The sequence below is a fragment of the Paraburkholderia sp. PREW-6R genome, from assembly GCF_039621805.1.
In the GTDB taxonomy this organism is placed as follows: Bacteria; Pseudomonadota; Gammaproteobacteria; order Burkholderiales; family Burkholderiaceae; genus Paraburkholderia.
On the sequence record NZ_CP155074.1, the window covers coordinates 343,331 to 399,729 of the forward strand.

General features: G+C 63.3%; 52 protein-coding genes and 1 pseudogene (2 of these 53 running past the window's edge). 41 read left to right on the forward strand and 12 right to left on the reverse strand.

Annotated features, from left to right (window positions below; all coding sequences use genetic code 11):
- From AAGS40_RS16855 to AAGS40_RS16890, 8 genes are all read left to right on the forward strand, one after another.
- On the forward strand, nt 1-342 hold the 3' portion of the coding sequence (locus AAGS40_RS16855) for an amino acid synthesis family protein (protein WP_345815925.1). The gene continues 243 nt to the left of window position 1, outside the view; the window shows 342 of its 585 coding nt (coding positions 244-585); its start codon lies off the left edge, out of view; its stop codon occupies nt 340-342.
- A 131-nt stretch (nt 343-473) separates the two neighbouring features.
- Nucleotides 474-2,414: an ABC transporter permease gene (locus tag AAGS40_RS16860; RefSeq protein ID WP_345815926.1), complete on the forward strand. Its 1,941-nt coding sequence runs from the start codon at nt 474-476 to the stop codon at nt 2,412-2,414.
- Nucleotides 2,411-3,220, forward strand: coding sequence for an ABC transporter ATP-binding protein (locus AAGS40_RS16865; RefSeq protein ID WP_345815927.1), 810 nt, complete (start codon nt 2,411-2,413; stop codon nt 3,218-3,220). The genes AAGS40_RS16860 and AAGS40_RS16865 overlap by 4 nt, the downstream gene beginning before the upstream one ends.
- Complete coding sequence (locus AAGS40_RS16870; RefSeq protein WP_345815928.1) at nt 3,217-3,930, forward strand: ABC transporter ATP-binding protein; 714 nt, start codon at nt 3,217-3,219, stop codon at nt 3,928-3,930. The genes AAGS40_RS16865 and AAGS40_RS16870 overlap by 4 nt, the downstream gene beginning before the upstream one ends.
- Nucleotides 3,931-3,988: 58 nt before the next feature.
- Nucleotides 3,989-5,188, forward strand: a complete 1,200-nt coding sequence (locus AAGS40_RS16875; RefSeq protein WP_345815929.1) for an amidohydrolase family protein — start codon at nt 3,989-3,991, stop codon at nt 5,186-5,188.
- A gap of 31 nt (nt 5,189-5,219) precedes the next feature.
- Nucleotides 5,220-5,744 carry a (2Fe-2S)-binding protein gene (locus AAGS40_RS16880; RefSeq protein ID WP_345816600.1) on the forward strand — a complete coding sequence of 175 codons (525 nt, stop codon included), beginning with the start codon at nt 5,220-5,222 and terminating at the stop codon, nt 5,742-5,744.
- Nucleotides 5,741-9,352, forward strand: coding sequence for a molybdopterin cofactor-binding domain-containing protein (locus AAGS40_RS16885; protein ID WP_345815930.1), 3,612 nt, complete (start codon nt 5,741-5,743; stop codon nt 9,350-9,352). Before AAGS40_RS16880 ends, AAGS40_RS16885 begins: the two co-directional genes overlap by 4 nt.
- Before the next feature lie 123 nt (nt 9,353-9,475).
- Nucleotides 9,476-10,684 (forward strand): ABC transporter substrate-binding protein, encoded by a 1,209-nt coding sequence (locus AAGS40_RS16890; RefSeq protein WP_345815931.1) that lies wholly within the window; start codon nt 9,476-9,478, stop codon nt 10,682-10,684.
- Between the two features lie 85 nt (nt 10,685-10,769).
- Here AAGS40_RS16890 and AAGS40_RS16895 read toward each other — a convergent pair whose 3' ends face one another.
- Nucleotides 10,770-11,021: a hypothetical protein gene (locus AAGS40_RS16895; RefSeq protein WP_345815932.1), complete on the reverse strand. Its 252-nt coding sequence runs from the start codon at nt 11,019-11,021 to the stop codon at nt 10,770-10,772.
- Nucleotides 11,022-11,200: 179 nt separating this feature from the next.
- On the opposite strand from AAGS40_RS16895, the gene AAGS40_RS16900 reads away from it, so the two are divergent.
- Nucleotides 11,201-11,719 (forward strand): DUF6496 domain-containing protein, encoded by a 519-nt coding sequence (locus tag AAGS40_RS16900; protein ID WP_345815933.1) that lies wholly within the window; start codon nt 11,201-11,203, stop codon nt 11,717-11,719.
- Between the two features lie 71 nt (nt 11,720-11,790).
- On the opposite strand, the gene AAGS40_RS16905 is transcribed toward AAGS40_RS16900, so the two are convergent.
- Nucleotides 11,791-13,119 (reverse strand): aspartate aminotransferase family protein, encoded by a 1,329-nt coding sequence (locus tag AAGS40_RS16905; protein WP_345815934.1) that lies wholly within the window; start codon nt 13,117-13,119, stop codon nt 11,791-11,793.
- 172 nt (nt 13,120-13,291) lie between these two features.
- On the opposite strand from AAGS40_RS16905, the gene AAGS40_RS16910 reads away from it, so the two are divergent.
- Nucleotides 13,292-14,707: a PLP-dependent aminotransferase family protein gene (locus AAGS40_RS16910; RefSeq protein WP_345815935.1), complete on the forward strand. Its 1,416-nt coding sequence runs from the start codon at nt 13,292-13,294 to the stop codon at nt 14,705-14,707.
- Between the two features lie 6 nt (nt 14,708-14,713).
- On the opposite strand, the gene AAGS40_RS16915 is transcribed toward AAGS40_RS16910, so the two are convergent.
- Both AAGS40_RS16915 and AAGS40_RS16920 read right to left on the reverse strand, forming a co-directional pair.
- Nucleotides 14,714-15,337 carry a LysE family translocator gene (locus AAGS40_RS16915; RefSeq protein ID WP_345815936.1) on the reverse strand — a complete coding sequence of 208 codons (624 nt, stop codon included), beginning with the start codon at nt 15,335-15,337 and terminating at the stop codon, nt 14,714-14,716.
- 97 nt (nt 15,338-15,434) lie between these two features.
- Complete coding sequence (locus AAGS40_RS16920) at nt 15,435-15,818, reverse strand: DUF3022 domain-containing protein (RefSeq protein WP_345815937.1); 384 nt, start codon at nt 15,816-15,818, stop codon at nt 15,435-15,437.
- A gap of 350 nt (nt 15,819-16,168) precedes the next feature.
- Here AAGS40_RS16920 and AAGS40_RS16925 point away from each other — a divergent pair, with 350 nt between their 5' ends.
- The gene (locus tag AAGS40_RS16925; protein WP_345815938.1) at nt 16,169-16,327 is read left to right on the forward strand and encodes a hypothetical protein; all 159 of its coding nucleotides are present in this window, start codon (nt 16,169-16,171) and stop codon (nt 16,325-16,327) included.
- Between the two features lie 135 nt (nt 16,328-16,462).
- Nucleotides 16,463-16,972, forward strand: coding sequence for a peptide-methionine (S)-S-oxide reductase MsrA (gene msrA / locus AAGS40_RS16930; protein WP_345815939.1), 510 nt, complete (start codon nt 16,463-16,465; stop codon nt 16,970-16,972).
- Between the two features lie 200 nt (nt 16,973-17,172).
- Here msrA and AAGS40_RS16935 read toward each other — a convergent pair whose 3' ends face one another.
- Nucleotides 17,173-17,394, reverse strand: coding sequence for a zinc ribbon domain-containing protein (locus AAGS40_RS16935; protein ID WP_345815940.1), 222 nt, complete (start codon nt 17,392-17,394; stop codon nt 17,173-17,175).
- 294 nt (nt 17,395-17,688) lie between these two features.
- Here AAGS40_RS16935 and AAGS40_RS16940 point away from each other — a divergent pair, with 294 nt between their 5' ends.
- Together AAGS40_RS16940 and AAGS40_RS16945 are read left to right on the forward strand one after the other, a co-directional pair.
- Nucleotides 17,689-17,979, forward strand: coding sequence for a hypothetical protein (locus AAGS40_RS16940; RefSeq protein ID WP_345815941.1), 291 nt, complete (start codon nt 17,689-17,691; stop codon nt 17,977-17,979).
- Nucleotides 17,980-18,042: 63 nt separating this feature from the next.
- Entirely contained in the window at nt 18,043-18,186 is a 144-nt protein-coding gene (locus AAGS40_RS16945) for a hypothetical protein (protein ID WP_345815942.1), read from the forward strand.
- Nucleotides 18,187-18,259: 73 nt separating this feature from the next.
- Here AAGS40_RS16945 and alr read toward each other — a convergent pair whose 3' ends face one another.
- From alr to AAGS40_RS16960, 3 genes are all read right to left on the reverse strand, one after another.
- Complete coding sequence (gene alr, locus AAGS40_RS16950; protein ID WP_345815943.1) at nt 18,260-19,327, reverse strand: alanine racemase; 1,068 nt, start codon at nt 19,325-19,327, stop codon at nt 18,260-18,262.
- Nucleotides 19,328-19,560: 233 nt separating this feature from the next.
- A complete protein-coding gene (locus AAGS40_RS16955; protein WP_345815944.1) occupies nt 19,561-21,612 on the reverse strand; it encodes a pyridoxamine 5'-phosphate oxidase family protein in 2,052 nt (683 codons plus the stop codon).
- A gap of 51 nt (nt 21,613-21,663) precedes the next feature.
- Complete coding sequence (locus tag AAGS40_RS16960) at nt 21,664-22,305, reverse strand: glutathione S-transferase (RefSeq protein ID WP_345815945.1); 642 nt, start codon at nt 22,303-22,305, stop codon at nt 21,664-21,666.
- A gap of 123 nt (nt 22,306-22,428) precedes the next feature.
- On the opposite strand from AAGS40_RS16960, the gene AAGS40_RS16965 reads away from it, so the two are divergent.
- The 3 genes from AAGS40_RS16965 (at nt 22,429) to AAGS40_RS16975 (ending at nt 24,579) form a co-directional block, all read left to right on the forward strand.
- Nucleotides 22,429-23,337, forward strand: a complete 909-nt coding sequence (locus AAGS40_RS16965) for a LysR family transcriptional regulator (protein WP_345815946.1) — start codon at nt 22,429-22,431, stop codon at nt 23,335-23,337.
- Between the two features lie 183 nt (nt 23,338-23,520).
- Nucleotides 23,521-24,015, forward strand: a complete 495-nt coding sequence (locus tag AAGS40_RS16970) for an MOSC domain-containing protein (protein ID WP_345815947.1) — start codon at nt 23,521-23,523, stop codon at nt 24,013-24,015.
- Nucleotides 24,016-24,147: 132 nt separating this feature from the next.
- Nucleotides 24,148-24,579 carry a response regulator gene (locus AAGS40_RS16975; protein ID WP_345816601.1) on the forward strand — a complete coding sequence of 144 codons (432 nt, stop codon included), beginning with the start codon at nt 24,148-24,150 and terminating at the stop codon, nt 24,577-24,579.
- A 111-nt stretch (nt 24,580-24,690) separates the two neighbouring features.
- Here the strand turns inward: AAGS40_RS16975 and AAGS40_RS16980 are convergent, their stop codons facing one another.
- Nucleotides 24,691-25,023, reverse strand: coding sequence for a helix-turn-helix domain-containing protein (locus tag AAGS40_RS16980; protein ID WP_345815948.1), 333 nt, complete (start codon nt 25,021-25,023; stop codon nt 24,691-24,693).
- Between the two features lie 87 nt (nt 25,024-25,110).
- On the opposite strand from AAGS40_RS16980, the gene AAGS40_RS16985 reads away from it, so the two are divergent.
- Nucleotides 25,111-26,208, forward strand: a complete 1,098-nt coding sequence (locus tag AAGS40_RS16985; protein ID WP_345815949.1) for an NADH:flavin oxidoreductase/NADH oxidase — start codon at nt 25,111-25,113, stop codon at nt 26,206-26,208.
- A 279-nt stretch (nt 26,209-26,487) separates the two neighbouring features.
- Here the strand turns inward: AAGS40_RS16985 and AAGS40_RS16990 are convergent, their stop codons facing one another.
- A complete protein-coding gene (locus tag AAGS40_RS16990) occupies nt 26,488-27,453 on the reverse strand; it encodes an FAD-dependent oxidoreductase (RefSeq protein WP_345816602.1) in 966 nt (321 codons plus the stop codon).
- A gap of 326 nt (nt 27,454-27,779) precedes the next feature.
- Between AAGS40_RS16990 and AAGS40_RS16995 the strand changes: the two genes are divergently transcribed.
- The 4 genes from AAGS40_RS16995 (at nt 27,780) to AAGS40_RS17010 (ending at nt 31,036) form a co-directional block, all read left to right on the forward strand.
- Nucleotides 27,780-28,838 (forward strand): MerR family transcriptional regulator, encoded by a 1,059-nt coding sequence (locus tag AAGS40_RS16995; RefSeq protein WP_345815950.1) that lies wholly within the window; start codon nt 27,780-27,782, stop codon nt 28,836-28,838.
- A 66-nt stretch (nt 28,839-28,904) separates the two neighbouring features.
- Nucleotides 28,905-29,531, forward strand: a complete 627-nt coding sequence (locus AAGS40_RS17000) for an RNA polymerase sigma factor (RefSeq protein WP_345815951.1) — start codon at nt 28,905-28,907, stop codon at nt 29,529-29,531.
- 154 nt (nt 29,532-29,685) lie between these two features.
- Nucleotides 29,686-30,252, forward strand: a complete 567-nt coding sequence (locus tag AAGS40_RS17005) for a DUF2878 domain-containing protein (RefSeq protein WP_345815952.1) — start codon at nt 29,686-29,688, stop codon at nt 30,250-30,252.
- A 94-nt stretch (nt 30,253-30,346) separates the two neighbouring features.
- Entirely contained in the window at nt 30,347-31,036 is a 690-nt protein-coding gene (locus AAGS40_RS17010) for a dihydrofolate reductase family protein (protein WP_345815953.1), read from the forward strand.
- 432 nt (nt 31,037-31,468) lie between these two features.
- Here AAGS40_RS17010 and AAGS40_RS17015 read toward each other — a convergent pair whose 3' ends face one another.
- Nucleotides 31,469-31,927: a hypothetical protein gene (locus AAGS40_RS17015; RefSeq protein ID WP_345815954.1), complete on the reverse strand. Its 459-nt coding sequence runs from the start codon at nt 31,925-31,927 to the stop codon at nt 31,469-31,471.
- A 315-nt stretch (nt 31,928-32,242) separates the two neighbouring features.
- Here AAGS40_RS17015 and AAGS40_RS17020 point away from each other — a divergent pair, with 315 nt between their 5' ends.
- From AAGS40_RS17020 to AAGS40_RS17030, 3 genes are all read left to right on the forward strand, one after another.
- Nucleotides 32,243-32,668, forward strand: a complete 426-nt coding sequence (locus AAGS40_RS17020) for a phasin family protein (RefSeq protein WP_345815955.1) — start codon at nt 32,243-32,245, stop codon at nt 32,666-32,668.
- Nucleotides 32,669-33,261: 593 nt separating this feature from the next.
- A complete protein-coding gene (locus tag AAGS40_RS17025; protein ID WP_345816603.1) occupies nt 33,262-33,720 on the forward strand; it encodes a DUF2844 domain-containing protein in 459 nt (152 codons plus the stop codon).
- Nucleotides 33,721-33,730: 10 nt separating this feature from the next.
- Nucleotides 33,731-34,996, forward strand: coding sequence for a DUF3443 domain-containing protein (locus AAGS40_RS17030; protein ID WP_345815956.1), 1,266 nt, complete (start codon nt 33,731-33,733; stop codon nt 34,994-34,996).
- 478 nt (nt 34,997-35,474) lie between these two features.
- Here the strand turns inward: AAGS40_RS17030 and AAGS40_RS17035 are convergent.
- Nucleotides 35,475-36,536, reverse strand: a pseudogene (locus tag AAGS40_RS17035) (putative zinc-binding metallopeptidase); the annotation flags it as partial.
- Between the two features lie 331 nt (nt 36,537-36,867).
- Here AAGS40_RS17035 and AAGS40_RS17040 point away from each other — a divergent pair.
- From AAGS40_RS17040 to AAGS40_RS17115, 16 genes are all read left to right on the forward strand, one after another.
- Nucleotides 36,868-40,344 carry a transglutaminase family protein gene (locus tag AAGS40_RS17040; protein ID WP_345815957.1) on the forward strand — a complete coding sequence of 1,159 codons (3,477 nt, stop codon included), beginning with the start codon at nt 36,868-36,870 and terminating at the stop codon, nt 40,342-40,344.
- Between the two features lie 33 nt (nt 40,345-40,377).
- The gene (locus AAGS40_RS17045) at nt 40,378-43,002 is read left to right on the forward strand and encodes a circularly permuted type 2 ATP-grasp protein (protein ID WP_345815958.1); all 2,625 of its coding nucleotides are present in this window, start codon (nt 40,378-40,380) and stop codon (nt 43,000-43,002) included.
- Nucleotides 42,999-43,889: a transglutaminase family protein gene (locus AAGS40_RS17050; RefSeq protein ID WP_345815959.1), complete on the forward strand. Its 891-nt coding sequence runs from the start codon at nt 42,999-43,001 to the stop codon at nt 43,887-43,889. The genes AAGS40_RS17045 and AAGS40_RS17050 overlap by 4 nt, the downstream gene beginning before the upstream one ends.
- Before the next feature lie 204 nt (nt 43,890-44,093).
- Nucleotides 44,094-44,843: an IclR family transcriptional regulator gene (locus tag AAGS40_RS17055; protein WP_345815960.1), complete on the forward strand. Its 750-nt coding sequence runs from the start codon at nt 44,094-44,096 to the stop codon at nt 44,841-44,843.
- 129 nt (nt 44,844-44,972) lie between these two features.
- The gene (locus tag AAGS40_RS17060) at nt 44,973-45,728 is read left to right on the forward strand and encodes a transporter substrate-binding domain-containing protein (protein WP_345815961.1); all 756 of its coding nucleotides are present in this window, start codon (nt 44,973-44,975) and stop codon (nt 45,726-45,728) included.
- 17 nt (nt 45,729-45,745) lie between these two features.
- Nucleotides 45,746-46,414 carry an amino acid ABC transporter permease gene (locus AAGS40_RS17065; RefSeq protein ID WP_345815962.1) on the forward strand — a complete coding sequence of 223 codons (669 nt, stop codon included), beginning with the start codon at nt 45,746-45,748 and terminating at the stop codon, nt 46,412-46,414.
- Entirely contained in the window at nt 46,411-47,187 is a 777-nt protein-coding gene (locus AAGS40_RS17070; protein ID WP_345815963.1) for an amino acid ABC transporter ATP-binding protein, read from the forward strand. The genes AAGS40_RS17065 and AAGS40_RS17070 overlap by 4 nt, the downstream gene beginning before the upstream one ends.
- Nucleotides 47,184-48,161, forward strand: a complete 978-nt coding sequence (gene hutG / locus AAGS40_RS17075) for a formimidoylglutamase (protein WP_345815964.1) — start codon at nt 47,184-47,186, stop codon at nt 48,159-48,161. Before AAGS40_RS17070 ends, hutG begins: the two co-directional genes overlap by 4 nt.
- A gap of 227 nt (nt 48,162-48,388) precedes the next feature.
- Entirely contained in the window at nt 48,389-48,868 is a 480-nt protein-coding gene (locus AAGS40_RS17080; RefSeq protein WP_345815965.1) for a hypothetical protein, read from the forward strand.
- A gap of 437 nt (nt 48,869-49,305) precedes the next feature.
- The gene (locus tag AAGS40_RS17085) at nt 49,306-50,247 is read left to right on the forward strand and encodes a hypothetical protein (protein ID WP_345815966.1); all 942 of its coding nucleotides are present in this window, start codon (nt 49,306-49,308) and stop codon (nt 50,245-50,247) included.
- An 84-nt stretch (nt 50,248-50,331) separates the two neighbouring features.
- A complete protein-coding gene (locus AAGS40_RS17090; RefSeq protein ID WP_345815967.1) occupies nt 50,332-51,537 on the forward strand; it encodes an HlyD family efflux transporter periplasmic adaptor subunit in 1,206 nt (401 codons plus the stop codon).
- Nucleotides 51,538-51,550: 13 nt separating this feature from the next.
- Entirely contained in the window at nt 51,551-53,668 is a 2,118-nt protein-coding gene (locus tag AAGS40_RS17095; protein WP_345815968.1) for a peptidase domain-containing ABC transporter, read from the forward strand.
- Nucleotides 53,661-54,965 carry a TolC family outer membrane protein gene (locus AAGS40_RS17100; protein WP_345815969.1) on the forward strand — a complete coding sequence of 435 codons (1,305 nt, stop codon included), beginning with the start codon at nt 53,661-53,663 and terminating at the stop codon, nt 54,963-54,965. The genes AAGS40_RS17095 and AAGS40_RS17100 overlap by 8 nt, the downstream gene beginning before the upstream one ends.
- 137 nt (nt 54,966-55,102) lie before the next feature.
- Nucleotides 55,103-55,525, forward strand: a complete 423-nt coding sequence (locus AAGS40_RS17105; RefSeq protein ID WP_345815970.1) for a MarR family transcriptional regulator — start codon at nt 55,103-55,105, stop codon at nt 55,523-55,525.
- An 82-nt stretch (nt 55,526-55,607) separates the two neighbouring features.
- The gene (locus AAGS40_RS17110; RefSeq protein WP_345815971.1) at nt 55,608-56,030 is read left to right on the forward strand and encodes a MarR family winged helix-turn-helix transcriptional regulator; all 423 of its coding nucleotides are present in this window, start codon (nt 55,608-55,610) and stop codon (nt 56,028-56,030) included.
- 86 nt (nt 56,031-56,116) lie between these two features.
- Nucleotides 56,117-56,399 carry the 5' portion of an HlyD family secretion protein gene (locus AAGS40_RS17115; RefSeq protein WP_345815972.1) on the forward strand. Its footprint extends 818 nt past the window's final position, so the window shows 283 of its 1,101 coding nt (coding positions 1-283); the start codon lies at nt 56,117-56,119; its stop codon lies beyond the right edge, outside the window.

Genomic DNA, 56,399 nt, shown 5'->3' on the forward strand with positions numbered 1-56,399 from the left:
AAGGCGGCAATCGTCGGCGAGGCCGGCGAACTGGAACACGCGGCGGCTATTCTGCATCCGAAACTGGGGGCGCCGCTGCGCGAGGCGGTCGAGAAAGGCGCGGCGCTCGTGCCGTCGGCGAAAAAAATGGGCACGCTCGGCACCGCGATCGACGTGCCGCTCGGCCACAAAGACGCTGCCTTCGTGCGCAGTCATTTCGACGCAATCGAAGCGCGGGTGTCGGACGCGCCGCGCGCCAACGAGATTGTCGTCGCCGTGGCGGTGACGGCTTCGGGCCGGCCGCTGCCGCGCATCGGCGGCTTGCAGGTGAGTGAAATCAAAGGTGAGGACGGTTTGCGCTGAGTGGCGCAGCGCAGTGGTAGTGTTCCGCCGTTGACGCGTGCAAGCATGGTGCCGCACGCGCTGCAACGTGTGCCGACCGTGCCGGATGCGCTCATCGCGCCGGACGGTCGAGCAAGCTGCCGAGGGTTGTGATGCTTTCGAATCTGCTGGTACAACTGGTCAATGGACTCGCCGATGCGTCGACGCTATTTCTGGTCGCCGCCGGTTTGTCATTGATTTTCGGCGTGACGCGCATCGTCAACTTTGCGCACGGCTCGTTTTATATGTTCGGCATCTATGTCGCGTATAGCGTCGCGAGCCGCTTCGGGCACACGGCTGCGGGTTTCTGGTTGTCGGTGCTGGCCGCCGCGCTGGTAGTCGCGGTGCTGGGCGCGCTCGTCGAAATGGTGGTGTTGCGCCGCATTTACCAGGCGCCGGAGCTATTCCATCTGCTCGCCACGTTCGCGCTGGTCCTGATTTTCCGCGACGCCGCATTGTGGCTCTGGGGACCGGAAGATCTGTTCGGACCGCGCGCGCCGCATCTCGCGGGCGCGGTCGATTTTCTCGGCCATCCGCTGCCCACGTACGACATCGCGTTGATCGTGATCGGACCCGTGGTGCTGTTGCTGCTGTGGTATACGCTCACGCGCACGCGCTGGGGCACGCTCGTGCGCGCCGCGACGCAGGACCGCGAGATGCTTGGCGCGCTCGGCATCAACCAGGCCTGGCTTTTTACCGGGGTGTTCTTCGTCGGCGCGTTTCTCGCGGGACTCGGCGGCGCGCTGCAAGGGCCGCGCATGTCGGCGAATCTGTCGCTGGACCTGGAGACCATTGGTAACGCATTCGTGGTCGTCGTGGTCGGCGGTATGGGCTCGATTCCGGGCGCGTTCGTCGCCGCGCTGATCATCGCGGAGATCAAGGCGCTGTGTATCGGCATCGGGCACGTGACGATCTTCGGCGTTGGCTTGTCGCTGAGCCGTTTTACGCTCGTGGCTGAATTCGTCGTGATGGCCGTCGTGCTCGTCGTGCGGCCCTGGGGCCTGCTTGGCAAGGCGAGTGCAGTGGTGCGCGGCATGGCCGCGCCCGAAACGCCGCTGCGTCCCGCCGGCAAGCGGTTGAAATGGCTGGCCGCGATTGCGTTGCTCGTGCTGGTGTTCGCGCCGCTTGCTGCCAACGCTTTTCCCTATATGCCGGTGCTGCTGGTCGAAATCCTGATTGCGGTGCTGTTCGCGACGAGCTTGCACTTCATCATGGGACCGGGCGGCATGCATTCGTTCGGCCACGCCGCGTACTTCGGCCTCGGCGCCTACGGCGCTGCGCTGTTCCTCAAAGTCCTGAATCTGCCCATGGAAGCCGCGCTGCTGCTCGGACCATTGCTGGCGGTAGTTGGCGCACTCGTATTCGGCTGGTTTTGCGTGCGGCTTTCCGGCGTCTATCTCGCGATGCTGACGCTCGCGTTCGCGCAAATCGTGTGGTCGGTCGTATTTCAGTGGGACGACGTGACGGGCGGCAGCAACGGCGTGCTCGGGCTATGGCCGTCGAACTGGCTGGCGTCGCCGGTCGCCTTCTACTATCTGACGCTTGCTTGCGCCGTGGTCGGCGTGTGGCTGTTGCGCAGGATGCTGTTCTCGCCGCTGGGTTATGCGATGCGCGCGTCGCGCGATTCCGTGTTGCGGGCGGAAGCTATCGGCATCGACGTGAAGCGCGTGCAATGGGCAGCATTCGTGATTGCATCATTGTTCTGTGGACTTGCCGGCTCACTCTACGCATTCTCCAAAGGAACGATTTCGCCAGAAGTGATCAGCGTGAGCCGTTCGGTCGATGGCCTCGTGATGGTTTTACTCGGCGGCCTGCAAACACTGACCGGCCCGATCGTCGGCGCGGCGGTTTTCACCTGGTTGCAGGACACGGTCGCGCGTCAGACGGACTATTGGCAGGCGCTGCTCGGCTTCGCGATCCTGCTGCTCGTGATTGCGTTCCCGCAAGGCATTGTCGGCTTCGTTCGCGACCGTTTCGGCGACGAATATGCTGACAACGCCCGATCAGGCACTGCACCGTCCGCGCGGCGGACGGCGGTCGAGGAGGGGCTATGAGTCTGCTACGCGTTTCCGGGCTCAGTAAATCGTTCGGTGGCCTGAAGGCCGTGGACGACGTATCGTTCTCGCTCGAAGCGGGTCAGCTACTGGCGTTGCTCGGTCCGAACGGCGCCGGCAAGTCCACCTGCTTCAACATGGTCAATGGTCAGTTGCGGCCTTCTTCCGGCTCGATCCTGCTGGAAAACCAGGAGCTCGTCGGCATGCGCCCGCGCGACATCTGGCGTCTCGGCGTGGGCCGTACGTTCCAGATTGCGGCCACGTTCAATTCCATGACCGTGCTCGAAAACGTGCAGATGGCGCTCGTTTCGCGCGAGCGCAAGACGTTTGGTCTGTGGAAGCCGGCCGGCGCCCGTTATGCCGATGAAGCGCTCGCCTTGCTCGATCAGGTCGGCATGGCCGCCGACGCGAATCGCGCATGCGGCGTGCTCGCCTATGGCGACGTGAAGCGCGTGGAGTTGGCAATCGCGCTCGCCAACCGGCCGAAACTGCTGCTGATGGACGAGCCCACCGCCGGCATGGCGCCGAGGGAGCGCAACGAATTGATGGCGCTCACGAGGCGCCTTGTCGTCGAACACCGGATCGGCGTGCTGTTCACCGAGCACAGCATGGATGTCGTGTTCGCCTACGCGGACCGCATGATCGTGCTGGCGCGCGGCAAGCTGATTGCGCAGGGCGACGCCGAGACGATCCGCAACGACGCGCGTGTACAGCAGGTGTATTTCGGCACCGGCAAGACGTTCCAGCCGCATGCGCCGCTGCACGAAACGGCGGGTGGTCAGCCGGGACAAGGAGCGCTGCAATGAGCGAGCCGATGCTGAAAGTGTCCGGGCTCAATGCGTTCTATGGCCGCGCGCACATTCTGTTCGACGTCGGCCTCGAAGTCGGGCGCGGCGAAGTCGTCGCGCTCATGGGCCGCAACGGCGCGGGCAAATCGACGACGATGAAGGCGGTGATGGGTCTGCTGCCACGTCGTCAAGGCGAAGTCCATTTTCGCGGCCAGAACATTGCGTCGCTGCAACCGTACCGGATCGCGCGCATGGGCATGGGTTTCGTACCGGAAGACCGGCGTGTGTTCGCCGATCTGACGGTGATGGAAAACCTGGCCACCGGCCGTCAGCCGCCCCGCGAAGGCGCGCCACAGTGGACGCCCGAAAAACTCTTTCGCCTCTTTCCGAATCTCGGCGAAATGCCGAAGCGGCCCGGCGGCCAGATGAGCGGCGGCGAGCAGCAGATGCTCACGGTGTCGCGTACGTTGATGGGCAATCCGTATCTGGTGCTGCTCGACGAACCGTCGGAGGGCGTCGCGCCGGTGATCGTCGAACAGATGGCGAACATGATTCTCGAACTCAAGCGCGAAGGGCTGTCCATTCTGTTGTCCGAACAGAATCTGCACTTTGCCGAGCTGGTCAGCGACCGCGCGTATGTCCTCGAAAAAGGGCAAATCCGTTTCAGCGGCACGATCGGCGAACTCGCAAGGAACGAAACAGTGAGGCGCGCGTATCTGAGCGTGTGATTTCCATTGGCGCGCGTTTTCGGGCGGCGCTGGACAGTCGTGGCGAAAGGAGAGGCAGATGGCAGCAGAGACGTTGACAGGCTTGTCGGGCAAGGTCGCGGTAACGAACATCGGGCTGCTGTTATCCGGCGACATCGATCAGCCAATTCTCGACGCCGACACGCTCGTGATCGACGACGGCGTGATCGTCGCCGTCGGCAAGGAAAAAGATTGCGATCTCGAAGGCGCGCGTATGACCGTGGATTGCAAGGGCACCACCGTCGCGCCCGGTCTGATCGACTCGCACGTGCATCCGGTGTTCGGCGACTGGACGCCGCGCCAGAATCAGATGGGCTGGATCGAGTCGAATCTGAACGGCGGCGTCACGACGATGATATCCGCGGGCGAGGTGCATTTGCCTGGTCGTCCGAAAGATGTGCTAGGCGTCAAGGCGCTCGCGATCACCGCGCAGCGTTCGTTCGAAGGTATGCGCGGCGCGGGCGTCGGCGGCGGCGTCAAGGTGATGGCGGGCGCGCCGGTGATCGAAAAGGGCATGGTCGAAGAAGACTTCAAGGAGCTTTCCGAGGCCGGCGTGAAGCTGCTCGGCGAAGTGGGGCTCGGCAGCGTGAAAGGCGGCGAGGAAGCCGCGCAGATGGTCGCGTGGGCGCGCAAGTACGGCATTCAGAGCACGATCCACACCGGCGGTCCGTCCATTCCCGGCTCCGGGCTGATTGACCGCGACGTGGTGCTCGCCGCCGACGCCGACGTGATCGGCCATATCAACGGCGGCCATACTTCGCTGTCGTACCGGCACGTATGCGATCTGTGCGAACGATCGACCCGCGCGCTGGAGATCGTTCACAACGGCAACGAGCGTATTGCGTTGCTCACCGCGCGTCATGCGATCGAGCTGAAGTGTCCGCACCGGATCATTCTCGGCACGGACAGCCCGGCCGGTTCGGGCGTGCAGCCGCTCGGCATTCTGCGGATGATTGCGTTGATTTCGAGTCTCGCCGATGTGCCCGCCGAAATCGCGTTCTGCTTCGCCACCGGCAACACCGCGCGGCAGCGCGATTTGCGCCAGGGTTTGATCGAAGTGGGCCGTCCCGCCGACCTGGTGTTCATGGACCGCGCGCAGCACACCGCCGCGGACACGCTGCTCGAAAGCGTGCAACTCGGCGATATTCCGGGCGTGGGGATGGTGATGATCGATGGGCTGATCCGCTGCCGGCGTAGCCGCAACACGCCGCCGGCGACCGAAGTGCCGGTGGTGCTTTGAACGGCCAGCGCGCGGCATGGCCGTCACAGCGATGAAGCAGGCGGCGACTCTCACGCTGAACGTGAACGGCGCGACGCATCGGGTCAGCGCCGCTGTCGACACGCCGCTGCTCTATCTGCTGCGCAACGACCTCGCGTTGAACGGCCCGAAGTTCGGCTGCGGACTCGGCGAGTGCGGCGCCTGCACGGTGCTGCTCGACGGCATGCCCACGCGTGCCTGTGTGACCACCGCGCAAGTCGCGTTGGGCCGCGAAATTACCACGCTTGAAGGACTTGGCACGCGCGCCGCGTTGCACCCGGTCCAGCAGGCGTTCATCGAGGAGCAGGCCGCGCAATGCGGCTACTGTCTGAGCGGCATGATCATGACGGCGAAGGCGCTGCTCGACCGCGATCCGCAGCCGGGCGTCGAGACGATCCGCCGGGAACTGTCGCGCAACCTGTGCCGCTGCGGTACGCACGTGGAAATCGTGCGCGCGGTGCAGCGCGCCGCCGAACTGCTGGCCGCGCGAACCGCGCAAACCGCGCAAGCGGTGCCCGCGCCGGAAGCGCAGACATGACCGGCCCGGACTTCAGCGTCGACCGCCGCCCGGCTATGCCGACGCGCAAGCAGCTCTACGACGCACAGAGCGTGCTGATCGTCGCACGGCCGCCGCAAGCGCCGGTGAAGCCCGCGGTGGGTCAACCCGGCTCGCGGTCGTCTTTCGCGCCGACCGAAGCGGACCTGTTTCTCGCCGTGCGCGACGACGGCAGCGCGATCGCATTCAATGGACACGTGGACCTCGGCACGGGGATCGGCACCGCGCTTGCGCAAATCGTCGCGGAAGAACTCGATGTGCCGCTTACCCGCGTCTCGATGGTGCTCGGTCATACGACCGAAGCACCCAATCAGGGGCCGACGATTGCGAGCGCCACGATCCAGATTTCGGCGGTGCCGCTCAGGCAGGCAGCGGCGCAGGCGCGTCAATACCTTCTGAACGAAGCGGCCGCGCGGCTCGGCGTCGCTGCGCAACGGCTCGACGTACGCGACGGCGTGATCGTTCAGCGCGATGATCCGGGTGCACGTACGGTGACATACGGCGAGCTGGTCACGGGCCGGCGCGTCGAACTGAAGCTTTCCAACGATGCGTCGTTGAAATCGCCCGACGCTTACCGGATCGTCGGCAGGAGCACGCCGCGCGTGGATATTCCCGCCAAGGCCACCGGCGAACTGAGTTTCGTCCACGATGTGCGTGTCCCCGGCATGCTGCATGGCCGGGTCGTCAGGCCGCCGTATGCGGGCGTTGCGCAGGGCGACTTCATGGGCAATACGCTGCTGCACGTCGATGAAGCATCGTTGGGAGACCTGCCGGGTATCGTCAAGGTCGTGGTGATTCGCGATTTCGTCGGCATTGTCGCGGAGCGTGAGGAGATCGCGCAGCGGGCGGTCAAGCGGCTCGACGTGCGGTGGAAAGCCGTCGATGGCCTGCCGCCGCTCGACACGAGCGAGGAAGTGGAAGCGGCGTTGCGCGCCAATCCGTCCACGCGGCGTGATCTGCTGATCGAGGGCGACGTGGACGCCGCGCTCGCCGCCGACCCTGACCGCACGCTCGAACGCACTTATGTGTGGCCGTTTCAGCTGCATGCGTCGATCGGCCCATCGTGCGCGGTTGCCGACTATCGGGACGGCGCACTGAAGGTGTGGTCCGGCACGCAGAATCCGCATTCGCTGCGCGCGGACCTCGCGCTGCTGCTGTCGATCGACGAAGCGCGCATCGAGATCGTGCGCATGGATGCGGCCGGCTGCTACGGCCGCAACTGCGCGGACGACGTGGCCGCCGACGCCGCGTTACTCTCGCGCGCGACCGGCAGTCCGGTGCGCGTGCAACTGTCGCGCGAGGATGAACACGCATGGGAGCCGAAGGGCGCCGCGCAATTAATGGACGTGCGTGGCGCACTCGGCGCCGAGGGCGAGCTCGCAGCCTATGACTTCGCCACGCGTTATCCGTCGAACGATGCGCCGACGCTCGCGTTGCTGCTCACCGGTACGATTTCCGCGCAGCCGCAGGTGTTCGAAATGGGCGACCGCACGGCCGTGCCGCCTTACGACTATCGCAACCTGCGCGTCGTCTGCGACGACACGCCGCCGATCGTGCGGGCATCGTGGCTGCGCGGCGTGTCCGCATTGCCGAACACGTTCGCGCACGAGTCTTTCATCGACGAACTCGCGGCGCAGGCGGGCGTCGATCCCGTCGAATTCCGGTTAAAGCATCTGAAGGATCCGCGCGCGATCGACCTCGTCAAGGCTGTCGCCGACAAGGCAGGATGGCAGCCGCGCGAAGCCGCGGGGAAAGAAGCGCCGCAGGAAGGCGACGTGGTTCGCGGCAGAGGCTTTGCGTACGCCCGCTACGTGCATAGCAAGTTTCCCGGCTTCGGCGCGGCATGGTCCGCGTGGGTCGCCGATGTCGAAGTGAACCGCAGGAGCGGCGAGCTGGCGGTGACGCGCGTCGTGGTGGGTCAGGATACCGGCACGATGGTGAATCCGGATGGCGTGCGTCATCAGATTCACGGCAACGTGATTCAGGCGACGAGCCGCGCATTGAAGGAGCGCGTGACGTTCGGCGAGAACGCGGTGACGAGCCAGGAGTGGGGCGCGTATCCCATCCTGACATTCCGCGAGGTGCCGGTGATCGACGTCGTGATGATGCCGCGTCATGGCGAGCCGCCGATGGGCGCCGGCGAGTCCGCGTCGTTGCCTGGCGCGGCGGCGATCGCCAACGCACTGTTCGACGCGACCGGCGTGCGCTTTCGCCGTCCACCGTTCACGCCGGAGACGATTCGCGCGGCACTCGCCGATGCCACCGCGCAGGACGCCGCCGCCCGCAGGAAAAAGCGCCGGCGTCTGGGCTTTCTCGGCGCGTTCGCCGCGGGCGCGGCAGGCTGGTTAGGTGCGCTGACGTTTGCGCCGCCAGCCATTGCGCCTGTCACACCGCCCCTCGCGCATGCCTTTGCGCCGGAACTCGTCGCGCGCGGCAAAGTGCTCGCGTCGCTCGGCAATTGCGCCGTTTGCCATACCGCGCACAACGGCGTGCCGAACGCGGGCGGCAAACCGCTGGACACGCCGTTCGGCACGGTCTATAGCACCAACATCACGCCCGACGGACTGACGGGTATCGGCAACTGGTCGCTCGACGCGTTTACCCGCGCCATGCGCAAGGGAATCAGCCGCGACGGACACCATCTCTACCCGGCGTTTCCGTACACGTCTTTCAAAAACACGTCAGACGAGGATCTCAAGGCGCTCTACGCGTATCTGATGGCGCAGCCGCCCGTGCGCTCGCGTCCGCCCGATACGAAGCTGGCGTTTCCGTTCGGCGTGCGTCCGCTCATGGCCGCGTGGAACGTCCTCTTTCTCGGGCGCCATACGTTCACAGCCAGCGCGACCCAAAGCGCGCAATGGAATCGCGGCGCGTATCTGGTGAACGGCCTGGGGCATTGCAGCGCGTGCCATACGCCGCGCAACGCGTTCGGCGCTGAGAAGACCGGCGCGGCGTTCATGGGTGGCGGCCTCGCGGAAGGCTGGGAAGCGCCCGCATTGACGACGTTGTCGAACTCGCCCGTGCCGTGGAGCGAGGACGAGCTGTTCAGCTATCTGCGCCATGGGCATGCGCCGCTGCACGGCGTCGCAGCCGGGCCGATGGCGCCCGTGGTCGGCGATCTGGCCGCGCTGCCCGACAGCGATATTCGCGCGATGGCCACTTATCTTGCGTCGCTCGCGCCGTTGGAGTTGAATGCGGATCTTGCGGCAACGGCGCGCCAGTACGAGCACGCCAGTGCGATGACAGGCGCGCCGTCCACGCCCGGCGCGCGACTGTTCGACGGCGCGTGCGCCGCCTGTCACCACACGGGCAGCGGGCCGCAACTCTTCGGTGCGCATCCGTCGCTTGCGCTTAACACGAATCTGCACAGCGCGACGCCTGATAATCTGATTCGCGTGATTCTCGATGGTATCGACTCGCCTGCCCGCGCCGAACTCGGTACGATGCCGGCTTATCGCGACAGTTTCAACGACGCCCAGGTCGCCGAACTCGTGTCGTACCTGCGCCAGCAATTCGCCGGCGGCAAACCGGCATGGCAGAACGTCGCGGCGAGCGTCGGCCGGATTCGCGCAGAGACGCGCGCGCAGTGAGGCGTCGCTCAGACGTGGGCCAGGCGTCGCGGAAGCGTCGCGCGAGCGCCGTCAATCGTATTAACGCCTCAGCAGAACAACCGCAATCCCGCATTTCCGCACTATTCAATAACGGAGAAACGCATGACCACGCGCGCAGGATGGATCTCTCGCTTCACGATTTCAACCGTACTGTCGTTCGCTGCACTGGGTGCGAATGCGCAGCAGAGCATCAAGATCGGCGAAATCAACAGCTATAAGGCGCAACCGGCCTTTCTCGGGCCTTACAGGAACGGCTGGAATCTCGCGCTCGACCAGATCAACTCGGCAGGCGGCGTGCTCGGCAAGCCACTCGAAGTCATCTCGCGCGACGACAACGGCAATTCCGGCGACACGATTCGCGTCGCGCAGGAGCTGATTGCGCGCGAGCAGGTGCAATTGCTGTTTGGCGGTTTCCTGTCGAACACCGGCCTCGCATTGACCGACTTCGCGAAGCAGAAAAAGATTTTCTTCCTGGCAGCGGAGCCGTTGACCGACAAGATCGTCTGGGCCGATGGCAACAGGTACACGTACCGTCTGCGGCCGTCCACCTATATGCAGGTGGCCATGCTGGTGCCGGAAGCGCTCAAGCTGAAGAAAAAGCGCTGGGCGCTCGTCTATCCGAACTACGAGTACGGCCAGTCCGCGGTGGCGACGTTCAAGAAACTGATGACGGCTGCGCAGCCCGACGTGCAGTTCGTCGCCGAGCAGGCTACGCCGCTCGGCAACGTGGATGCGGGCGCGGTCACCCAGGCCATCGCCGACGCGAAACCCGACGCGATCTTCAACGTGCTGTTCGGCGCAGACCTCGGCAAGTTCGTCCGCGAGGGCAATACGCGCGGGCTCTTCAAGGACCGCAGCGTCGTGTCGCTGCTCACCGGCGAGCCGGATTACCTCGATCCGCTTGGTGCCGAAGCGCCGACCGGCTGGATCGTGACGGGCTACCCGTGGTATTCGATCGATACGGCGGCCAACAAGAAGTTCGTCGACGCTTACGAGGCGAAGTATCACGACTATCCGCGTCTCGGCTCGGTAGTCGGCTACTCGGCAATGATGTCGCTTGCCGCAGGCATCAAGAAGGCCGGTTCCGTCGATCCGGACAAACTCGCGGCCGCTTTCAAGGGACTCGCGGTGGACACGCCGTTCGGCCCGATCACGTACCGCGCGCAGGACAATCAGTCGACCATGGGCGCTTATGTCGGCGTGACCGGCGTGAAAGACGGCAAGGGCGTGATGACTTCGTATCGCTATGTGGACGGCGCGAGCGTGCAGCCGTCGGACGCCGACGTGAAAAAGCTGCGCCCGGCTGACTAGGCAGCCCCTGGCTGGCCTGTGACCGACGCCTGCGCAGACTCGCAGGCGTTGGCGAGACACGGGGTGGCCGCCGCGCCGCCCCGTCCTATTCTTCCGCGTCGTGTTCGCTGACGAACCGCTTCAGATAAGCCAGCACGGCGGCCTCCATCGCGCGATGATCGGCCGTGCTTTTGGATCCTGCGTTCTGCTCGTCGCCGAATAGCGTGGACGGTGCGTCGTGCACGTCCACTTCCTGGCCTTCACGAAAGATGCGGATTTCGTGGACGTCCGCGGCGTATTCCGCAATCCAGTGCACGCCCTCGATGTGCGCGCCCGCGCGGACGGTCGGTGTCTTCATGGGAACCTCCGGACGGGTTGGGCCGTGATGCCAACCCCTTGCCGACACCATACGCCGTCGGCGTGTCGGACGCGAGTCTCCTTTGCCAGTTTCCCTTGAACCAGCCGTCGACCGCTCGCGCAGCGGCGAGGCACAGCCGTTGCTGAACGAAGGAGGCGATACCTAACTGGAGAACTGTCATGCCCGAACAGAAAACCGTGAAGCGCGCCGCGGCCGACAAGCGTGCCGGCAAGTCCGCAAGTACTCAGGCTGGAGAGTTCGTGAAGGAACAGGTCGACAACGTGCGTGCCGGCAAGCATGGCGTGCGTTCGGCCAAACAGGCCATTGCGATTGGTCTTTCCGAAGCGCGCCGCTCGGGCGTCGCCGTGAAGGCGCCGAAGAAGGGGGCGACGAGCGAGGCGACCCGCAAGAAAGCGGCCAAGGACAACGCCGCCGGCGAGCACAAAAGCATCGCCAGCAAGAGCACGGAGTCGACGTCGAAGCGTTCACGCGCATCGGCCAATGCGCTCAAGCGGGAAGGCACGGCGGGCGCGTCGAAGGCAGCATTGTCTAAACAGACGAAGACCGCAGCGGCCAAACGTCCTGCTGCTAGCCGCTCAGCCGCAGCAAAGAAAGCCGCCGCAACCAAGGGCGCAGCGGGACGTTCGGCCGCCGCGAAGAAGGCGGCGCAGACGCGAGCTTCGCGCGCGCATCATTAAGCTGACTGACGGCTGGTTCTGCAAGTGCGGCCCGCGCGTCAGCACGGGTCGCGCTGCGATTTATCCCGCGTTTATTGCACTGTTGCCAGCACGTCGCGCACCGTCTTGAAAATGTGCGCAATCTGCTCTTCATTGATGATGAGCGGCGGCGAGAACGCGAGAATGTCGCCGGTGAAGCGCACCAGCACTCCTGCCTCGAAGCACTTGACGAACGTCTCGTAAGCGCGAGCGCCCGGCGCGCCTTCGCGCGGCTCCAGCTCGATGCCGGCAATCAGGCCGAGGTTGCGAATGTCCTTCACATGCTTCGCGTCGCGCAGCGCGTGAACAGCGGTTTCGAACGTGGGTGCGAGTGAGGCGGCGCGCTCGAACAGTCCTTCGCGGCGATACAGATCGAGCGTTGCCACCGCGGCGGCCGCTGCAGCCGGATGCGCGGAGTACGTGTAGCCGTGGAACAGCTCGATCGCGTTTTGCGCGCCGTTATTCACAATCGAGTCGTGGATCGTGCGGCTCGCGGCGACCGCGCCCATGGGAATCGACGCATTGTTGATTGCCTTCGCCATGGTGATGATGTCCGGCGTCACGCCGAAGTATTCGCTCGCTGTTGCCTTGCCGATCCGGCCGAATCCCGTGATCACTTCGTCGAAAATGAGCAGGATGCCGTGCTTCGTGCAAATCTCGCGCAGCTTCTGCAGATAGCCTTGCGGCGGAATCAGCACACCGGTCGAGCCTGCCACCGGCTCGACGATCACGGCCGCGATCGTCGACGCATCATGCAGCGTGACGATGCGTTCGAGTTCTTCGGCGAGATGCGCGCCCCAGGCCGGCTGACCTTTGGAGAACGCATTGTGTTCGAGGTTGTGCGTGTGCGGCAAATGATCGACCGCCGGCAGCAGTGCACCCGAAAACGTCTTGCGATTCGGCGCGATGCCGCCCACCGAAATGCCGCCGAACCCGACACCGTGATAGCCGCGCTCGCGGCCGATCAGCCGTGTGCGCTGGCCTTCGCCGCGTGAACGGTGATAGGCCAGCGCGATTTTCAGCGCGGTGTCGACCGATTCCGAGCCCGAATTCGTGAAGAAGATGCGGTCCAGACCGGCCGGCATCAGCTCCGCGACTTTGGTGGCCGCTTCGAACGCGAGCGGGTGGCCCATCTGGAAGGTCGGCGCGAAGTCGAGCGTGGAAAGCTGCTCGGTGATCGCCGCGACGATTTCATCGCGGCTATGGCCGGCGTTCACGCACCAGAGGCCGGCGCAGCCGTCGAGCACTTCGCGCCCGTCCGTGCTGCGGTAGTACATGCCCTTGGCCGATTCCAGCAGGCGCGGCGCGGCCTTGAACTGGCGGTTGGCGGTAAAGGGCATCCAGAAAGACGACAGGTCGTCGATGACAGGGCGCGAAGTCATGGTATCTCCGAGAATGGGTTGCCCGAGGCGACTTCCTTCGGGGCATGGTGAAACTGTAGCGTTCGCGGTCTAATGACGGCATAAACAGTTGACGCGGTGTGGCGCTAACTGTATTGGTGGATCGGCGCTAGCTGTGTCGATTCTCGGCCGCACGCGCTTTCCCATTCTAATCATGATCGAACTCCAGCTTGCGCGCGACCGGCGCGCTGCGCCTACTCTCGTCGAACAGGTTGTACAAGGCTTCGCGCACGCGATCGAAGCGCAGTCGCTGCGTGCGGGCGCGCTTCTGCCGTCAGTGCGCCAGCTGGCGCAGAGCCATGATCTGAGCACCTTCACCGTCACCGAGGCGTACAACCGTCTTGTTTCGATGGGGCTCGTCGTCGCGCGCCGCGGGTCCGGCTACCGCGTGGCCGCGCGCACGCCGGCGCCACGCAAGGCGCCCACCGACTGGCAGCCACCGAGCCTCACCGCGACCTGGCTGTTGTCCGACGTTTTCGCCGATCATTCGGTGCCGATCAAGGCGGGCGGCGGCTGGCTGCCGAACGAATGGATCAACGAGAGCGGATTGCAGCATGCGCTGCGCGCAATGAGCCGCGTGCCGGCGGCGCGTCTGGGCGACTACGGCCATCCTTACGGGTTCGCGCCGTTGCGCGAACGGATCGCCGACCAGCTCGACCGGCGCGGCTTGCCCGTCGACGTATCGAACGTGCTGCTCACGCAGGGCGCTACGCAAGGGCTGGATCTGATCGTGCGGACATTGCTGCGCGCGGGCGACACGGTGATCGTCGAAGATCCCGGCTACTGCAATCTGCTGCAGATCCTGAAGCTCGCCGGGCTCCAGGTGCATGGCGTACCGCGCACGCCAGCGGGTGTGGATACGGACGTGCTCGAAGCGCTCGTCGCCGAATACAAGCCGAAGGCGATCTTCGTCAACACTACGCTACAGAATCCGACCGGTGCGACGTTCGGCATGTCCGCGGCGTTCAGACTGCTGCAGATCGCCGAACGGCAACGCATGTGGGTGATCGAGGACGACGTGAGCCGTGAACTCGCGCCACCCGGCGCGCCGCTTTTTGCCGCAATGGAAGGGCTTCAGCGCGTGCTGTATGTGGGCGGCTTTTCGAAGACGGTCACGCCGGGTTTGCGCTGCGGTTATGTCGTGGCCGAGCAGGCGGTGCTGCGTGAACTGGCGCGCACGAAGATGGCGGTGGGACTGACGTCGTCGGAGGCGATCGAGCGGATCGTCGACAAGGTGCTGCTGGAAGGGCGCTACGCGCGTCACGTGGATGCAGTGAACGAGCGCCTCAAGTTGGCTCACGCAACCGTTGAAGAGCGGCTGGACTCGTTGGGTCTGGAGGTGTTTCACCGGCCGCGCGCCGGGTTGTTTCTATGGGCGCGCCTGCCGATCGAAGCTGCTCGCGCGACGGAAATCGCCACCGCCGCGCTCGCACATGGCATCTGGCTCGCGCCGGGCTCCTATTTTCGTCCCGACGACGCTCCGAGTGCCTGGTTCCGCTTCAACGCGCCCTATTCGACTGACGACGCATTGTGGCGCTTCATCGAGCGGATCGGGCAGGGCGCGCGATGAGCGCATTCAGCTTGCGTGGACGATGAGTTTGAGCGCAATCGGATACAGCGAGACGATCAGCAGCGCTGCCATTCCAATGTTGAACATGCGCAGGCGCCGCGGGTCCGACAACACCTGGCGCATGGCAGTGCCAAAGCCCGCCCACAGGCAGATGCAGGGGAAACCGACCACGTAGAAAACCACCGCCATCGCCACCGCATTCATGCTGTAGCTCTCGCTCAGGTGGATTGTCGTGGCGGCCGTCAGCACCATCATCCACGCTTTCGGATTCACCCACTGGAACGCAATGGCTTCGTGAAATTTCATGGGGCGGCGTTCGCCGTTCCTAACCTTCAGTTCACCCGACGTGCCGATCTTCCAGGCCAGATAGAGCAGGTAAGCGACGCTTGCGACTTCCAGCACCGTATAGAGCACAGGAAAGTGAACAAACGCTTCGCCAAGGCCGATTCCGACCGAGAGCATCAGCAGCACCACACCCGCGCTGATGCCCGACAGATGCGGCAACGTGCGGCGAAAACCGAAGTTCACCCCGGAGGCGAGCAGCATTGTGTTGTTCGGGCCGGGGGTGACACTCGTGACGAGCGCGAACAGGATGCCTGCCGGCAGTGCGCTAAGGGTGACGTAAGACATGGTGGCTCCGGATGTCGTCGGGGATGCTTGACGAGCATTCTAGCCGCTGCCTCCTGTACAGTACCGATACGCTTTTACGGATGCGGTCCGATACTGTTTACTGTGGCGCCTGTGGTTCGGAGAACAGCGTCTCCGGCACATCCGCTTCGACGGCACAGTCATCATCGTCTGCCGGCGCGTTCTGCCGCTTTTCATGAAACGTCTTGCCTGCCCACCCGGCTAAACGCTCCTGAAACGCCTTGCGCTGCGCGGTGTCCATCGCCGCATAGCGGTTGAACTGCGCTTCTGAGAGCGCCAGCGTGAACGCACAGCGCGAGTCTAGCGTCGTGTCCGCATGAGATTCGACAACCCATGAAACCTGAAGGAAGATCCGCGTGCCTTCGTCGTAGCTGCTGATCGCAGGCGCCTTTGGCGATTCGAAGACGTTCGCGAGCGCCAGTTCGAGTTCCTCTGCCCGCTGTTGCAGTTCTGCTTCGTTCATTGATGCCTCCATTGCGTGTTACGTTCATTCTAGGACGTGGCATCAGTGCTCGTACAAGCCACCTCTTTTCATCTGCAGCGCAGCAATCGATATTCCCGCGATCACCGGGGCTTTTTGGCTTTTCGGTAGGCGGCACACCCGATGCTATGTTGAAAGGCGTGGGTCCAGGACGCACGGCGCGCACCCGATGTTGCGCAACGGAGATGCATGAACAGGGGCAGGACATGGTGACTCGGCGTCTTACACAGGTTCTGATTGGGTTTGCTTTAGTCGGCACGCTGGCCGTCGAATCCGGCTGCAAGCGCGACGAGCCGAGCAAAGATTCGATGAGTGCGGGGAGCAGCGGCGTAATGAGCAACTCCGCGGCGGCGAACGGTACAGGCAACAGCGACGCTGCAAATCGCGTCAACGATGCCGCGGGCGCAGCGGCGAGCAGCGCGAACGCGACGAGTAGCGAGCCGGCGGTCAACAGCACGCCGCCCGCGCAGGCGTCGGGCGCGAGTCAATAGACTGCGGTTGTCAGGCGGTGTGCCGGGTGTGAGTGACGTGACCGGGACGATCAAAGCGGCAAAGGCGATCGACTGCGGCGCCGGTCACAAAATGTGATACTAGGTGGATCATTGCCAATCACGGAGATCATTCACATGACGACGCAAACTGAAACCGCTATCCTGGCCGGCGGCTGCTTCTGGGGCATGCAGGACCTGCTGCGCCGCTATCCCGGCGTGGTGTCCACGCGTGTGGGCTACTCGGGCGGCGACGTACCCAACGCGACCTATCGCAACCACGGTACGCACGCTGAGGCGATCGAGATCGTGTTCGATCCGTCAAAGATCAGCTACCGCCAGATCCTTGAATTCTTCTTCCAGATTCACGATCCGACCACGAAGAATCGCCAGGGCAACGACGTGGGCATGAGCTACCGTTCCGCTATTTTCTACCTTGACGACGAGCAGAAACGGATTGCTGAAGACACCGTGGCCGACGTCGACGCGTCCGAGCTGTGGCCCGGCAAGGTTGTCACGGAGATTGCGGCTGCCGGCCCGTTCTGGGAAGCCGAGCCGGAACATCAGGACTATCTCGAGCGCATTCCGAACGGTTACACGTGTCACTTTGTTCGCCCGGACTGGAAGCTTCCCGTACGCCAGAGCTAAGTTCCGATTAAGTCGCCGTGAGCGGGCTGCCAGAGCGCAACGTGCTGGCTTCTGCGCAGCGCCCGTCCATGACGACGCGCGCTATGCCCCGCGTTTTTTCCCGCTCGTTGACCTGCAGGAACGCTGACATGCCCCGGCGTTCACGCGCGAATGCCCCGGTAACGGCGCAGCTGAGGCCGAGGCCCGCAGAGCCGGCCAGCTCATCGGCAGCACAAACACGAGCCGCTGTGCCGCATGCCGTACGAGCCGGCGGACTCGTCCAGTGCGCCGCCGGCGTCACCCGACAGCGACGGCGCGCCGATCACGACGCGGCGCGCCGTCGCCCCGCATTGCGGACAAGCGGCATTCTCATTGCGCTCGACGATGCGGCGCACCAGTTCAAACGCGCCGCACTCGGCGCACTCGTAGTCATAGACTGGCATATCGTTTCAGCGTGAAACCTGACAGATGGTGAGCGACACGGCCATTTGCGAGGACCGCGTGGGCCAAGGTGTGCACGTTTGAGGGGCATCGCTCACCAACATTGAACTCCGCGTTATCCCCTGTCGATTCCGTACGACAACGCAGGTATATTTGCGCTCCGATCGCGTTTGAGTCAAACGCATACCTGCCGATAACCCAAAGATTGCCTGAAAAAGTGGCTTCTGTTCAACCGATTGAACGGCCGCTCCCAAGCGCACAATGGAATCGTGCCAAATGCGCCAAGGGGGCCTGAAATGTCTTTTCGTCACGACAAGAACTACGAATTCGAAGTTGACTTGACCGACGTTGCGACGCCGGAATGGAATGCGTCATCGCCGGCCGCCGACGCCGCCAGGATGCGCGAGCTTCACCAGGCGTCCGTGTCCGTGCTGCGACTCGCCACCCGGGCTCACGATGCCGTCGCACGCGGCGATGCATTACGTGCGGAAGAAACGCGCGCGTCGCTCGAAAGGCAACTGGCGCTGACCACGCGTCTGATCGACGAAATGTTGTTCAACGATTCCGACTCGCCCATGACTCACTGACGGGCCGACCCGCCCGGCAGCCACACTGGCCGTACCGAACTTCGAACCTTCGAAAAGACTGAAATGAGCACTCTGACTGTGATTCTGTCGATCTGGACCATGCTCGCCATCTGCGCGATCCTGTTCATTCGTGGCGCGACCCCGCGTGTGGAGCGGGTAGCGGGAACGCCGGAAAGTCATCCGGCCAGTTTTTCGATCGCCAAATAAGAGCAAGGTTTTTGCAAGCAAGCGGTCTTTTCGGCAAGCGGGCGGCCGCTCGTCGACAGCCCGTTGCTGGCAGTCAGACCGTTCGCACCGGCACCCGCCGCGCAAGCGCGCACATCAGTTCATAACAGATCGTTCCCGACGCAGCCGCCACGTCGTCGATCTTCACCTGATCTCCCCAAAGCTCGACCCGCGATCCGACCCGCGCGGACGGACACGGTGTGAGATCGACCGTCAGCATATCCATCGAGACGCGGCCGACCACGCGCGTGAGCACGCCGTCGACGGCGATCGGCGTTCCAGTCGGCGCGTGCCGTGGATAACCATCCGCATATCCGCAAGCCACGACGCCCACACGCATGGGCTGCTCCGGTGCGAAGCTCCGACCGTAGCCGATCGTCTCGTGCGCATTCACATTCTGGACAGCGATGATTTCGCTATTCAGCGCCATCGCCGCGCGCAGTCCGAACTCCGCGATATGTGTTGACACGCCCGACGGCGAAGCGCCATACAGAATGATGCCGGGCCGCACCGAATCGCGATGCGCGGCGCGGTGCCACAGCACGCCGGCCGAATTGGCGACACTGCGCGGACCAGGAATGCCGCGGCTCGCCTCGTCGAAGCGGTCGAGTTGCCAGCTCACGTCGCCTTCGTCCGCATTGGCGAAGTGGGTCATGAGCGTGATGTCGCCAATCTGGCGAATGTCTTTCGCGGCCTGGTAGGCGGCCTGGAAAGCGCCGGGCGCGAAACCGAGACGGTTCATGCCGGAGTTCATTTTCAGGTGCACGTCGATACGTCCGCTGATTTGGGCGAAACGCACCAGATCGAGTTGCTCCTCGCAATGAATCGTCACATTGAGTCCGAGCCTGTCGGCCAGTTCGACGTCTTCCGGTTTGAATACACCTTCCAGCAGCAGAATCGGTTTCTGCCATCCCAACTCGCGAACGCGCACTGCTTCGTCCATGTCGAGCAATGCGATGCCGTCCGCAGCCTCCAGCGCCGGATAAATTCTCTCGATGCCGTGACCGTAAGCGTTGGCTTTGACCACTGCCCACACATGTGAGTTTGGCGCGAGCCGACGGATGACGGCGATGTTGTGAGCCACTGCTGCGGGAACGATAGAAGCGGATATGGGGCGCGGCATACGGTCGGGCAAGAAAGGAAGTGCTGAATGGCGATCGCGCGCCTGTCCCTACCCATAGCGCGCGCCGAGCTTTAATCAATGATAGTAAGGGATACGAACAGAATGGCCGGCGCACGTTGATGGTCGAAGCGTGCTCCAGCTCTACGTTGGTCCTTGAACGATCGCTATGATAATCGGCACTCGCCAGTTTTTATTATCGTATTTTCGGCTTTTTCAGTGCTTCCTGATGGCGCTCAGAGATCGAGCGTCAGCGGCTGCGATGAACCCGAATGGCCGACGAGCGGCCTGCCCACGCAGATCAGCGCATGCTCCGGTGCGACGTCGGCCTCGACCGGATCGTCGTAGGCAACGTTTCCCTGAATCACGCGAGTCGAACAGGTGCCGCAGATACCCGAGCGGCAACTCGAAGCCGCGTCAATACCGCATTTCTCGGCGAACTCAAGCAGCGTACCGTCTTTCGGCGCCCATTGGAGCGTGCGTTGCGAGCGCGAGAATGTCACTGCAACGCCAGCGCTTTGCTGCTTTGCGGCCGTGCCGGAAGAACTGGATACCGCGGGCCGGCGACTGATGCTTGCAGGACCGAATGCTTCGAAACGGATACGGTCGTCGGCTACATTCAACGCGCGCAGACCTTCGTAAAGATCGTGCATGAAGGCGTCCGGACCGCACAGATAGAAGTCGTAGTCGTCGAACGGAAGCAAGCGCTTGAGCGCGGCAATGTCGACGCGTCCTCGCAGGTGGGGTGAATCGGGATCGCCGTCACTGTTAAACAGATGCAACGACAGATTTGCATGGCGGCTCGCCAGTTCTTCAAGACGCAAGCCGAAAGGACGCTCGCTGTCGCTTCGCGCACCGTGAAAGAAATGGACTGGCCTTGCATGCGAGTCGCCTGCCGCGAATACGTGATGCAGCATCGCGAGCATCGGCGTGATGCCGATGCCCGCCGAGATGAACACCGCCGGACGCGCGCTCGATTGGTCGTAAGTGAACGCGCCGCGTGGCGTCATTGCTTCGATGGCCATGCCCGCCGCCAAATGGTCATGCAACCAGTTCGAACCGATGCCCTGACGCTTCACGCTGATCCGATACCGCCGCGTATTGCTCGCGTCGGACAGCGTGTAAGTACGAACGAGCGGCGCGGGCGCGCCGGCCACCGGCAAGCGGATCGGCAGGAACTGGCCCGGCTCGAACGCGGGCAACGGAGAGCCGTCGACTGATTCGAAATAGAACGAGCGGATAGATGGCGTCTCGTCATGCACTTCGGCAACCCGCAGTGTCTTCCATGCAGACGCGGCTACGCCGCTTGCTGGTTTTTGCGCAGCGAACTGTGGCGCGTACTCCACCGCGGACCAGCGAAACGGCAGCACGCGCTGGCTGCGCCGTACATCTGTAATGTGAAAGCGCACGAGTCTTTCCGCGAGCGCAAATTCTGCCAGTTCCGGGCCTTCCCAGATGATTTCGGCCAGCGCCGCAATGTACAGCAGATCCCCGCTGTCGAAGTCGACGAATAGCAAACCGGCTCGCGGCGCGTGCGTGAGATTGCCCAGTGTGTTGAAGAAACGGTTGCCGCCGAAATCCGGTGTGGTCAACGTGGTCGCATTGTCGACGCGAACAAAGCCCGGCATGCCGCCACGATGCGACACGTCGACGCCGCGTGCGAGTCGTGCGTCGTCCGCAAGATTCGCGCTGGCGATAAAGAACGTGTCGGCGCGCGCGAGCAGTGCGCGATCCGTCTCGCTCAGCTCGGTCGCATGCTCGACTTTGCCATGAATAGCGGCGGCGTCGCGTGCAATGAATTGCGGCTGACGACCTTGAATGTACTTCGCGCAGTTGCCGAAGCTTTGCAACACGTTAAGCGTTATCGCACGGCCATTCACTGAAGACACCACCCCGTTCACCCGGTTGCGGCGACGCGTATGCGGTTGCAACCCCAGCCCGCCAATCCATGCGCCTTCATGCCAGCTTCCCGCGAGCGGATCGCCAGGCAGTGCGCCACCGTCGATTCGCAGCGTGTTGGCGTCCGGTGACGACACGAAGCCTGGCTCACCGACACGTACTGTGGCCCACGGTTGCCCGCTCGCATCGACGCCGCCGAACACCATGAACGGTTGCTCGGAGAAGAACTTCCGGTGCTGCTCCGGCATATAGCGCCGGATACCGCGGCGGCCCATGGTGTCCGCTTCTTCCGCCACGCCCGCACGCCGCTGTACGGCGATTTCCGCCCCGTGAAACGGCGACGCTTCCGCGCCCCGACCGGTGGTGTCGATGACAGAAGATACGGACATGGCGGCCTCTCAATGGCAATACGCGTGGACACCGGTCCACGCTCGGGGACTTTACGCGGCGAGCAGGCCTGCTTTGGTCGACGGCATGGCCACGAATCGCGGCAGTGCTTCGACGCGGCGCAGCCATGCACGGATGTTCGGGTAGGGGTCGAGCGATACGCCGCCTTCCGGCGCGTGCGCAATGTATGTGTGCGCCGCGATGTCGGCGATCGTCACCTGCTCGCCGGCCGCAAAGGACTTGTCGGCAAGTTCGCGATCCAGTACGTCGAACAGCTTGACCGCGATTTTTTGCGCGGTTTCGAGATGCAGCGGCGCGTTGAATACGGTGACAAGACGCGCGGAGCACGGACCGTAAGCAATCGGGCCGGCGGCGAGCGACAGCCAGCGTTGCACCGCCGCCGCGCCCAATGCATCTTCCGGCAACCACGACGGATCACCGTACCGTTTGGCGAGGTACACCAGAATCGCGTTCGAATCGAACAGCACGGTGTCGCCGTCCTCGATGGTCGGCACCTGGCCGAAAGGATTCAGTTGCAGGTATTCCGGACGACGGTTGTCCCCGGCAGCCATATTCAGTTCAACCACTTCCAACGGCAGGTCGAGCAGCGTGAGAAACAGCTTCACGCGATGACCGTGCCCGGAAAGCAGCGTGGTATGCAGGCGAATGGGTTGGGTAGGTTTGGCGGTGGGCATCGAAGCAGTCCTTGAAAGTTGCAGCGGGTGGGCGACGGAGTAGATGCAGCGTAACGTTCACCGCATCGCGCGGGAAGACTGCTAAGCTTCGAAACATAGTCAATCGAAAGTGAACAATTAGCCATGGCGGATGTGCGCGATGTCAATTTGAACCGGCTCACGGTTTTTGTCGCGGTCGTAGAAGCGGGCTCCCTGACGGCGGCTGCGGGGAGGCTGGGGCTCGCGAAGGCAATGGTCAGCGCTCACATCCAGCGGCTCGAGCGCGAGGTCGGCGCAAGCCTGCTGGTGCGCACCACACGGCAACTGAAGGTGACCGAAAGCGGTCGCGCGTTCTACGACGCGAGCTGCCGGATTCTGCAGGCGACGGAAGAGGCGCTGTCAGCGGTCTCGGGCGCGAGTGCGCCGGTGCGTGGCACGTTGCGCGTGAGCGCGCCAAACGACTACGGCACGCTCGTCGTTACGCCGGCGCTGGTCGAGCTTCGCGCGGCGTATCCGGAACTCGACGTCGAACTGATTTGCAATGACCGTTACGTGGACCTGATCGCGGAGGGCATCGATATCGCCATCCGGCTGGGACGGCTAGCCGATTCGAATTATCGGGCCGTCAGGATCGGCGGTCTTGTCAAATGGCTCGTGGCGAGCCCCGCTTTCGTGGAGAAGTGGGGCAAACCGCGCTCGCCGGCCACATTGGCGAAGTGGCCCTTCATCGTGCAGTCGGTGTTGCCGCACCCGCTGACGCTTGATTTGCAGCGCGCCAACGGCGGCACGAAGAGCGTGCGGTGCAGCGGCGCGCTGGTCGTCAATACCGCCGACGCCGCGCGTGCCGCCGTGCTCGCAGGCGGAGGATTCGGTCTGCTGACGGATTTTTCGATTGCGGCAGATGTCGGAGCCGGTCGCCTCGTGCGTCTGCTGCCGGACTGGGCAACCGCGCCCGCCGGCATTCACGCGGTCTACCCGCCGACCAGCTACCCGTCCGCGAAAGTACGGGCTTTGATCGGCGTCCTCAAGGCGCGACTCGCCGTTTCCGCGTGAGGCGCCGTGGGTACGGCCGCGCATGAACGGTGCGCAAGGAGCGAGCGAACGTGCACCTTTGCGACGCTTTGGGGCTGTGCCCAATTGGCCTGTGCACAGCGGGACGACCTTCGTCGCTATAGTGGCGGCATCTTCATGTAAGGATGAGTGCCGTCATGCTGAATCCGCGCGCTCCTGAACACTATGCCGCTTAATCCCGCTTCGCCCCTTGCCCGCCTGATGACTGCGCCGGTTCGACCCGGCACCGTGACCTGGCTCGGACTCAGACCGACGCGTCGTGCAGCGCTGACTCCCGTCGAAACCGTCGAAGCGCATCCTGAGCACGGTCTCGCCGGCGACCATTACGGACGTGCGCGTGGAGCAAGGCAGGTCACACTGATCGAAGCAGAGAGCCTGGCTGCCATTGCCAGTCACCTCGGCCGGGCTGAGGCCTCGCCGTTCGATCTGCGAAGAAACATCGTGACATCGGGTATCAACCTCAACGCATTCAAAGGGCGGCGCTTCAGGATCGGCGAAGCGATTCTCGAAGCGACCGGCGAATGCCATCCGTGTTCGCGTATGGAAGAGGTGCTTGGCGTCGGTGGTTATAACGCGGTACGCGGATTCGGCGGGATTACCGCACGAGTGATCGCGGGAGGGACGATTGCGCTGCTCAGTCAGATCATTCCGGTTGGATGATGGTGTAGGCGGTGAACCGGAGCGCCGCGGGCTCAGGCGCAGTAGGTCTGGTTGGGTTCATCGGGCATGGCGGTTGTGCCGGGTGGTACGCGATTTGCTATAAGCGGTTGTTTTCATCGCAAGCTGTCATCCATGACCCGAACACCGTCTACTTGCCAAAGGTGGAGTGCCCGCGAGGTGCGGGTATTGCATAAGATGCCGCGCGTGCTCGTCGTCGACGACAACGCCGGTGCTGCGGAAGCGCTCGCCACTTATCTCTCTTACGAGGGCGTCGAAGCCCGCGCGGCCGTTGGCTGCACGGAGGCGCTTCGCTGTGTGAAGGACTGGGTGCCAGATGTCGTCGTGCTCGACATCATGATGCCGGAGCGCGATGGCTACGAAACCGCCAGCGCGCTTCGCAGCTATCTGCCGACACAGAGTCTCGGCATTGTTGCCTTCACGTCGCTGGACGAGGATCACGTCAGGGAAACCGGCACGGCGCGTCACAATTTCGACGGTTATTGCCAGAAAGGCACGGCGCCCACAGCGCTGCTCGCGCTAATGCGCAACATTTGGCGCGAGTGACGCGGCGAAGGAAAAGTGCGACACAGTGTCGCGGGAAGCTGCGTCACTCTATGCACGCGTGGTCGCAAAACGACACGTCAGGAGCCTGGTTGCATGAACCGCTGAGCCAGCTCAGGCTGCCTTGATGTAACCGGACTCCTCGTCGGCAATCTGTTTCAGGATCGCTTCCATTAGCCCAGGAAAACGCGCATCGAGATCGGCGCGCCGTAACGAATTCTGATGCACGGTCCCCGCCACGCGCGTGCGGACAAGTCCCGCTTCGCGCAGGATCCGGAAGTGATGCGACACGCTCGACTTCGGCCGGCCGCCGTCGAGATCGCCGCACGTCGCCTCTTCAACCGTCGATAAACGCCGCACGATCTCCAGACGGACCGGATCGCTAAGGGCATGGAAAAGCCGCCCGAGCGTGAAGTCCTCGGCGGCGGGATGGGTATAGGTGCGCATTCAGCAAATGATAAAGGTTTCTGCGATACTCCGTACTTCGATGTTTATCGAACTACCGTACAAGCTTATACACAGGAGTCTAGCTCGATGTCCGCATTATTCCAGCCTTACAAGCTCAAGGATGTGTCCTTGCGCAACCGGATCGCCATCCCGCCGATGTGCCAGTACACCGCCGAAGACGGTCTGATCAACGACTGGCATCGCGTGCACCTTGCTGGCCTCGCGCGTGGCGGCGCCGGGCTGGTGATCGTCGAGGCAACGGCGGTTTCGCCGGAAGGACGCATTACGCCGGGCTGCGCCGGCCTCTGGAACGACGAGCAGGCGCAGGCCTTCGCGCCGGTCGTCGCGTCGATCAAGGCGGCCGGTGCGGTGCCCGGCATCCAGATCGGTCACGCGGGGCGCAAGGCAAGCGCCAACCGTCCGTGGGAAGGCGACGACCACATCGCCGACGGCGACAGCCGCGGCTGGCAAACCATTGCGCCCTCGGCGATCGCATTCGGCGGTGGCCTGCCGAAAGTCCCCAAAGCGATGACGCTGGAGGACATCGCCCGGGTTCGCGAAGACTTCGTGGCTGCGGCAAAGCGCGCGCGCGACGCCGGTTTTGAGTGGCTCGAACTGCATTTCGCGCACGGCTACCTCGGCCAGAGCTTTTTCTCGACGCACTCCAACCAGCGCGACGACGCTTACGGCGGCAGCCTGGATAACCGCAGCCGCTTTCTGCTCGAAACGCTGGCGGCGGTGCGCAAGGTTTGGCCGGAGCATCTGCCGCTGACCGCGCGTTTTGGTGTGATCGAGTATGACGGCCGCGACGAGGAAACGCTCGCGGAGTCGATCGAACTGGCGAAAAACTTCAAGCGTGAAGGCCTCGACATGCTGAGCGTCAGCGTCGGTTTTTCCACGCCGACGGCCGCGATTCCGTGGGCTCCGGCGTTCCTCGCGCCCATCGCGCAACGCGTGCGCCGCGAAGCCGGTTTGCCGGTGTCGTCGGCGTGGGGCATCGATACGCCTGAACTGGCCGACCAGTCGGTGAAGAACGAACAGCTCGATCTCGTGATGGTGGGCCGCGCGCATCTGGCCGATCCTCACTGGCCGTATCACGCGGCGAAAAAGCTTGGCATCGAGCGCCCGTCGTGGACGCTGCCCGCGCCATACGCGCATTGGCTGGAACGTTACAAGGTCGCGTAACGCTGACGCTGACGCGCGTCGAGGAGTTTTGCCGGGCGGGGTGGCTTGCCGGGTGAACTCCCATGGCGAACTGACAAGGCGAACTGCCAAGGCGAACTGCCAAGGCGAACTGCCAAGGCGAACTGCTAAGGCAGACTGCAGGGCAGTCGCCCTCGGCGCACAGTCGTTGCTCGTCACCTTGCTGTATTGACAGGCCGTTTGCCCGCGAATAACGCTCGCCGGGCAAACGGTTTTTTATTGTGTGTCCATATCAGCTTCCATCTTGCCTGCCGTCGCGCGCTACGCTGACTGCAGCGCCCGCACCATCGCCCGCCCCAAAGCTCTGCCACTCAGCCATGCACCCTCGACGCGGCCGCCGTTGAGCCAGTCGCCGCACATGCCCAGTCCATCGGCTTCGCGCCATACATAGCCTGGCGCGGGATCGCCGTCGGGCGCGACATTCGCGTGTGCCCAGCGATGCGCGGTCCATGCTGCTGGCGGCGGACCGCCGCATTGCGCGAACGCGTCGAGCAGGTCGGCCGCCACCCGGGCAGCGGGCGTATCCCAATGCGCATCGCTCCATTCGGCGGAGGCATGCAGCAACCACGTCTCGCGGCCTGTGCGCCCAGGTTTGCTGCTATCACGCGCGATCCAGCGTAGCGGTCCGTCATTGACGAACGCAGCGTCGAAGGGCAACGGTACGCGCTCGTCGAACCGCAGCATCAACGCCCAGCATGCGCGCATGACCGTGCCGCGCGCGATCGCCTCGAGTTCGGGCGATGGCGCGTGCAGCAGTGGCGCCGCCTGAGGGGCTGGCAGCGCGAGCACGACGGCGTCGAAGGTTTCCTCGATCGCACCGTGCTCGGTCGACGAAAGGCGCCAGCCGTGCGCGTCACGCCACATTTTCCCGATCGTGCAATGCGTGGTCAGCGGCAGCGCGTCTGCGAGCCACCGCGCCGGCGCACTCATGCTCGGTGTGCCGACAAACCGCTCGATGCGCCTGGTCTGCCTGCCAGCATTCGGTTCGTCAGGCTGGCTTTGCTGGTTCGGCTCGTTCAGCACGGCGACGCGCGCGGGCCACGCCGCGGCCGCGCCGGCGTGCTGCCAGCGCGCCACTTCGGCCTGAAACGCGTCATCACGCGCAGTGAAGTACTGCGCGCCGTGATCGCACTGCCAGTCATTCTCTTGCCGGGCGCTCATACGGCCGCCAGGCCCGCAGTAACGGTCGAACAGACGCACGCGGCGACCGGCGTCCCGAAGTGTCATTGCGCAGGACAAGCCGGCGATGCCGGCGCCGACGATTGCAATGCACGGGCGGGAATCAGAGCTGTTCACGATGCGTTCGACCTGACATGAGGATATGGGTTGTCCGATCCGGACAAAAGGTAATCACCGCTTCCTGGTGTAACGGATTCGGGGACTGCGCAAGCAAAAAAACCTTCCCTGAATCTCATTTAAGCATGAACACCGACGATCTCGAAAGCATGGTGCGTCAGAAAAATCGTTTCAATCGTCGGCATTGAAACGATTTATGTGTCAAAGTGTTGCGTATCGTGTATGCTTGAATCGGAATTTGACGAGGAGAAGGTTTCATGGTGACTTCATCGGAAGATAAAGCCCCGGTTCGGCAAGGCTATAGAAGTGGTGAAGCGGCGCGTCTGGCCAAGATGCCCGTCACGACCTTGCGGATCTGGGAACGGCGGTATGGCGTCGTCGGGCCGGCGAAAACCGCGTCTGGCCAGCGGCTCTACACAGAGGACGACGTGCGGCGACTCACGCTGATCAAGCTGCTCGTCAGCCGTGGTCATGCGATCGGCGCGATTGCGCGGCTCGATCGTGAGCAGTTGCAGTTTCTCGCGTCCAGCAGCGGTCGCGAAACAGGCGGCACGGCGGAATTCGGCTTCAATGACTCGATGCAAATCCGGCTGGCACTCGTCGGCGGGGCGCTGGTGCAACGGTTGAAGGGTTCGGGCGTGGACTTGCGGCCCTACGGCGTCACTGAATTGATCGGTTTTGCTGATGTGGCCGAGGCCATGGGCGCTCACGCTGAGCCAGGCTCGCCGCGCGAGTCGCGTGATTCCGTGGATGGGCTGCTCGTGAGCGTCGACTCGTTGCAGGAGGACACCGCGGCGCAAATCATCGGGCTCGGCGACACACTGCGTGTCAAAGCCATTGCAGTGGTCTATAGCTTCGGCACCGGGCCGGCCACGGAAATTTTGCGTGTGGCCGGCGTGCGCCTGTATCGCGAGCCCGACAGCCGCACCGAATTCCGTCAGATGCTCGGCGACCTTTGCGAGCGCGTGCGCATCCAGGAGCGAACAGGGGACGACGCGGTGTGGTCGCGCGTGCGCCGTCGTTACGACGACCGCGAACTGGAAGAGATTGCGGCTCGCTCGTCGACGATCACGTGCGAATGTCCGCGCCATCTGGCCGAACTGGTCATGAAGCTGTCCGCGTTCGAACGCTATAGCGACGAATGCACGTCCCGTTCTGCGCAGGATGCAGCGCTGCACCGCTACCTCGGCGACGTCAGCAACCGGGCCTGTGCGATGGTCGAAGCGGCGCTCGAACGGGTGGCGCGCGAAGAAGGCTGGTTCGCCGCGGCGCGCACGACGGCGGTGACCGAAGATTCGACTGCAGACGGCGAGTAGCGCCACGCGTGGCCGGCAGCGCTGAATCGCAGGCCACTTTTTATGCACGAGCGCGGAGGGTGCGCAATGCAAGACGATGCTGCGACCGACGTGGACGCCGGTGCACCCACGTTGAACGACGAGAAGGGCGCGTACCTTGCCGCGCTCCTCAAACGTATTTCAAAGCGCGACGATGCCGCGTTCGAGGCGCTGTACCGGGCGTCGGCGGCTTCGTTGTTCGGCCTGGCGATACGCGTCACGCGCACGAGCGAAGCTGCGGAGGAAGTGTTGCAGGACGGCTTCATCAAGATCTGGCGCTTCGCCGGTTCTTACGATCCGGACAAGTCGTCGCCTACCACGTGGATGTCCACCATCGTCAGGAATCAGGCGCTCGATTATCTGCGGCGCAATCCGTATTCAGGCGTGTACGTCGAAGAACTCGACGAGCGGGTCGCCACGGGCGACGCGGATACCGACATGGCGCATCAAGTTTCCGTGGACGCCGAGCGGCTGGCGGCCTACATCGGTCGATTGACGCCGGTTCAACGGCAGGCGATCGCGCTGGCTTATTTCCGTGGGCAGTCGCAGTCGGAAATTGCGCACACGTTGAATGCGCCGATCGGCACGGTCAAAACATGGATCAGCCGCGGACTCGAATCGCTGCGAGCGATGGTCGAAGCGCGACATACACCACATCACGGCGGACTGTACTGATGGATCGAACGTGCGGCGCCAGCGGCTGGTGTGCCGCGCATTTCACGTTAGCAGAAGAAGTGCTGTGCGTCTCCCGCGCTTGAACCGTGCTCGCCGTATTGCGCAGCCTCCGAACGAATTGCCGTTCGCACAGAGCAGTCCTGAAACCGGCCCCATGCAAAGCACAAAGCACAGACTCTCCACACGTCGCGGCGACAGCGCCACGGCTGGACTGTATTTCGTGGTCGGGCAAATCGGCTGGTTTGTCTGCGTGCTAGGCGCTGCACATTCGCAAGCCTGGCTCGGTATGCTGTTTGCCGCGCTGGCGGTCGCGTGGCACCTGCTGCGCGTGGCCGATGCGCGGCGCGAAGCGCGTCTGCTCGTCGTAACCGTCAGTATCGGCATGATCTGGGAAAGCTTGCTGGTTTATTCAGGATTGCTTGCTTATCCGAGCGGTACGTTTATCGCGGGCGTCGCGCCGTACTGGCTGGGCGCACTGTGGGCGCTCTTTGCGATCCAGTTCAATACGGTGTATGGATGGCTGCACGGACGACCGTTGCTGGCCGCGTTGCTCGGCGCGCTTGCCGGGCCGTTGTCGTTCCGCGCGGGCGCCGCGCTCGGCGCCGTGCGTTTCATCCAGCCGCTTGCCGCGTGGACTGTGCTGGCGCTCGGATGGTGCGTGATGCTGCCTTCGCTGCTGTGGCTCGCGCGTCGCTGGGATGGCGTTTCAGCGGGCCGCTGACCTGCTTTCGCGCGACAGTCCGTGGCGACGACTGGGGCGCGGAACAGCACTTGCTGCTCCGTCGTTTCATTGACCCCAGATGGAGCTTCTCCGCATGAAACCTTATATCGTTGCCCACATGATGTCGTCGCTCGACGGTCGTAGTCTCACCGATGGCTGGCATCTGGACTTCGCCACCGACCTGTACGAAGACACCGCAGCGAAATTCGAAGCGAACGGCTGGGTGTGCGGCCGTGTGACCATGCAGGAAATATCGCATGGCGATGACTATCCGAAGGGACTCGCGAAGGGCACCGTGCCGCGCACGAACCATTTCGTCGAACGCAACGCGCAGCAGTACGCGATTTCGATCGATCCGCAAGGCAAAGTGGCGTGGAAGAGCAATACGGCGCTCAAATCGCATGTGATCGAAGTGCTGACCGAGCAGGTGCCTGACGACTACCTCGCTTACCTGCAATCGATCGGCGTGTCGTATGTATTCGGCGGCGCGAGCGAACTGGATCTCGACAAGGTCGTGCCAACCCTCGCCACCGAACTCGGCGTGAAAAAGCTGATCGTGGAAGGCGGCTCGCACGTGAGCGGCGCGTTCGTGAATGCCGGTCTCGTCGATGAAGTCAGCGTGTTGATCCTGCCGCTCGTCGATGGGCGCAGCGAACATCCATCGTCGTTCGAAGTAGCAATGGACAAGTGGCACGCACCCGCATATTTGAAGCTCACGTCAGTCGAGAAACTCGAGCACGACGCGCTCTGGCTGCGTTACACGAAAGCGCAGCAGGTGGTATAGGGCACGCTGCGGCGAATGGCTGATGCGCAGGTTGCGCCGGATGGATGCTGCATCATTTCAAGGCGAGCTTGATGATGCAGCACAGGACAAAAATAAGCAGGACGGCGGCGACCGCCAGGTTCAACGGGTAGCGCATCATTCACCACGCACAGGCGTTTCAATGCTTCTATCCTAATCACCTGACGGAAGATGAGAAGTGGGCAGTGACGTGGCAATGTGGGACAGCTAACGCATGGCGTTGAACGGCTGCCTCGCGCGTTGACGGCAGCGCTTCCAACCGGAAAGAATTCGCTTGTCGGCATGCATGAATGACCGCTTCGTGTCAGCTTATCAGCGGCATGCCGGTTCGACGCGCCTGGCTGGCGCGTCGAACCAGGCGCGCTCGCCTGGCGCGCCCCGACTCGCGCTTCCCCAGTCTCGCGAAGGCAGGTGTCATTGCGGCTGAGGCGGCGACATCCCGCGAGGCACGCCGTGCGACGCCTTACTGGCTGCGGCAAGATCTTCCGAGAGGCTCGTGCGCAGCGTCGCGATTGCCTGTTCCGGGTTTGCCGGCCTCAGTTGCTCGCGCGCGAGCGAGTCGTACACGTAATGGCGCAGCATCGGGTTCTCCGTGTTGCTGAGCACCTCGTGATAGACAGCGACGATTTCGCTCTCGTGGCCGCTCATCGCATACAACCGTCGCAATTGTTCAAGATCGTTGATGACCGCGAAATCCGGACCCATCGGCCCCATGTGACCCATGGGACCATGCGGCGGCGGCCCGTCGCCAGGCTGCGGTTCGCCGTGTGCCTGTTCCGGCGCGGGCGGTGGCGGCGCGTCCTGCGCGAGCGCGGCGGATGCGGCAATCGTCAACGTCGCGGCAACCACTGCGCGCAGCATTCCTTTTTTCATGATTCGCTCCCCTCAAAAACGTTACCGACGCGACAATGCGGCGGCGCATGAGCAACGATAGTCCACATGGCGAAGCGTAGGGTTACTGAAGCCGTGCGGTAACTTACCGGGCCTTGCACGTCGGCGTCCGAGCCAGGGGTGCGCCCGCTGGCGCAATGCTGCGCGATGGCGCATGATGCAGTCGATGCACCGTTTCACGCACAGCCAGCAAGGCTGTGCCGTGTCCGGCGCATGCGACGCCGCGCATGCCACAGTCGAAAGGTTGCACCGACGCTGCCGTGCCGGCGAGTCATCAACCGTGAAGGAGGATTTCGCATGGACCGACCTGACGCCGCCAATCCGTTTGGCGATTTCACCAAAATGCTGGAGCAGTTCAAGCTCCCTGGCTTCGATGTACCCGCCATCATGGAAGCACGGCGCAAGGACGTGGAAGCACTGGTTCAGGCGAATCAGACGGCTTTCCAGGGCATGCAGTCACTCGCCCAGAAACAGGCGGAGATGCTTCGCACGACGCTAGGCGAACTTCAATCGCTGACGGGTCAGCTATCGGCCGGCGGCGCCGCGCCATCGGCAAAAACGGCGGAGCTCATCCAGCAGAGCCTGCACAAGTCGCTGGCCGACATGCAACAACTCGCGCAAGCGGCATATCAGACGCAGGCGGAGTCCTATGCGGTGATCGCCAAACGCATAGAAGAGAATGTGCAGGAGTTGAGGTCACTGTTGCAGCAGCAGAAAAAGTAAGCGGCGAGCCTCGGCGATTCAGACGCCGTGCGTCGAGGAGTCGAGCGAACTGCGACGGATTGCTTCTACACCAATGCCGCGAATGACACGCAGTCGTTCGCGGCATTTTCTCAGGCCAGTGGCTGCCGCCGTGCTTGTCTGCTCAGAGAAAGCATTGTGCGCTGTGTGGTCAGACGAAAGCGCCGCGAGCGCCGGTTTTGTTAAGCAAACTCTTACAAGTTTCGTCTCCAAATTTTTCGGTGCGATCTTTTTCGCACTTGCCCTGTCATTTGCCCGCTCCGTCTGCTTAAAACGGCATGCCCGGGCGGAAAACGTGCGAATGCACCACGCCCCGGACGTCCCGTCCCCCATTTTCAAACGCCCTCGAACGACGCCGCCCGGCTCGCCCCTCTGGCTCGACCGGAAAACGATTGCAGCGGCACGCTCCGCCGTCTAAAGTTTCGCGCCGCCACTCCGTAGACGCATTCACGCAGCCCCACTGGTTCGAGTGACACTCGAACGCCAGTCAGGCCTGCGCCCCTGAATTCCGCTCGTGAGTGGGGCATCCGACCCGGTCACGAGTGTTCACCTCGAAGGACACCCTCTTGAAACCAATGCTCATGACAGGCATTGCTCGCGCAATGCTCGGGGCGGGCTGCGCGCTATCGTTTGTAACGCTTTCCGCGCATGCCACGCTTGGCCAGAACGTCAGTACCGTCGCGAGCGATCAGACGAACCTGCATGCCGTTGCTCACACAACGACTTCTCAGCGCGCGTATTCGGTTCATGCAATCACGATGCCGTCGGGCACCGTGGTGCGCGAGTACGTGGCGGCGGGCGGCACGGTGTTCGGCGTCGCATGGGACGGCCCCACGCTGCCCGATCTTAAAGCCATGCTGGGCGCTGCGTTCGACACTTACGTTGCGGCCACCGCCACGCGTCGCGGCACGCCACTCGCGGTGTCCAACAGCGATCTGGTGGTGTTCTCCGGCGGCCATCTGCGCGCGTTCTCCGGTTATGCCTACTTGCCGCAAGCGGTGCCCGCGGGCGTCGACGTCGGCGTCATTCAATAACGGAGCCAGCATGCGCAACCCGTCCTGGTTCATGACCCTTGTCGGCGCGACACTGCTCGCGCTTGTCGTCACTGCTTGCGGCGGCGGAGGCGGCTCCGGCGGTTCGTCGAGCGCGAGCGCGTCGGCGAGCGGCTCGACCTCACCGACCGTCACCAACACCACGCCTTCACCGCAGCTCGTCGCCGCTAACGCAGTCCGCGTGACGGTGGATTCCGGCGTGAGCAACGTGCCCAACATGCCATTCGTGAGTATCACGATCTGCGTGCCTGGCACCGCCGCATGCCAGACCATCGATCACGTTCTGGTGGATACCGGTTCGTGGGGCGTGCGTATCTTCGCGTCGCAGTTGCCGGCTTCGGTGTCGCTGCCGCAGCAGAAGGACGCGTCGGGCAATCTCGTCGCCGAATGCATGCAATTCTTCGACGGTTATACGTGGGGCCCGGTGAGGCTCGCCGACGTGCAGATTGCCGGCGAAAAGGCCGCGTCGCTGCCCGTTCAGGTCATCGATCCGGGCTATGCAACGCTGCCGTCGGATTGCGCGAGTTTCGGCGCGTCGCGCAACGCGCCGTCCGCGTTGCAGGCTAACGGCATTCTCGGCATCGGCGTGTTCAAGCACGACTGCGGCGCGAACTGCGTGAACCAGGCCGTCGTCGGCACATACTACGGCTGCAATGGCGCGGCATGCAGCGCGATCCCGCTCGCCGAAGACCTGCAGGTCGCCAACCCGATTCCATATTTCGCCACCGACAACAATGGTTCGATGCTGACACTGCCCGCCGTGTCGGGCGGCGCGCAATCGGTCACTGGGCAACTAGTGTTCGGCATCGGCACGCAGAGCAACAACGCGCTCGGCAGTGCGCAGGTGATCGGCGTGAGCCCGTCGAATGGCACGTTCACGACCGTGCAGAACGGCACGACCTATTCGCGCAGTATCCTCGACAGCGGTTCGACCGGCCTGTTCTTCAGGACAAGTGCGCTGCCGGTCTGCGCGAGTCCGAACAACGCGTATTACTGTCCGGCCTCGACGCAGCAGTTGAGCGCCATGGTGCAAGGCGTGAATGGCGTCACGGGCGCGGTGAATTTCAGCGTTGGCAACGCGACGGCGATCGCGCAGACATACGGCAGCGATTCCGCACTGCCGTTGCTTGCGGGGCCGGCGTTCGTGACGTCGTCGATCTTTGACTGGGGCTTGCCGTTCTTCTACGGCCGCAATGTGTATGCGGCGGTCGAACAGCAGGCGACACCGGGGGGCACGGGGCCCTACGTCGCGTACTGAGGACTGAGGACTGAGGACTGAGGACTGAGGGCCTGAGGCCTGTCGCCGGGTCGCGCGCCGACGCTTGCCGGGAAAAAGAAAGCCCGCCGCCGGTCGCGATCCGGCGGCGGACGTTTCTGTCACATCGCAGACGGCCGAACGCTCATTGAGGCGCAGGCGTCGGTGCTGCAGGCTCGCGCGCGGCTTGCGGTGCGCTCGCTTCGGCGGCCGCCGGCGCCTGGTCCGCCATATGCGGCTCCTGAGGCGTTTGTGTGGTCGGCGGCGCCTGCGAAACCTGACTGGACTGCGACGTCACGGCTTGCGCGTTGGCTGGCTCCGTCGCGGGCGCGTCGGCGGCGCTTTCGATAGCTGGCGCGCCACCCGTCGCCGGCGGCTGAACGTCTGCCGGCGCAGGCGCCTGCGCTGTCGCATCGACAGGAGCAGGCGTGGCCTGTTCGAGACCGGCCTGCCCCGGCGTCGCCGTTTCGCGCGGTTGTGATTTGTCGCCGGTTTCCGCGATCACGCGATGCACGAAGCGCAGTTTCTCCACTACCGGCGCGGCGAGCGTGAACGGATAACCGTCTGCCATGCCCAGACTGCGGTTCAGGCTGTTCAGCGCATATGTGAGCGGAAACCAGCGCTTCATCAGGTTATCGAAACTCGCGTCTTCCACCGGCGTGCGGTCGGTCAGTGTCGGCTCGCTGGGATCGTCCGGCATCAGCGCAACGCCATACGCGGTCGCCGTATCGAGCACGTCGACGATCAGCATGTAGTGCGCCCACGTTTCCGCCCAGTCTTCCCATGGATGCATGGTCGCGTAGGCGCTGATATACGAACTCTGCCAATCCGCCGGCGCGCCGTTCGCGTAATGCGTCTTCAACGCTTCCCCATAGTCGAGGGTCTCGTCGCCGAACAGCTTGCGGAACGGTTCGAGCCAGCGCGGATTGTCCTCCACCAGCTGACTGAAGTAGTAGTGCCCGGTTTCGTGGCGGAAGTGGCCGAGCAACGTGCGGTAGGGCTCGCCCATTGCGGTGCGCACTTTCTCGCGATGCGCGTCGTCGGCTTCGGCAATGTTCAGCGTGATCAGCCCGTTGTCGTGGCCGGTCATCACGCGCGCGCCGTCGCCGCCGTCTTCGAGAAATTCGAACGCAAGGCCGTGCTCCGGGTCCGTTTGGCGCGACTTCACGTCGAGTCCGAGCTCGGCAAGCGTGTAAAGTAGGCGCCGCTTCGCCATTTCGAGCCTGTACCAGTAGAGCCGGTTGTCCGGCTCGCTCAGGTTCGGGATCGTGCGGGTCAGCTGGCAGGCGCGGCACAGCACGTCTGGTGAATCCGCCGGAATCATCCAGTTGCAGACGTTCTCGACTGCATAGTTGTGGCACTGGCGAAACAGCGCACCTTCGACGGCGGGATGCAGGCTGCGCCAGCGGCCTTCGCCGGCATCCTCGAAGGCGCTGATTTCGGCCACTTCGGGCACGTAGCCGAGCAGTGACTCGCAACGTTCGCAGCGAACGTTCTCGTAGAACACAAGCTGCGAGCAGCTATTGCAGTGGAAGCTTTTCATCGGGCCAACCTGACAGGATAAAGGTCGTTCTGGAAAGAAGAGGGGAGCACAAGGCGAACAGCCGACGCAAGCCGCATGCCGCATTGGACTGACGTCACTGATTTAACGCACGTTACGTGCATGATCGTGCACGCACGTTGCGCCGCATTGGTGCGTGACCGTAAAAATGGCGTGAGAGGAAGCCGCTCTTCGATTGACCGGACGACCGGCAGGCGTCGCACGTGGTGCCGCTGGCGGCGCTCCGGGCGGTCGGCGTGATGCACGCAGTTTTCAGATCAACGGCATAAAGCTTGCTTTCACGCGGGCTGCCATCCTTTGTCCAGGAGTCCGTGTGTCCATACGCGTTGCGTTGAATCACGTCACACATTACCGCTACGACAGGCTGGTTGCGCTGTCCCCCCAGGTCGTGCGTCTGAGGCCTGCGCCGCATTGCCGGACCCCGATCCTCGCCTATTCGATGAGAGTCGAGCCGGCGGACCACTTTATCAACTGGCAGCAGGACGCATTCGCCAACTACCAGGCGCGGCTCGTCTTTCCGCACAAGACACGCGAATTCAAGGTGACCGTGGACCTGGTCGCCGAGATGGCCGTCTACAACCCGTTCGACTTCTTTCTGGAGCCGTCGGCAGAGACGTTTCCGTTCGAGTATTCACCTGGCCTCGCGGAAGAACTCGCGCCGTACCGCATCAAGCGTCCCATGACGCCGCGCTTTGCCGAGTTCGTTGCGAGTATCGACCGCACGCCGGCGCCTACCGCCAACTTTCTTGTCGCCTTGAACCAGCGGCTGCAGCGCGAGATTCGCTACCTGATCCGCATGGAGCCTGGCGTGCAGACGCCCGAGGAAACGCTCGAAGCGGCCGCGGGTTCATGCCGCGATTCCGGCTGGCTGCTGGTCGAGACGTTGCGGCAACTGGGACTGGCGGCCCGTTTCGTGTCGGGGTATCTGCTGCAACTTGCGCCCGACGTCAAATCGATCGACGGCCCGAGCGGCACGGAAGTCGATTTCACCGATCTGCACGCGTGGTGTGAAGTCTATCTGCCGGGCGCAGGGTGGATCGGGCTCGACCCGACCTCCGGCCTGCTCGCCGGTGAAGGCCATATTCCGGTTGCCTGCACGCCTGAGCCAGGCAGCGCGGCGCCGATTTCCGGCGCGGTCGACGAATCCGAGGTGGAGTTCGAGCACACCATGTCGATCCAGCGCGTGCTGGAGACGCCTCGCGTGACGAGGCCATACACCGAAGAGGTATGGCGCGATGTGCTGGCCATGGGTGCGCAGGTCGACCGGCAACTCGCCGACATGGACGTGCGCTTGACGATGGGCGGCGAGCCGACCTTCGTCGCGCAGCGCGACCGCGACGCGGCCGAGTGGAACACCGACGCACTCGGACCCACCAAGCGCGGCTATGCGGTCGCACTGATGGACAAGCTGCGCTCGCGCTACGGCGCGAATGGCTTCCTGCATATCGGCCAGGGCAAGTGGTATCCGGGCGAGCAACTGCCGCGCTGGGCGATGTCGCTTTACTGGCGCGCCGACGGCGAGCCGTGCTGGCGCGACCCCGCGCTCTTCGCCGACGAACGGGAACCGGGCACCTATACGGCCGAAGACGCGAGGCGCTTCCTGGCGCATCTGGCGAGCAAGCTCGCGATTGACAGTGACTGCATCCAGGCCGGCTTCGAGGATGTCTGGTATTACCTGTGGCGCGAGCGCCGGCTGCCGGTCAACGTCGACCCGTTCGACGCGCGTCTGGACGACGAACTCGAACGCGTGCGCCTGCGCCGTGTGTTCGACGCGGGCCTCACCAGCGCGACCGGCTATGTGTTGCCGCTCGCACGCGATCGCGATGCGCCGCACGACGCGCCGAAGTGGGTCACCGGGCACTGGTTCCTGCGCGACGAGCGCATGTATCTGATTCCCGGCGATTCGCCGATGGGCTACCGGCTGCCGCTCGACTCGCTGCCGTGGGTGTCGAAGACGGACTATCCGTACCAGCACGCGCACGATCCGTTCGCGCCGCCCGTGCCGCTGCGCTCCGCAGCGCACTTGCGCATGCAGTATGAAGGCGACGGGCGCCGCACACTGAGTCCGGGCGACGCGCGGCACGCAGCGGCGTACTCGTCCTGCGCAGCGGATTTATTGAGCGGGATGCCGGGCAGCACGATGCTCGCGTTCGCGCCGCAGTCCGGCGTTCCCACAGCGCCCGCGCGGGGCACATCGTCGAAAGAAACGATTCGTACGGCGATCTGCGTGGAGGCGCGCGACCCGAAGCGCGCAGCCGGCCCGAAGGCCGAGACCGACGGGTTCGGCAGCGGCCGCTCGCTGTTGCATGTGTTCATGCCGCCGCTCACCGAACTCGACGACTATCTCGACCTGCTTGCCGCGATCGAAGCCACCGCCGCCGAACTGCAGATGAAGGTCGTGCTGGAAGGCTATCCGCCGCCACGCGATGCGCGCCTGAAGTTGCTGCAGGTGACGCCCGACCCCGGCGTGATCGAAGTGAACATTCACCCGGCCGCGAACTGGCATCAACTGGTCGATCACACCGAGTACCTGTATCAGGCGGCAACGGAGAGCTATCTCAGCAGTGAGAAGTTCATGACCGATGGCCGGCACACCGGCACCGGCGGTGGCAATCACCTCGTGCTCGGTGGCGCAACGCCAGCGGACAGTCCGTTCCTGCGCCGCCCGGATCTGCTTGCGAGCCTGATCGCTTACTGGCACAACCATCCGTCGCTGTCGTATCTGTTTTCCGGGTTGTTCATCGGACCGACCAGCCAGGCGCCGCGTATCGACGAGGCGCGCAATGACCAGGTGTATGAACTGGAAGTAGCGTTGCGCGAGTTGCAACGTCAGATCGATCTGCTCGGCGGGCGCGAAAGCGCAAGCCTGCCCGCGTGGATGATCGACCGCTCGTTGCGCAACATTCTGATCGACGTGACGGGCAACACGCACCGCGCGGAATTCTGCATCGACAAACTGTATTCGCCCGATGGCCCGACCGGCCGCCTGGGCCTGCTGGAGTTGCGCGGTTTCGAAATGCCGCCGCACGCGCGCATGAGTCTCGTGCAGCAATTGCTGTTGCGCGCGCTGGTGGCGCGCTTCTGGCACACGCCGTACACGCAGCGGCTCACGCGCTGGGGCACTGAACTGCACGACCGCTTCCTGCTCGGCACGTTCGTGAAGATGGACTTCGACGATGTGATCGACGACCTGAAACGCGCGGGCTTCGCGTTCGAGCGGAGCTGGTTCGCACCGCACTTCGAATTCCGTTTTCCGCTGGTCGGCGAGACCACCGTGAGCGGCGTGTCGCTGACCATCCGCAATGCGCTCGAACCGTGGCATGTGATGGGCGAGGAGGGCTCGGCGGGCGGCACGGTGCGGTATGTGGATTCGTCGGTGGAGCGGCTGGAAGTGCGTGCGCTCGGACTGAACGAAAACCGCCATGTGCTGACCGTCAACGGGGTGCCGGTGCCGTTGCAGCCTACGGGCCGTGTCAGCGAGTATGTGGCCGGTGTACGCTTTCGCGCATGGTCGCAGCCCTCGGCGCTGCACCCAACTATCGGCGTGGACGCGCCGCTCACGTTCGACCTCGTGGATACGTGGACCGGGCGCTCGGTCGGCGGATGCCAGTATCATGTCGCACATCCGGGCGGCCGCAACTACCAGACCTTCCCGGTCAATGCCTACGAGGCGGAAAGCCGGCGGCGCGCGCGCTTCTTCGCGTCGGGTCACACGCCGGGGCCGCTCACGGTCGACATGCCGCAGCGCAGTCTCGAGTTTCCGTTCACGCTCGATCTGCGCTACTGGTAAATGTAAATCCGCACCCACTGAAACCACACGACATTGGCCTTCCAGTCTACTTTTCCCTTCGAGACGTCCGCGGCGCGTGCGGACGCCTCGTCGCTGTTGCGGCTCTTGCCCGCTTACGAGGGGCACTGGGACGAGTTGCGCGACGCCTCGGGCGCCCTGCGCGAACCGTGGCGCCAATTCTTCGAGCGCCTCGGCGAAGACGGCGTGGCGCGTCTGGAAGACCATATCGCGTCGGTTGCACAGCAGATCCGCGATAACGACATCAGCTACAACGTCTATGCGGACAACGGCGAATCGCGGCCGTGGGCGCTCGACCTGTTGCCGTTTCTGGTTAGCGAAGACGAGTGGGCGGACATCGAGCGCGGCGTCATGCAGCGCGCGCAACTGCTCAACGCGATCGTCGCGGATATCTATGGGCCGCAAACGCTGCTGTCGCGCGGGCAATTGCCGCCTGCGCTGGTGTTCGGCCATCCCGGCTATCTGCGTTCCGTGAAGGGCTTCACACCGGCAGGCGGTCAGTTTCTGCAGGTAGTCGCAGTCGACCTTGCGCGTACCCCCGCCGGCGACTGGACCGTGATTGCGCATCGCACGGAAGCGCCGTCCGGCCTCGGCTATGCGCTCGAAAACCGGTTGATCGTCTCCTCGCTGTTCGCCGATCCGTTTCGCGCGATGCGCGTGAGCCGTCTTGCACCGACTTATTCGCAACTGATCGCGACGCTCGTGCAGTCGGCACAATCGACGATGCAGCACGACCACGCAGGCGCCGAAAGCTCGCCGCATATCGCATTGCTCACGCCGGGGCCGTTCAACGAAACGTATTTCGAGCACGTGTTTCTTGCGCGCTATCTCGGCGTTACGCTGGTAGAAGGCAAAGACCTCACCGTGCGTGACGACAAGCTCTATCTGAAGACGCTCGCCGGTTTGGAACGCGTGCACGTGGTCCTGCGCCGTCTGGACGACGCGTTCTGCGATCCCGTCGAGTTGCGGGCCGATTCGTCGATTGGCGTGCCCGGTTTGTTGCAGGTGATGCGCGCCGGTAATGTGATCGTGTCGAACGTGCCCGGCTCGGGCTTTGTCGAATCGCCGGCGTTGCACGGGTTCTTGCCGGGCATCGCCGACGTGCTGCTCGGCGAGGACCTCGTTTTGCCGAGCGTGCCGACCTGGTGGTGCGGAGAGAAAGCGGCGCGCGAGCATGCATTTGCGCGTATGGACGAAGCGTTCATCGTGCCGACATGGCCGGTTGCAGCGCGCGATGCGCCGCCCGGCGTCGAGCAGGGGCGGCAGAAGTTGTCCACGTGGCGCGCGCGTATCGAGGCGATGCCGGACGCCTACACGATCCAGCGGCCGCAGCGTTTTTCATGCACGCCGCGTTACGAGGCGGGCACCGTGGGCCGTCGCCCGTCGGTGCTACGCGTGTATGCGATCGCCGACTTCAACGGCGGCTGGCACGTCATGCCCGGCGGCTTCACGCGGATGGCCGCCGAGCGGCAAACAACCGTGTCGATGCAATACGGTGGCAGTAGCGTGGACACGTGGGTGCTGTCCAGTCAGCCGACTTCGACCTTTACGCTGCTGCCTTCGCCGATCCAGCCGGCCGACCTCGCGCGCAAACATCGCACCGTGTCGAGCCGCGCGGCGGAGAACCTCTTCTGGGCCGGACGGTATGGTGAACGTGCAGAAAATAACGTGCGCCTGCTGCGGCTGATTCTCGGTTCGCTGGAAGGCAATGACGCCGACGCAATGTTTCCAACGCTCGTGGAACTCGCGTTGCATTGCGGCCTCGTGCAATACGGCGATCTGTATTCGCCGACCTCGCCGCAGGCATTCGAGCGCGCGCTCGTTGCCAATCTGGGCGAGACGACCGGCGCGGCCAGCATCGGCCAGAACCTGAAGTCTCAGGCGCGCTCGAATGGCGAAGTGCGCGGGCGTCTGTCGAACGATCATTGGCGCACCATTCTGGCGGCACGCAACGATTTTCGCGACGCTCTGCAAATACTGATGCCGGCTCCCGCTGCGGCTTCCGATAGCGCGCCGTTCGGCGAGCGTCACGAACGCTACGACCGTTACGATCGCGTCACGCTGATGAACGCGCTGGAGCGTCTGTCGGTGCAGCTGTCGGCTATCAGCGGTGCGCAAGGCGACCGCATGACGCGCGATGAAGCGTGGCGATTGCTCTTCGTCGGCCGGCATATCGAGCGCGTGTCGGCCATGACGTCATTTCTTCGCGTCGTTGCCGACAAGGGGCAACTCGCCACGCCGGCGGGTTTCGATCTGCTGCTACAACTTTTCGACACCACGTTGACGTACCGCTCGCTTTATCCGGGCCGTTTCGAAGTGCCCGCGCTCCTCGATCTGCTGGTGGTCGAGCCGGATAATCCGCGCGCCATTTACGGCGTGTATGAGCGCTTGCGCAAGAAGCTCGATGAAATCGCGGTGGCGGCAGGCAGCATGCGGCACCGGCCGTTCGCGGAACTGATGGCGCCGGCCGCCTCGCTGGCGACGCTCGAATCGCTCTGCGAAGTCGATGAAGACGGTGTGCATGCCAATCTGATTGCCGTGTGCGACCAGATCAACGGCTTCGTCGGCGCGGCCGCGCATGAAATCAGCGCGCGCTATTTCAGTCACGCGAGTACGGTGGCGTCCCAGGTGTGGTCATGAAAAACGTGTCTACTGTGCTGTCCGTTTCGCATCGCACGACATACCGCTATTCCACGTATGTAGAGACAGCGCAGCATCTCGCGACGATCCGACCGATCGCATGTTCATGGCAGCGTGTGATTTCGCACAGCGAAAGCATCGAGCCGACGCCTTCCTACATGAACAGCCGCGTGGATACGTTCGGTAACGACGTGCTGTACTTCGCGCTCGACGCGCCGCACGAACGGCTGCAACTCATCAGCGAAACCACGGTGGCGCTCACGCCGCGCTGGACTCAGCTCGACCCCGAAGCAACGCCCCGATGGGAAGACGTGGCGGATGCGCTGCGTTTCCGTGCCACCGGCGAGTTCAGGCCCGAAGTCGAGTTCTGCTTCGCGTCGCCGAACATCGTGCCACGTCCTTCGCTGCGCGAATACGCGTTGCCGAGCTTTACACCGGGCATGCCGGTCGCGGCAGGCGCGATCGACCTGATGCATCGCATCCATGAGGACTTTGCCTACAGGCCTTCGTCGACGATGTTCGATACCCCGGCCGAGCGCGCGTTCGAACTGAAAAGCGGCGTCTGCCAGGATTTTGCGCAGGTGATGATCGGCTGTCTGCGCGCGCTAGGTTTGCCGGCGCGTTACGTGAGCGGCTATTTGCGCAATGATCCGCCGCCGGGTCAGCCGCGCCTGATCGGCGCGGACGCCTCGCATGCGTGGGTCTCCGTGTTTTGCCCCGGCAGCGGCTGGATCGATCTCGATCCAACCAACGACGTGCTCGCGGACATGGATCACGTGACGCTTGCCATCGGCCGCGATTACAGCGACGTATCGCTGCTGCGCGGGATGATTCTCGGCGGCGGCGCGCACCGCGTCGAAGTCGGTGTAACGGTGCTGCCGCTGTAGCCCCATTCATTTGCGCCCGACACAGGCGCTCTTCCGAGCACACCAACTTGTCAACCCGCCCGCTCCGGCAGTGGGCCGTCCATTCATAGCGGGTCGGGGAAAACCCTTGCGGTTCATTCCCAACGAGCGGGAATCCGATTTTTGAAATCTGAGAACCTTCTGGCATTCTGAATGCGTGTCGAATAGCGAGCAGGTACTGCGATCGTGAATGCGCAACAGGGGGTGACCGGAGCCGAACGGGTTCTGCTGGTGCTGGCCGCACTCGCAAGTCATGGCAAGGCGATGTCAGTCAAGGATCTGCTCGCCGTCACCGGACTGGCGCAGAGCACGTTGTACCGTCAGATTGCATTGCTCAAACGCTGGGGCTTCGTCGCCGAGAACGCGGGATATTACGCGCCGGGTCCAATCAGTCTGCAACTCGCGCTTGGTTTCGACGTGAATTCGCTGCTCGTGGAAGCGAGCCGCAGCGAAATGCAGCAACTCGCCCGGACGTCGCAGGAAAGCATTGGCCTCGTCGTCGCGGTCAAGCATCAGGTGATGTGTCTGGAGATGGTGGATAGTCAGCACTCTTTACGCTGCTCGTTCGAGAAAGGGCGCGCGGTGCCGCTAAAGGCGGGCGCGTCGGCGAAATCGCTGCTGGCATTCATGGCCGACAAGGCGCGCTCCGAGGTGCTCGATAGCGTGTTCGACCACGACCCGGCTGGCCGCGCCGCGATGGAAACCGAACTCGAACGCATTCGCGCGCAAGGCTATGCGGTGAGCGACAGCGAAGTGGATCCCGGCGTGTGGGGCGTCAGCGCGCCTATCTTTCATCGCGCGGGCCGCAGCGGCGGCAGTAGCGCGTCGATCACGCTGATGGCGCCCTCCACGCGCGCCGTGGGCCGCGAGACCCAACATATCGACGCGACGCTACGCACGGCACGCGCGATTTCCGAGCATATGCAAACCGACTGATCGCAACATGCTTTCCACGATCAATAAACGATATGGATTCCGAACAGACTTATTTGATCGCGCCAACCGCGCCAACCCTATCACCCCAACGACCGTAACAAGCCGAACCGACCACCCGGAGCCCACACCATGAAGTTACAACGACTGCTGTCCGTTGCCTGCGTCACCGTCGCCGTGACGCTCGGCGGATTTTCCGCCGCAGCCTCCGCGCAAAATGCCGACGTGCTGAACGTCGCGACCGACGCCACATTCCCGCCCATGGAGTTCACCGAAAACGGCGCGCGCACGGGATTCGACGTGGACATCATGAATGCGCTCGCGAAGGCCATGGGCAAACGCGTGCAATGGACCGATATCGACTTCAAGGGGCTGATTCCGGGGCTGATCGCACATCGCTTCGATGCGGCGATCTCCGGCATCTATATCACCGACGAACGCGCGAAAGTGGTCGATTTCACCGACTCGTATTACGCCGGCGGTCTCGTCGTGCTGGTGAAAAGCGATTCGCCCATCAAGTCGGTGACCGATCTGAACGGCAAGAAGGTCTCGGTTCAGGTGGGGACCAAGTCAGTGAATTTCCTGCGCGACAACTACCCGCAAATCAACCGCGTGGAAGTCGAAAAGAATCAGGAGATGTTCGACCTGGTCGGCATCGGCCGCGCGGATGCCGCGGTGACCGGCAAACCGGCTGCGTATCAACTCGTGAAAACGCGCGGCGGTTTCCGCGTGCTCGACAAACCGCTGACCACGGAAGCGTACGGCATTGCGGTGCGCAAGGACGAACCGCAACTGAAGGCTGCGTTCAACACTGCGCTCGCGAAGATCAAGGCCGACGGCACGTATGCAGCCATCGTAAAGAAATGGTTCGGCGCCACCGCGCAATAATGAACTGAGCGAAATCCATGGAACTCGATTTTTCGCCGGTGATTGCCGGTTTGCCCGACATCATGCACGGCGCGCTGGTGACGGTCGAGGTGACCGCGGCGTCGCTCGCGCTGAGTTGCGTGCTGGGCCTTCTGATTGGCATCGGCCGGCTCACCCCGCAGCGGCGCATCGTCTACGGTCTTTGCACGGCTTATCTGACGTTTTTTCGCGGCACGCCGCTGCTCGTGCAACTCTTCCTGTTGTTCTTCGGGCTGCCGCAGTTCGGCATTCTGCTGCCTGCGTTCGTGTGCGGCATGCTCGGCCTCGGTCTGTATTCCGCGGCGTATGTGTCGGAGATCGTGCGCGGGGCAATTCAGTCGGTGGATCGCGGGCAGATGGAAGCGGCGCGGTCGATCGGCATGTCGGCGGGACAGGCAATGCGCGCGATCATTCTGCCGCAGGCCGTGGTGCGGATGATCCCGCCGCTTGGCAACGAGTTCATCGCACTCATCAAGAACTCCGCGCTGGTCTCGCTGCTGACGATCGACGATTTGATGCATGAAGGGCAGAAGATCATTAGCGTGTCATACCGTTCGCTCGAAGTGTATCTGGCTATTGCACTGGTGTATCTGGTATTGACGCAGGCGACCAATTACGCGCTGCATCGTGTGGAGCGCCGTTTGCGTGCAGGAGGAATGGTGCAATGAATACCGTGAGCAAGCCGGAAGAACCGATCGTCAGCATCCGCGGACTGAAGAAATCGTTCGGTACGCATACCGTGCTGAACGGCATCGATTTCGATATTCAGCCGCAACAGGTCGTCGTGGTGATCGGACCCAGCGGCTCCGGCAAAAGTACCTTTTTGCGGTGCTGCAACGGACTGGAACAGGCCGAAGGCGGCACGATCGATATCTGTGGACACCGTCTCGTCGATCAGGGCACGATGCTCGGCGAACGATCGCTGAATACGCTGCGCACCGAAGTCGGCATGGTGTTCCAGTCGTTCAATCTGTTCCCGCATCTGTCGGTACTGCATAACATCACAATAGGTCCGCGGATGTTGCGTGGCGCGAGCAAGGCGCAAGCCGAGGCCGCCGGCATCGCGTTGCTGGAAAAGGTGGGGCTTGCGCACAAGGCGCATGTGATGCCGGCGAGTTTGTCCGGTGGACAGAAACAGCGCGTCGCGATTGCACGTGCACTGGCCATGCAGCCGCGCGTGATGCTGTTCGACGAGCCGACTTCCGCACTCGATCCCGAACTCGTCGGGGAAGTGTTGCAGGTGATGAAACTGCTCGCGAGCGAGGGCATGACGATGGTGGTCGTCACGCATGAAATGGGTTTTGCGAAAGAAGTGGCGGACGTGGTGGTGGTGATGGACGGCGGCGTGATCGTCGAAGCCGGGCCGCCATCCGACATTTTTTCGGCGCCTTCGCAACCGCGCACGCGGGCTTTTCTGCAGGCGGTGCTGTCGCGCGCATGAGAGTTCCATTCGATAACAAGCACTGGGTCGGCCGTTCCGACGAGGGCGAACCCGGCGACACGCGCCGTGTGTTCGACCAGGTCGTCGCGTTCGACGGCTCGTGTGGCCGGGAGCGTGTCGCAACGGGCAACGACATGCCAGTAATCATCGGCTTTGGCTGCGATGAGGGCGTGCGGCGCAATCAGGGGCGCACGGGTGCCGCGCATGCACCGAAAGAGTTGCGGCGCGCGCTGGCGGGCTTGCCGGCCAACGCGGCTATCGCGGCGCTCGCCGATGCGGGCGATGTGGTTTGCGACGACGGCGATCTGGAACGCGCTCAGACCCAGCTGGCTGCACTGGTCGCCGACGTGTTGGCCCATGGCGGCAGGCCTCTGGTTTTTGGCGGCGGCCACGAGGTGGCGTGGGGCACGTATGCCGGGTTTCGCCTTCATCAGGAGCGCGCGGTTGCTGATTTCTCCCGCGCATCGCGCAAGCTGCTCATCATCAACTTCGATGCCCACTTCGATCTGCGTCGCAAGCGTCCCGCAAATTCAGGCACTCCGTTCGATCAGATCGCTGACGATTGCCGCGAGAGCGGCGTGCCGTTCCATTACGTCTGCTTCGGCATCAGCGAGCTGGCCAATACCGCGTCGCTGTTCGCGCGTGCGCATGAACTCAACGTGCGAAGTGTGCTCGATGTCGACATGCAGGAGGCGCAGTTGCCCCATCTCTTGCGTGAACTTGGGCAATTGCTCGACACCGCGGATGACGTCTATCTGACGATCGATCTCGACGTGCTACCGGCCGCCACCGCACCGGGCGTCTCGGCGCCGGCCGCGCTCGGCGTGCCGTTATACGTAGTGGAAGCGATGGTGCGGCGAGTGCGCGCGTCGGGCAAGCTGCGTGTGGCGGATATTGCCGAGTACAACCCGTCGCTCGATCAGGACAAGCGGACGGCGCGAGCCGCGGCGAGACTGGCCTACCGGTTGCTGTGACAGGGTCAATCGAGAATCTCGCCGGGTTTTAGGAAAATTCCAGCGCTATTGCGGTGCGGTCGCATAGGCACGGCGAGCGGCGGTGTCGATAATTCGGTTCGGCAATTAACCAGCAGACGTTGTCTTCGCAAGGTGGCGTGGGCGAAGCGCTCACGCCGGTGCTTTGCCGCCGGCTCGTCCCTTTGGGTGTTTGAACGTCGCGCGCAGACTAAAGAATTTCGGTTGAAATGAGCTTCGGTAAGCCGAGGATATTCCGTCGGACACTAAATGGGTGGGGCCTGATTCCAGGCGTGATCGAAGCATGCGTGGCGCTGAGCGCGCAGGCCCAGACGCCCGCGCCCGGCGCAACTGCTCCAGCGGTCACGCAGGCGCTCATGCAGTTGCGTAGCGATTACCTCGGCAAACGCGACCTGCCGCCAGTCGGGCCGGCTGCCGTTGCCGTCCAGCAGCGGGGCGCGGCGGAGGCAATCGGCAAGGCGCCGCCTACAGTGCAGTCGTTCGAGGCGGGAACATCGCTTCCGGTTAGCGAGGAGCGTCAGTCGGTCAATGCGACTATCGCCACTATCGCCGCAAACGTGGCGACGGCTGATCAGACGGACGGCGCCGCGCGGTTGCAGCTGTATTCGAGCGTGGCGCGGGTGCATGCGCCGCCACGGCCGGCGGTTCTTCTATCGGATATGAAGCGGGAAAAAAACAACCGCCAGTAACGGCAACGAGACCGTATTGAGGCCGCGTTATTGCGGCCGCTTGTTGACCGAAAGCATCGAGCGAGTTTAAAGATTGGCCAAGCTATTCACCGTGGCGAGGCCATGTTTGTAGTTGATGTGTTAGTTAGTTGTATTTATTTTTATTTAAAAAGGTACTAAAAATGCAAAAGATCGATCGCAACGCGCTGGCTCAATCGAACATCGCTGGCGGCTGCTGCAAGTGCTGCTGCGCACCGGCATCGAAGCCGGTTACTTCCGCCGCAGCGACGCCCGCCAAGGCTGTCGTCAAGGCATAAGCGGCAACGCCGCAGCGCCATAACGACGGGTTGAAAGCCCGCCGTTGATTCCGCGAAGCCTTGTACCCCTAAAGTCGGGCTTCGCGTTCAGGTGACGCGAGCATCGCACAAGCAGCCCGCATCACTTTCGAAGGATCAGGCATGGGCTTATCCCGAGCGTTTCGCGCCGTTGCTTACGCGATCAGGCGCACCCGTGGCCGGATGTTTGGCGCTCTTATCGCCCGTGTGCCACTGCGCGCCATAGAACCGCTCGCTATTGTCATGTGGTGCGTGCGCAGTCTGTACGACGCGAAGACGCGCTCGAGCGGTCTGGAGCGGCGGGAAGTGGGGCGTGAAGTATTAAAGCTCGGCGAGCTTCGCAACTGGAGCGTGCTGCCCGGCAGAACGCTCGAACACTTGTTGGACCAACGCCTCCACTTTGGCCGGCAGCGCGACCGCGCGGAAGCACTGCCTGATCTCCAGCGCGCCGCAAGCGTGCTTGCGCGAACCATCAACGAGATGAGGGCCGACACACCGGGGCGGCCGGTCGTCGTTTCACCGTTTCATTATGTATCTCAGTACGCGAACATTAGTGTGGTCGATGAATTACGCAAGCAACTGGGGCTTGCATCGATCGGCGTGGTGTCGGGTGTGCCGCGGGATATCTATGGCAGCGACGAGGCACTGATTCCGAATATCGAGATTTTGCATACCTACAGCGAGACGAACCGCACCGGCCTTGGGCTGCGCGCCGCGCGCTCGCTTAGGCGTCATGGCGTCGTCGTGCTTTTTGCCGATGCGCCGCCCTTCGCGCTGAGTGGATATCCGATGGAGACGGTCGGCGTGTCTATTTTCGGGCGGCCAGCGCGCATTCACAACGGCGTGTTTCGGATGGGCGCGCCGCTCGATGCGGTCATGCTGCCGTTCTATCTGCGCTTTGAAAACGGGCGCTTCAGCGCAGTGGTTCTTGATCCGATTGAACTGGCGGCGAGCAACGCGCCGCAACGCGTTGCAGCCTGCATCGAGCACGCGCTGATGGACAACTATGCGCGCTCATTGATCGCCGGACATCCGTCCATGTACGCGTTTTCACCAAGCCGCTGACCACGGGAACGCGGACACACAGCCGACGCAAAAATGGACGTTGCAGGACCGCATCACTAAAACGAACGACGCCGCAAGAGAGTCATGGAACCCACCAGCATTCCGCAGTTCAGGGACGTTTCCTGGCGATGGATCACTTACGCCGCATCGACGATCGTCGTCGTCGCGATTGGATTTGGATTTTTTCACGAGGTCGAGCTCAAGCAGGACGTGCAATGCGAAATCGTCTCGCCGGCCGAAGTAAAAATAGGGGGCTTCACGGGCCTCGTGACTTCGGTGTACGTGCATCCTTCGGAACATGTTGCTGCCGGAGCAAGGTTGTTCAGCGTGCAGCGTGACTTATCGCTAGCAAGCGACGGCCGCCCGCGCCGCGCATTCGACCTGCAAATGCGCGACGAACAGCTACGCGCAGCAGACGAGCAGTACGTGCAACGCAATGCGCAGCTGAAAGCCCAGCGCGATGCTTCGGTTTTGACCTGGTCGTCCCGCAAGGCGGAACTCGCGGCGCTCGACGAGCAGATCGCGCAGAATCGCCAGCTCGTCAGCGAGTCAGAGCGCAAGCTGGCGCGCCTGAATTCGGTGTCCGACTACGTGACTGCCGACCGTATCGAACAGGCCAGCGCCGACGCGCATCAGGTCAAGGTTTCCGTCGCGCAAAGTGTTGCGCGCCGCGAGCAGCTGCTCGGCGAAATGTCCACACTCAATGGCGGTCAGCGCGATCTCGACGCGCAACTGAAGGAGAACGACGCGCGGCATGAGCAAACCATCCAGGACATTCAGATGCGCTTCGAACAGGCGCGTCAGGACGCGACGATTTCCGCGCCCCACGCGGGCGTCGTGACGTTCTCGAACCTGGTGCCAGGCCGCACGCTGGATGCTTCCGACGTCGCGCTCGTCATCGCAACCGGCGATCGAGGCGCGCTGCGCGCGGCGTTGCGTATCCCGTCACGCCGGCGCGGTTTTGTCGAAAAAGGCCAGATCGTCAGATTGAAATTCGACGCATTCCCTTACGCGAAATTCGGCACGTATGAAGCGCGTATCGATGCGATATCCGACACGACGCTGCAATCGACCATGTCGCCGCGCGCCCCATCCCCAATGTCCGCAGGCAAGAGTGGCGGCGACGGCGACTACATGGCGTGGGCAACATTGAGAGGCAGGACGTTCCAGTACGGCCAGCAGCGATTCGACATTCTGCCGGGAATGCGCGCGACGGCAAGTATCGTGGTCGAACGGCGCACCATTGCCGAATGGGTGCTGGCGCCGCTCTTCCGCATGATCAGAGGCTAATCAGAGGTCCACAGTGCGAGTGATTTACCAGAACGAAGTCGCCGAATGCGGCTATGCGTGCCTCGCGATGGTGCTCACGCATCTGGGGCGAGCGACCGACGTGCGCGAACTGTCGGCGTTCAGGCCGATCTCGTCGAACGGTCTTTCGCTCATGGACCTGTACGACATCGCAACCGACTTCGGACTTGCCGTGCAGGCTTACCGGTTCGATACCGCCGACCTCTCTTCCATGAAACGCGGCTCGATCCTTCACTTCGGCGGCGCGCATTTCGTCGTGTTTGAAAAGAGCGGCCTCGGGTATGTGCAGGTGATCGATCCCGCGACCGGCCGGCGGCGCGTTTCGATGGATACGTTCATGGCGAGTGTGTCCGGCTACCTGCTGGAATGCTCCGCGACGCCGTCCATGCCGCGTATTCGCTCGAAATCGCCGGTGCCCGGTGCGTTGGCCCGCGTGCGCGCGCTGAACCCCGCGCTGCGTGGGCAATTGGCGAAAGTCATGTTCGTCGCGCTCGGGAGTCAGTTTGCCATTCTCGCCATGCCGTATCTCGGCAATCTGGTGCTCGACTACGTGATCTCGGCAGACAACATCAATCTGTTGAACGTGCTCGTGCTGACGTTTGCGGGCATCTTCGCAGTGGGCGCGCTTAGCCAGTACGTGGAGACGCGCCTCGTGGAATTGCTGCACCAGCTCACACAGATCAACATGACCGAAGGTGTGCTCGGCCACCTGCTGCGCAACCCGATCTCGTGGTTCGAGAAGCGCCACGTTGGCGACGTCTTCGCACGCGTCAAAGCGCAGGACGAGATCAGCGTGCAGGCAACACGAACTTTCACGTCGATGTGCATCGATATCGCAGTCGGCGTTCTCGCGTTCGCGCTCATGCTGGTGCAAAGCCCGAAGCTGACCGCCGTTGCCGCCGGCATGTTCATCGTGTACCTCGCCGTCGCGCTCGGCATGTTTTCGCAAATGCGCGACAACCATGCGCTGGTGCTCGAAACGTCGGCGCGTTGCGACGACGCGCTGATCGAAACCATTCGCGCGGCCGGTCTCATCAAACTTGCTCAAGGCGAGACGAGGCGCACCGCCAGCTTCATGACACGCTACAAGGAATACGTCGCTGCGTTGCTCAAGGGTAACCGGTTGAGCAGCGCCCGCGACGGTATTCTCAAGGCCGTGCAGTATGCGGATACGATTGCGATCACCTGGTTCGCCGCGCGGCTGATGCTGGGAGGCGCCGTATCGGTGGGCGTTTTCTATTCCTTCCTGATCTATAAGTCATTGATGTCCGAGCGCCTCGCCAACGCCGTGAATGGTGCATTCGCCTATTTCATGCTCAGCGTGCCGGTGGCGCGTGTAGCGGACATCGTGGAGTGTGAGCCGGAGCGTTATACGCCGTCGTCCGACTGTAATCGCGCAACCGAGTTGCGCGCGTTCGAACGTATCGAAATGCGAGGGGTGACTTTCCGCTATGGCGTGTCCGATCGGCCTGTGCTGGAAAACGTGAGTCTTGACATTCGCCATGGTGACAAGATCGCGATCACCGGGCCGTCCGGCGCGGGCAAATCGACTTTGTTCAAGCTGCTATCCGGGTCCGAGCCCTTGCAGGAAGGACGCATTTTGCTGAACGGCATCGAATGGCCGAATCTGTTCGTCGACGAAATCCGTCGGCACGCTGCGCACATGCGCCAGGGCGACCTGATTCTGCACGGTTCGATTGCCGATAACGTGACATTGTTCTCGGCAAGCGTCGACGAAGAGCGGGTCAATGCGCTACTCGACGAAGTTGGCTTGCTACAGGACGTCATGCGTCTGCCGATGCGCACGCGAACCGTCATCAGCGATACGATCGCAAACATTTCGGCGGGGCAGCGTCAGCGATTACTACTGGCACGCGCGCTGTATCAGGGGCGCAGCGTGCTGATGCTCGACGAACCGACATCGAATCTCGATCCAGCTTCCGTGCAGCACATTGCAGCACTGTTGCAGCGGCTGACCTGTACGGTGGTGGTGATTACCCACGACCGCTCGCTCGCCAGTACGTTCGGCATTCGCTATCGTCTGGCGGACGGGGCGCTCGTGCGCGAGACGCCAGGCGCAGTTCAAGCGTGGTGTGAGACGGGCCATGTCTAAGTCCCGCCTGGCAATGGGCATGATCGGCCTCGCTTGCGCGTTGGCCAACCCCGCGCATGCGGCGGATCTCGTAAGCGTCGTGCAGCAGGCGCTGGGCCGCGACTCGAATCTCGCGCAGGCTCGCGCCGGCTACGCGGCCGCGCAGCAGGCCGTGCCGGAGGCTCGTGCAGGCCTGCTGCCGCAGATTTCGGCCGGTTGGGGGCGTGCGTATAACCGCATCGACACGGACGGCTTTCCGGGCACACATTATTGGCAATCGGGCTGGACGGTCAACATCGCCCAGCCGCTGTTCGACTGGACAAAGTGGACCGCGTACAAGCAGGCGGATTATGTCGAGGCACATGGCGCGGTCGAGTTGAATGCCGCGCAGCAGGCCGCGATCCTTCAGGCGGTGCGCGTCTACTTCGACGCACTGGCGGCCGAAGACGAACTCACGCGCGTGAACGAATATGCAGCGGCGGTGGACCAGCACGCACAGTGGCTCGATCGCGCGAAAGCGGCGGGCGAAGCAACCGTCATCGATATACGCGATGTGGAGACCGAACGCGAGCAGGTCGCGCTGCAACAGATGGATGCGGAAAACCGCCTGCTTGCCAAACGTCGTGCCTGGGAGCAGACAACCGGTGTGCCATTCGAGACCCTTGCGCGTTTGCCGGACAGCTTGCGGATGCCGCCTCTCGTCCCCGCAGATGTCGAGGTGTGGGCGAGCCAGGCCAAGAGCCATGCGTTTGACGTGCAGTTGAAACAGCTCGACTGGCAGATCGCAAAGATGGACGTCAGCAAGGCGCAGTCCGCGCATTGGCCTTCCGCCTATTTGACCGGCAGCTATACGCCGGCAGGCGCGGCCTCGGGTTACTCGCGTCCCACCACGACGACCACTGGCATGCTGTCGATTTCAATCCCTCTTTACTCCGGCGGCGAGACGCAGGCGAAAGTGCAGGCCTCCGAGGCGCTCGAAGACAAGGCGCAGCAGGGACTCTCTGGCGCCATGCGCGGCGCGGAAGCTTCGGCGCGCGACGACTACAGCCGCTATCAATACGGTCGCGCCCGTGTCGAGCGGCTGACCCGTCTGGTGGAGTTGTCGCGTGAAACGCTGGCGGCGACGCGTGTCGGATTCCGCGTGGGGGAGCGCACGGCCAACGATGTCATCCGAGCGATCGACACGCTCTATTCGCTACAGCGCGATCTCCTCGCCGCCCGTTACGACGCGATCATCGCGTTGATGCAACTCAAAGGCGACACGGCCGCGCTGAGCCTGACCGACGTGGTTCAGATCAACGACGTGCTGGTGCACTGAGGTCCTGACGCCGACGTGCCCGTCGCGCGGTGCTGGCTAGCTGGCTGCATCAGCTTACAAACTGTCGTCGTCCGGAAAAGGAGCGCAAAGCACAAATTAACTTGACTCTGTGCGTATGCACATATAGACTCTGTTTCATGACCCGCCCCATCTCTTACGACGAATGCAACTGTTTCGCGCTGCGCCAGGCGGCCCGGCACGTCACGCAGATTTACGAGCGCCATTTGGGCTCGGTAGGTCTCACCGCTGCGCAGTTCACCATTCTGGCCAAGCTGGCGCGCACGCCGAACCTGGCCATGGTGGACCTCGCAGAGGCGATGGTGATGGAGCGCACTACGCTGGTCCGCGCGATGAAGCCATTGCAGCGCGACGGCCTCGTGGTGGCCGAGTCGGCCGAAAATGACGGGCGCACGTTCCTGTTCAGTCTGACTGACAAAGGCGAAAAGACGTTCGACGAAGCAGCGACCGCCTGGCGGGCCGCGCAGGAAGAGTTCGAACAGCAATTCGGTCACGCCCGCGCCAAGGCGCTGCGCTCGGAGCTGTTCAATATCACGGGTTGATCGAGGTGCACGCGTCGCACGAACGGTCGTTGCGCACGCGTGTCAATGTGCATATGCACTTATGAACCAGGAAGCGCACAAAATGGATGTGCAATTCGACGACGACTGTTTTGCGATTCGCCAGGCCGCACGGTTTGTATCGCAGCTATACGATCGGCACCTTGCGAACGTCGGACTTACCATCACACAGTTTTCGTTGCTGTCCCGCTTGAGACGGTGCGGACCGATGACGATGCGGCAACTCACCGAAGCCATGCGCATGCAGCGTACTTCGCTGGTGCGCACGATTCAGCCGCTGCGCCGCAACGGCCTCGTGTCGAGCGAGTCGCTTGGTGCGGACGCAAGGGCGCTATCGATCTCGATCACGGATGAAGGCGAAGCGCGCCTGAGCGAAGGGCGAAAGCACTGGCACGCAGCGCAAGCGGAATTCGAGCACAAGTTCGGCGAACGGCGTGCAGCAGCCCTGCGCGGAGAACTATTCGCCATGACACGTGATTCGGTCTGATCTCAGACCCAAGACCGGAGTTCGACCGGCGCGTTCACAGTGCCGTTTTTTTTAACGTAACCAGTGCATACGCACATACCGACACCATGTCCACTACACCCTCGACCGTCGCGCCGCCGAGCGCGGCGAACTCTGCGAAAGCGGCCCGGCGCATCCCGTGGATGCTGCTCGCAATCATGACGGTAGTCGCGGTGCTGGCGTTGGCCGCGACGTACTGGTTCTTCGTCGGCCGCTTTGTCGAATCGACGGATGACGCCTATGTGGGCGGCGATGTCACGGTGATGGCGCCGAAGGTGAATGGCTTCGTAACGGATGTGCTCGTGCATGACAACCAGTTCGTGCACGCGAATCAGGTGCTGATCCGGCTGG

What these genes read in the sequence shown, in the direction of transcription:
- AAGS40_RS16860 (WP_345815926.1), top strand. Translation starts at nt 474, where the DNA reads ATGCTTTCGAATCTGCTGGTACAACTGGTCAATGGACTCGCCGATGCG.
- AAGS40_RS16865 (WP_345815927.1), top strand. Translation starts at nt 2,411, where the DNA reads ATGAGTCTGCTACGCGTTTCCGGGCTCAGTAAATCGTTCGGTGGCCTG.
- AAGS40_RS16870 (WP_345815928.1), top strand. Translation starts at nt 3,217, where the DNA reads ATGAGCGAGCCGATGCTGAAAGTGTCCGGGCTCAATGCGTTCTATGGC.
- AAGS40_RS16875 (WP_345815929.1), top strand. Translation starts at nt 3,989, where the DNA reads ATGGCAGCAGAGACGTTGACAGGCTTGTCGGGCAAGGTCGCGGTAACG.
- AAGS40_RS16880 (WP_345816600.1), top strand. Translation starts at nt 5,220, where the DNA reads ATGAAGCAGGCGGCGACTCTCACGCTGAACGTGAACGGCGCGACGCAT.
- AAGS40_RS16885 (WP_345815930.1), top strand. Translation starts at nt 5,741, where the DNA reads ATGACCGGCCCGGACTTCAGCGTCGACCGCCGCCCGGCTATGCCGACG.
- AAGS40_RS16890 (WP_345815931.1), top strand. Translation starts at nt 9,476, where the DNA reads ATGACCACGCGCGCAGGATGGATCTCTCGCTTCACGATTTCAACCGTA.
- AAGS40_RS16895 (WP_345815932.1), bottom strand. Translation starts at nt 11,021, where the DNA reads ATGAAGACACCGACCGTCCGCGCGGGCGCGCACATCGAGGGCGTGCAC.
- AAGS40_RS16900 (WP_345815933.1), top strand. Translation starts at nt 11,201, where the DNA reads ATGCCCGAACAGAAAACCGTGAAGCGCGCCGCGGCCGACAAGCGTGCC.
- AAGS40_RS16905 (WP_345815934.1), bottom strand. Translation starts at nt 13,119, where the DNA reads ATGACTTCGCGCCCTGTCATCGACGACCTGTCGTCTTTCTGGATGCCC.
- AAGS40_RS16910 (WP_345815935.1), top strand. Translation starts at nt 13,292, where the DNA reads ATGATCGAACTCCAGCTTGCGCGCGACCGGCGCGCTGCGCCTACTCTC.
- AAGS40_RS16915 (WP_345815936.1), bottom strand. Translation starts at nt 15,337, where the DNA reads ATGTCTTACGTCACCCTTAGCGCACTGCCGGCAGGCATCCTGTTCGCG.
- AAGS40_RS16920 (WP_345815937.1), bottom strand. Translation starts at nt 15,818, where the DNA reads ATGAACGAAGCAGAACTGCAACAGCGGGCAGAGGAACTCGAACTGGCG.
- AAGS40_RS16925 (WP_345815938.1), top strand. Translation starts at nt 16,169, where the DNA reads ATGAGCAACTCCGCGGCGGCGAACGGTACAGGCAACAGCGACGCTGCA.
- msrA (WP_345815939.1), top strand. Translation starts at nt 16,463, where the DNA reads ATGACGACGCAAACTGAAACCGCTATCCTGGCCGGCGGCTGCTTCTGG.
- AAGS40_RS16935 (WP_345815940.1), bottom strand. Translation starts at nt 17,394, where the DNA reads ATGCCAGTCTATGACTACGAGTGCGCCGAGTGCGGCGCGTTTGAACTG.
- AAGS40_RS16940 (WP_345815941.1), top strand. Translation starts at nt 17,689, where the DNA reads ATGTCTTTTCGTCACGACAAGAACTACGAATTCGAAGTTGACTTGACC.
- AAGS40_RS16945 (WP_345815942.1), top strand. Translation starts at nt 18,043, where the DNA reads ATGAGCACTCTGACTGTGATTCTGTCGATCTGGACCATGCTCGCCATC.
- alr (WP_345815943.1), bottom strand. Translation starts at nt 19,327, where the DNA reads ATGCCGCGCCCCATATCCGCTTCTATCGTTCCCGCAGCAGTGGCTCAC.
- AAGS40_RS16955 (WP_345815944.1), bottom strand. Translation starts at nt 21,612, where the DNA reads ATGTCCGTATCTTCTGTCATCGACACCACCGGTCGGGGCGCGGAAGCG.
- AAGS40_RS16960 (WP_345815945.1), bottom strand. Translation starts at nt 22,305, where the DNA reads ATGCCCACCGCCAAACCTACCCAACCCATTCGCCTGCATACCACGCTG.
- AAGS40_RS16965 (WP_345815946.1), top strand. Translation starts at nt 22,429, where the DNA reads ATGGCGGATGTGCGCGATGTCAATTTGAACCGGCTCACGGTTTTTGTC.
- AAGS40_RS16970 (WP_345815947.1), top strand. Translation starts at nt 23,521, where the DNA reads ATGCCGCTTAATCCCGCTTCGCCCCTTGCCCGCCTGATGACTGCGCCG.
- AAGS40_RS16975 (WP_345816601.1), top strand. Translation starts at nt 24,148, where the DNA reads ATGACCCGAACACCGTCTACTTGCCAAAGGTGGAGTGCCCGCGAGGTG.
- AAGS40_RS16980 (WP_345815948.1), bottom strand. Translation starts at nt 25,023, where the DNA reads ATGCGCACCTATACCCATCCCGCCGCCGAGGACTTCACGCTCGGGCGG.
- AAGS40_RS16985 (WP_345815949.1), top strand. Translation starts at nt 25,111, where the DNA reads ATGTCCGCATTATTCCAGCCTTACAAGCTCAAGGATGTGTCCTTGCGC.
- AAGS40_RS16990 (WP_345816602.1), bottom strand. Translation starts at nt 27,453, where the DNA reads ATGACACTTCGGGACGCCGGTCGCCGCGTGCGTCTGTTCGACCGTTAC.
- AAGS40_RS16995 (WP_345815950.1), top strand. Translation starts at nt 27,780, where the DNA reads ATGGTGACTTCATCGGAAGATAAAGCCCCGGTTCGGCAAGGCTATAGA.
- AAGS40_RS17000 (WP_345815951.1), top strand. Translation starts at nt 28,905, where the DNA reads ATGCAAGACGATGCTGCGACCGACGTGGACGCCGGTGCACCCACGTTG.
- AAGS40_RS17005 (WP_345815952.1), top strand. Translation starts at nt 29,686, where the DNA reads ATGCAAAGCACAAAGCACAGACTCTCCACACGTCGCGGCGACAGCGCC.
- AAGS40_RS17010 (WP_345815953.1), top strand. Translation starts at nt 30,347, where the DNA reads ATGAAACCTTATATCGTTGCCCACATGATGTCGTCGCTCGACGGTCGT.
- AAGS40_RS17015 (WP_345815954.1), bottom strand. Translation starts at nt 31,927, where the DNA reads ATGAAAAAAGGAATGCTGCGCGCAGTGGTTGCCGCGACGTTGACGATT.
- AAGS40_RS17020 (WP_345815955.1), top strand. Translation starts at nt 32,243, where the DNA reads ATGGACCGACCTGACGCCGCCAATCCGTTTGGCGATTTCACCAAAATG.
- AAGS40_RS17025 (WP_345816603.1), top strand. Translation starts at nt 33,262, where the DNA reads ATGCTCATGACAGGCATTGCTCGCGCAATGCTCGGGGCGGGCTGCGCG.
- AAGS40_RS17030 (WP_345815956.1), top strand. Translation starts at nt 33,731, where the DNA reads ATGCGCAACCCGTCCTGGTTCATGACCCTTGTCGGCGCGACACTGCTC.
- AAGS40_RS17050 (WP_345815959.1), top strand. Translation starts at nt 42,999, where the DNA reads ATGAAAAACGTGTCTACTGTGCTGTCCGTTTCGCATCGCACGACATAC.
- AAGS40_RS17060 (WP_345815961.1), top strand. Translation starts at nt 44,973, where the DNA reads ATGAAGTTACAACGACTGCTGTCCGTTGCCTGCGTCACCGTCGCCGTG.
- AAGS40_RS17065 (WP_345815962.1), top strand. Translation starts at nt 45,746, where the DNA reads ATGGAACTCGATTTTTCGCCGGTGATTGCCGGTTTGCCCGACATCATG.
- AAGS40_RS17070 (WP_345815963.1), top strand. Translation starts at nt 46,411, where the DNA reads ATGAATACCGTGAGCAAGCCGGAAGAACCGATCGTCAGCATCCGCGGA.
- hutG (WP_345815964.1), top strand. Translation starts at nt 47,184, where the DNA reads ATGAGAGTTCCATTCGATAACAAGCACTGGGTCGGCCGTTCCGACGAG.
- AAGS40_RS17080 (WP_345815965.1), top strand. Translation starts at nt 48,389, where the DNA reads ATGAGCTTCGGTAAGCCGAGGATATTCCGTCGGACACTAAATGGGTGG.
- AAGS40_RS17085 (WP_345815966.1), top strand. Translation starts at nt 49,306, where the DNA reads ATGGGCTTATCCCGAGCGTTTCGCGCCGTTGCTTACGCGATCAGGCGC.
- AAGS40_RS17090 (WP_345815967.1), top strand. Translation starts at nt 50,332, where the DNA reads ATGGAACCCACCAGCATTCCGCAGTTCAGGGACGTTTCCTGGCGATGG.
- AAGS40_RS17100 (WP_345815969.1), top strand. Translation starts at nt 53,661, where the DNA reads ATGTCTAAGTCCCGCCTGGCAATGGGCATGATCGGCCTCGCTTGCGCG.
- AAGS40_RS17105 (WP_345815970.1), top strand. Translation starts at nt 55,103, where the DNA reads ATGACCCGCCCCATCTCTTACGACGAATGCAACTGTTTCGCGCTGCGC.
- AAGS40_RS17110 (WP_345815971.1), top strand. Translation starts at nt 55,608, where the DNA reads ATGGATGTGCAATTCGACGACGACTGTTTTGCGATTCGCCAGGCCGCA.